The sequence below is a fragment of the Henriciella aquimarina genome (genome assembly GCF_002088975.1).
Lineage (GTDB): Bacteria > Pseudomonadota > Alphaproteobacteria > Caulobacterales > Hyphomonadaceae > Henriciella > Henriciella aquimarina.
Genome location: NZ_NCST01000065.1, coordinates 1 through 57,172, shown reverse-complemented (window position 1 = coordinate 57,172; position 57,172 = coordinate 1). Strand labels below are relative to the sequence as shown.

Below are 57,172 nucleotides of genomic sequence, written 5' to 3'. Positions count from 1 at the left end.
GTCGAACGAGAGGTCGAGGTTACCGTTACGCGAACCACCATTGGTCAGGATGTTTTCCCAGTCATTGTCGGTGACGATCACAGCGCCAGCACCGGACAGGTCGGTTTGGGAGTTGTAGCTACCGGTCGGGAAGATCCAGAAACGGGTGTCGACATCATAGTCGATGTTCACCGCGCCACCGCTTTCGACGTGCTCCATGCCGCCATTGGCCGACTGCAGCGTAACCGTGTACGGCGAGTTGCAGGAGTAGGCGATGGCCAGGAAGCCTTGGTCACCGGTGTCCAGCATGTCGACATTGTAGGAGGTCGAGCCTTCCGGGATGAGTTCGCAGTTGCTGTCAACTTCGCCAGCCAGGTTGATAACCAGGCTTTCGGAGTCAGCCGAAGCCGTGCCGCAGAGAGCGGCGACGGCCGCGATAGCTGTAAGTGTACGCTTCATTGTGGTACCCTCTTGATTCCCGGCGTGGGTGCTAGCCATAGCCGGGGTGTTCTGCCGTGCCACCATTGACAAGGCAGGTCCCACTTTCGTGGGGTATGGAAAGGCGGATTTCCGCCGGTTCAGGTCACGGGGCACACGTGTCCCGTGACCACACCACGCGCACCGACACCGGTCACGAAGTGATCCTGTAAATCTGTTTGTTCGCTTTTTTCGCTGGACGCCTCACCCCGAGGTCTGGTCCTGCTGCGTTTGTCCCCTGTGCTCCACCTTTAGTAGACGCCACCCGGCGTATAGTTTCTTATGAGCATCTCTTCAGCATGTTTCATGCCAAGAGCATGCATCCCCAAATTTCCCGCCATGCCGGTCCCTCGGAAGGGCGAGCAGGTCAATCGCTCCCACGTTTTCTCACAAAAAGCAACAGAGAGATTATGAACTTTTTAACGATTGCCGGGTCGAGGCTCAATCAAAACGCGAGCATTTTTGCGCTGCAGCACAATCTGTCCAGCTGCCGCTCGCGAACCTGAGCCCTTGATCCTGTCACGGCCCAAGAACATTAAAGCCTCTTAATCCTACTGCAGAATATGCACATTCTGCGTGCAGCATTGCATGCTCACGGGGCATGCAAGCCCGGAGTAGCCTTGCCACTGCGCGAGAACTGTTCGCCCGTTGGGAGAATTATCATTTGTGCGCCGCACAATAAATTTTTTGTATACCTGATATCCTCACTCGCGCATTTCCTATGAAACGCAAAAGACAGATTAAAGCGGCCTGCGCTGGAAAACGGGAGGAAACGAACACACCAAGCGCCCTCTTGTGTCCCGGCCTTGCAGACAAGCCGGCATCGCCTTTCGACACGCGGAAATGTCAGATTTCAGGACAATTATGTGCGGAGAGCTATGTTCACGGCTTGGTGGCCGTGCCTTCAATCTCGCGTATGCAGGCGCTCGCCCGTGGCCAGGATCTCGCTGGCGACCTCGCGCAGGACGAGACCGATCGTCTCCATGCTGGCGGCAAGCGGGGAGTCCCGGCGCCAGACGAGGCTGATCTCCCGTTTGGCTTCACTGAACTTGACCGGCCGGACAACCTGTGACGGATCACGGCGCGCTTCGACCAGGGCGTAAAGGCTGGGCAGGATCGCGACCCCGGCCCCCATCACCGCCATCTGCCGGATTGCATCCAGCGAAGTGCCCTCATACTCGGTGCTGATATGGGCGCCGGCCAGCCGGGCAAGCTCCTGCACAATGACTGATAGCCTAAACCCATTGCCAAGGGTCAGAATCTCACGGCCCTGCAATTCTTCGAAGCCGACCGGCCCGCTCCTGGCCGATAATTCATGCTCATTGGCCGCGCAGACATAGAGCTGCTCATCGAACAGCGCCATCGAGGCGGTGTCGGGGTGGTCTTCAGCCGTCGAGATCAACATGTCGAGACGGCCATCCTTCAGCTTCTCATCGAGCGCCTGCGAGCCCTCCTCCCGCACGCTCAGGCGGAGTTCCGGGAACCGCAAGTGCAGCTCCTTGGCCGCGCTGGGCAGGAGGTAAGGCCCGAGTGTCGGCAAGGTGCCGAGCCGGAAACGGCCGACCAGCGTCCCAGCCGAGCGGCGCACGACCGTCTTGATGTCCTCAAGCTCGGTCAGGATACGCCGCGCGCGGCGCACCACCTCGTCACCGAGCGGGGTCATGTAAGCCCCTCTGCGGTCACGCTCGATCAGGCGGACACCGAGATGCGCCTCGGCTTCGGAAATCTGCGCCGAGAGGCTGGGCTGGCTGACATTCATCAACCGCGCGGCCTCGTGGAAGCGCCCCGTTTCCGAGACGGCCACAATATACTGCAACTGGCGAAGGGTTGGGCGCATGAACGGGCAAGCTCCTGTCAGCGGTAGGGCGATGCTTTTTCACCAGCCGCGCACAATCCCGTGGGCGCTCCTTCTGGAAAGCATCACTTCTGATAGCGAAATGCTATTGCAAAACCAATATATTTCGATTGGCGCCTATATAGGATGATCTTTAATTTCAAGGCACGAAAGGCAACAGACGTCGCCAGGAGACCAAATTTGCAGCTACCTCCCAGAACTTTACTGCACGCTTGATCTCCTAACCTCTCACTCTCGCTGGCGCCCAAGGCCTGGCGACGGCGTCTGGCCCGGCTGCCCCCTCTTCTACCCCCTCACGGCCGGGCACGCCTTTCAAAAAATCATGAGAGGCTGACAGGAGCGATCAATGCCAAAATTTGCCGCCGGGGTGCTGAAATTCCAGGACACCATCTATCCCGAAAAACAGGACCTTTTCGAAAAGCTGAGCCAGGGCCAGTCGCCCGAAGCGCTGTTCATCACCTGCTCGGACTCCCGCATCGAACTGGCGATGATCACCCAGACCGAACCCGGCGAGCTGTTCATCTGCCGCAATGCCGGCAACATCGTCCCGCCGCACACCGAGCAGACCGGGGCCATGACGGCCTCCATTGAATATGCTGTGGCCGTCCTGCAGGTCCCGCACATCGTGGTCTGCGGCCATAGCGGATGCGGGGCGATGAAGGGGGCGATGAACCCGGAAGGCCTGGAAACGCTGCCGCACGTGGCCAAGTGGCTTGGCTATTCGCAAGCAGCCGTCGACATTGTCGACGAGCTGGCGCCTGACGGTACGGCCGAGGAGCGCATGAAGCTCCTCATCGAACAGAACGTCCTCCTGCAGCTGCAGCACCTGCGCACCCATCCAAGCGTTGCGCGCCGCATCGCCCGCGGGGACGTCGACCTTCATGGCTGGGTTTATGACATCAAGACCGGCGGCGTCGACGCCTATGACGAGGCGCGTCAGGAATTCATCCATGTCGATTCCCGCTACGCCACCGAGATCGCCGCCCTGGCCGGCGCCGGTGACTGCGTCGCCTGAGCTGAACCAGAAGGAATTTCATCGTGAACACAACAGAAAAGCCGCCGGGCCTCGGCGGCTACTTCGACATGTCCAACCTCAAGGGCGATATGTTTGGCGGCCTCACGGCCGGCATCGTCGCCCTGCCGCTGGCGCTTGCCTTCGGTGAAGCCTCTGGCGCCGGTCCGATTGCCGGCCTGTGGGGCGCCATCTTTGTTGGCCTGTTTGCCTCGCTTTTCGGCGGCACCGGCTCGCAGGTATCCGGCCCGACCGGCCCCATGGTCGTCGTCTTCGCCGGCCTCTATGCCGCTCTCGGCGGCAACCCGTCTCTCGTCTTCGCCGCCGTTATTCTGGCCGGCATCATGCAGATCCTGCTCGGGGTCTTCCGCTTCGGCCAATATGTGAAGCTCGTCCCCTATCCGGTGATCTCAGGCTTCATGAGCGGTATCGGCGTGATCATCATCGCCCTTCAGCTCTCTCGCCTGTTCGGCCATGAGCCCGATGGCGGCGGCACGATCCCGGCTTTCACCGCTGTTCCGGACGCGGTGATGAACCCGAACTGGATCGCCGTCGGCATTGCCCTTGTTTCGCTCGTCATGGTTTTCACCTGGCCGAAGCGGCTGGCCGCCTGGATCCCGGGCCCGCTGGCTGCCCTCATCGTCGGCACGCTGATCAGCGTCTTCCTTCCGGGCGCTCCGGTGCTCGGTGACATCCCGACCGGCTTCCCGAACTTCGTTGTTCCCAGCGTCGACGTCGGCTCGGCCCTGATCGTGCTTGAAGCCGCCTTCATCCTGGCCGTGCTCGGCTCGATCGACAGCTTGCTGACCTCGCTGGTGGCCGACAACATGACCCGCACGCGCCACCAGTCGAACAAGGAGCTGATCGGCCAGGGCATCGGCAACTCGGTCGCCGGCTTCTTCGGCGCCATTCCGGGGGCCGGCGCCACCATGCGGACGGTGATCAATATACGCTCCGGCGGGCGCACGCGCATTTCGGGGATGACCCATGCGATGGTCCTGCTCGCTGTCGTGATAAGTCTCGGCCCGCTCGCCTCGCAAATCCCGCATGCCGTGCTGGCGGGCATCCTGGTCAAGGTCGGCATCGACACGATCGACTTCTCCTACATCAAGCGTGCCCACAAGGGCCCGCGCTGGGACCTTGCGCTCATGGCGCTGGTGCTGCTGCTGACGGTCTTCGTGGATCTCATTACCGCGGTTGTCGTCGGTGTGGTTCTGGCCGCGCTCGGCTTCGTGAAGAAGCTGGCCGACGACCAGATCGCCTCGGTCAACAAGACCGTGCCGCGTCATTCCAGCGAGGAGGAAGTCAGCATTCTCAAGCGCGCAGGCGGCAAGGTCATGATGTTCGACTTTGGCGGTCCGCTGAGCTTCGGGGCGGCGGCCGATCTCGGCCACCATGTCCGCCAGCGTACCGGTCACAGCGCCGACGTGCTGATCCTGGACTTCTCGCGCGTGCCCTTCCTGGATGTCTCGGCGGTAACAGCTATCGAGACTATCCTTGAGGACGCCCACGACGCTGGCAAGACGGTCTATCTGAGTGGCATGAACGACCATGTCGCCCAGTTGCTCGACAAGTTCAGCACGTCTGAATCGGATGCGTTGAAATCCTTCGAGACCCGCATCGAAGCGCTGAAAACGGCAGAGACGCACACGCTTGGCAGAGCGGAGCCCAACCCGGCCTGACCGGACGGGTCTCTATATCCAAACCGGAAAGCCCCGCGCCAATCTCCCGGCGCGGGGCTTTTCATTGCGATGTCGCATTCACGGTTTCAGGACAGCCGCGCCCTGCAGCCTTCCCGCTCTCAGATCGTCCAGCGCCTCATTAGCCTGCTCCAGCGGGTAGACCGTGGTGTGAAGCTCGGGCCGGGCTTTTGGCACGATCGCCAGGAAGTCGCTTGCATCCTTGCGGGTGAGGTTGGCGACCGAAACGATGGAGCGTTCGCCCCAGAGAATGCTGTAGGGAAAAGCGGGAATGTCGCTCATATGAATGCCGGCACAGACCACGCGTCCGCCCTTGCGCACCGCGCGCAGGGCTTGCGGGACAAGCTCGCCGGCCGGGGCATAGATGATGGCCGCATCGAGGAGCTCCGGCGGCGTTTCGTCCGAGCCGCCTGCCCAGTCCGCTCCCAGGCTGCGGGCGAATTCCTGGCTGGCGGTGTCGCCCGGGCGCGTAAAGGCATAGACCGTCCGGCCCTGCCATTTTGCCACCTGCAGGATGATGTGGGCCGCAGCCCCGAAACCGTAGAGGCCGAGAACCGGTGCATCTCCCGCCGCCACGAGCGAGCGCCAGCCAATCAGCCCGGCGCATAGCAGCGGCGCCAGATCCTCGTCCCGGCCCTCCTCAGGCAATGGATAGGTGTAGCGCGCATCGGCGATCGCATGCGTGGCAAAGCCGCCATTCACCGTATAGCCGGTAAAGTCCGGCGCATCGCAGAGGTTTTCCCGGTCCCTGTCGCAATACGGGCAATGCCCGCAAGCCGAAGCCAGCCAGCCCACCCCGACGCGCTGGCCGGGCTCAAGACCGGTCACGCCATCGCCGAGCTTGTCGACAATGCCGACGATCTCATGACCGGGAATAATCGGGGACTGGCGGGGCGGCAGATCCCCGTCCACGACATGCAGATCCGTGCGGCAGACCCCACACGCACTCACCCGGATCGAGACCTCTCCCGGCCCGGGCGCCGGGTCGGGCAGCTCAACCGCTTCGAGCCGGGCGCCGGGAGGCGCGAGCTGCATCGCATTCATCGGTGATCTCCTGCAGGATGTTGCGGGTGGTCGCCTCGACGCTGCCACTGGCATCGACGCGGCGCCAGCGGCTATCGAGATCGCCGGGCTCGTTCTGCGAGAGCGCCACTTCGACATCGGCATCCGAGGCATCGCCTGTGCGCCCCGACACCCGGGCGAGCCGCGTTGCGAGCGGAGTCTCCAGCCAGATGGCATGACGGTGTGCGCCGGGCACGCCCAGAATGGCTTCCCGCGCAGCACTGACCTGGAACGTCCCGTCCGCGATCACGCTGGCCCCGGCATGCACCGCCCGGGCCGCATGGGCGGCCAGCGCCTTGTAGGTCTGGACCCGTTTCTCCATCCGGTAAGCACAAGGGTCCGCCTTGCTCTCCTCCGGCGGACGGCCATTTGTCTGCTTGCGCAGCACGTCGGTACGCAGAAAGCGCGCCCCGGCCGGGCCGGGCAGCTTCGGCGCAAGACTGGCGGCCACCGTCGACTTGCCCGTGCCCGAAAGCCCGCCAATCGCGACCAGAACGGGTTTGGGCTGCCTGAGAAGCGCATGCGACAGCTGCCTGTACGCCTCGGCCTCATCGAGATTACCCGCCTCAACGGCGACAGCCATGCGGATGGCGGCGCGCAACGACATGAAGAAAGGCAGGAGCGCCAGCGCCTCTTCCTCTTCCCGCGCACTGTCCCAATAGCGGTTCATGATGATGTTCGCTTGCCGGTCCAACCCGGATTGGCGCAAGTCCATCAGCAGGAAAGCGAGATCGTAGAGTACATCGGTTGTCGCAAGGCGGTCATCGAATTCGAGCGCATCGAAGGGCGAGACCTCACCCTCATACAGGCAGAGATTGCGCAGGTGGAGATCGCCATGCGTGCGCCGGACCTTGCCGTGGCTGCGGCGCGCTTCGAGCAGCGGATCGATATGGGAGAGTTCCGCATCCAGCGCATCATAGGGCGAAGGCTCCCCGATGCTGAGGCCAAGCGCGGCGGCCCCTTCGGCCTCGGTGCGGCGCAAGTCCCGGATAATGGCGCGATAGTCTGCGGTGTGCCCGGCCTGCCGATTCTCCGAGAGCCCCGCATGCATGTCGGCGACCCGGTCGGCTGTGCGGCGGGCAAGCGCATCGTCGATCTTGCCTGCTTCGGCGAGCTTGTCGAAACGCTGGGCGGTCTCGAAGCGCTTCATGATGACGACCCAGTCGACGGTTTCCCCTTCGCCATCGAGTTGCAGGCGCCCATCGGGCCGTTTCACGATGGGGGTTACCGAGCGATAGAGCTTGCTTCCCATGCGCCGATTGATTTCAAGCTCGGCCTGACAGGCCGCATGCCGCTGTTCGAGCGTGGAAAAGTCCACGAAGGGCATCTTGACTGGCTTCTTGAGCTTGTAGGCCTGATCGCCTGCGAGCAGGACGTGACTGAGATGGGTCTCGAACTGCTCGGCTGCGCCGGCATCAGCCTCAATGCCGCCATCCGAGACGAGCTGGGCCAGGAGGTTCCCGGTCATGCCCCCGTCTGTCTTGCCGGTCATGATCTGCACTCACCCTGATTGCTGCTTGCGACAACACTCCGGCGGACGCGTGCCGGAGTCCTTGATATGTCTCAATAAGGGAAATGCCGGATAGGAACGACCGGTTCCCGTCAGACCCCGGCGAGTTTGTCGCCCTCGGACCGCGGGATTTTGCCGGCCGGGTGAAGAGCACTAAGCGGGCCGGGCCGGCCGAGCAGATATCCCTGAACCTTTGCGAAACCGGCAAATTCGACGAAGCGCATCTGTTCCTCGTTCTCAATGCCTTCAGCGATGACATCGACATTGAGGATGCGGCTCATGCCCGCAAGAATACCTAGGATCTGACGGGCCCGGTCACTCTGCTGGGCGCGCACGAAGAAGGAGCGGTCAACCTTGATGCGGTCGACAGGCAGGCTTTCCAGCCGGCTCAGCGATGAGTGCCCCGTGCCGAAATCGTCAAGCGCCACAGTGGCGCCGCGGTGGCGGATCTCACGGATCACATCCCGCGAAGCCTCGATATTCTGGAGCACGCCACGTTCGGTAATCTCGACCTCGAGCAGATGGGCAGGAAACCCCGTGTCGGCGAGCGTGTCGAAAAGCGAGTCGACAAAGCCATAAGCGAGCATCTCATTGGGCGAGACATTCACATTGAGCCGCACCGACGTGCTGGTCTCATTCATCCAGTCCAGCGTTTCCAGGCACGACTGCCGCAGGATGTGCTGGCCAAGTGCGATGATATCACGGCTCGCCTCAGCGATATGGATGAATTCCGATGGGCCGATCGCGCCGAACTTGGGATGGGTCCAGCGTGCCAGGGCTTCCACGCCGACAAGGTCACGCGATTTGACGCCAAAGATCGGCTGGTACTGCAGGCGGATCTCGCCATTCGCAATCGCGGCGGTGAAATCCCGCTGGATATTGATACGCCGCTCCAGGCGCTCGCGCACGTCACCTTCCGGCACGATGGCGTGACCGCCGCCATAGGACTTGGCCTCATAGACCGCCGCATCGGCCTGCTCCAGCGCGGCATCGAGATCGGTTTTTATGTCGGTACAGGCCGCCCCAATGGAGGCGGTGAGGTCGATCACCCTGTCCTCGAATTCAATCGGGACGTTGATCAGGCGCTTGATCTTCCCGGCCAGTTCCCGGGTCTGAAGCGGGCCGCATGATATTTCCAGCAGGCAGCAGAACTCGTCTCCGCCAAGCCTGAACACACGAAGCGTGGGGATCTCGTCGATGAGGCGCGCAAACCGCTCACCGAGTTCGGTCAGGACCGTGTCGCCGCATCCATGGCCGTGCCGGTCATTCAGCTCCTTGAACTTGTCGAGATCGACATAGAACACGCTTACCCGCAGATGACCGGGGCGGGCCTGAAGCGTTTCAATCGCCTCATTGAAGGCATGGCGGTTTTCGAGCCCCGTCAGCCGATCGGTTGTCGCCAACCTCTGAAGCTGGGCATCGGCTTCGACACGTTCTGTAATATCATGAGCAATGGACCGGTAGCCGGCAAAACTGCCATCCTCGCGGAAGAGTGGTGTGCCGCTGCATTCGACCTTCCGGGCGACGCCGCCCAATTGCATCGTCCCACGCACATTGGAAAACGCTTCGCGCGTCTGTATCGCCGTCGTAAACGCCATCGCGCCGGTCTCGGCTTCCCAGTCATGGAGAACATCGCGCCAATATGAGCCCACGGCCTCCCCGGTGCCGAAGAAGTCGATAATGATGCCTTTCTCGTTGACCTCCATATGCCAGTCGGAAGACATCTGGGCATACTGCGCAAGGCGCTCACGCTGCATGTTTTCCTGCACGACAGCCTTGTTGAGGGCCCGGTAGGCCGCGCCTACCAACTGCCGAGGCAAGACGGCCGCCAGCATGCCCGCAACGGCCATGACGCTCAGCGTAACCGCCGACAGCCCCGTCTGGTCGGCCCCGTTGAAAAGAACCTCCATGCCGTGGTCAGGCGACAGATAGAAGTTGAAGAAGACCACAAGGCTGGCGGTATAGGCGAGACAGGCCGGTAGCGGAGCGAACAGGCCCCACATGACGGGCGTGAGGCTGAGCAGGAGAAGCGCCAGCCATGCCCCATTCCCGTCGATCAGCAGCATCGCCATCAGATTTATGGGAATGCTCACGCAGATCAGAAGCCCCTGCAAGTTGGGCGCCCTGTCCTTGAGGGCCAGGAAAGCTGCTGCCCCCAGCATGAGAATGGTGGCCGCGTCCACAAGCGTTCCGGAATCGAGCCCATACTGCCCGGTCACCATCATGCCGCCCATCACGACCAGCATTGCCACGAGCGTCGCGACGGCAGAACACATCATGACAAGACGCCGGCCGCGCGCAAAGCGCCCTGTCAGGCTTGCGGGGCTGGGCGCCGAAAAAGGCCTGCCCTCTTCGTTTGTGTTGAACATACAACAGTTACCGGATCAGCTTTCAGGTTTCCCGCTATACTCAAAGTGGGTTTGAATTCAGGAAAACTGCCCGGGCCAAATTCATACCGCAGCGTAAGGGTTCATTAAACGTCAGGCGGTGAAAGCCTTTTTACAGTGATAAACGCCACGCAGACGAGAACGGCACAAATCTTGCGACGGGCTTCACTGTGTAGAGGTTGTTACAATTCACAACGAAGATATCGACAAGCCATGTTCAAGCGAAAAGCCCGGCCCCTCAGCAAGGAAAGACTGCGGCAAGCCCTGAGCGCAAGGCCCGCTTCCCCGGCGAATGCGGGCGAAGCCAGCCTCAAGGCGTCGCGGTCCCAGCGCCAGCACCTTTGGGTGCCCTGCTCCTTGAGCTGGCCCCCGGGCGTGGTCGCCGAAGGGATTTGCCTGGATATCTCGGCCAGCGGTGCGCGAATCCGTAACCGCAAGACAATGCACGTGCCGACGCGGTTTCATTTCCACTGTGTCAGACTGGGCATCGATGCCCCGGCCCGGCTCGTGCGCCAGGATGGCGTCGATATCGCCATCCAGTTCGAGGAAAAGCAGCCGGTCTAGCAGCCTCTGCTGCCGCCAGACCGGTGCTTCAGCCTTCTAGAAACTGCGCGTAGCACTGACGGACATGACGTCCGCATGCCCGCTGAACGTCCCGACAACGCGGTCGCCATAATTGCCCGTACGGTCAAAGTCGGCGTCTTCAATGGTCACGCGGTTGTAGCCGGCATCGATCGACCAGGCCTCATTCGGCGTCCAGGTGGTCCCGACGGCAAAGATGTGGCGATCATTGTCAGGAATGCGCGCTGTGCGGAATCCCGGCCGGGCCGGGCTCTCATCAAAGGCATAGCCAGCCCGCACCGTCCACTGATCGTTCAGCTCATAGTCGCCGCCAAAGCCGTAGCGTCCGGCATCGTCATAATTGAGCTCTTCCACGGAATCCGGCTGAATGGGGCTGTCGAACTGGACCCGCAGTTCCTCAAGGCTCGACCATTCGCTCCATTGCGCATTCGCATAGAGCGTCGTGCGTTCGGTCGCCTGCCAGCGCACGCCGAGTTCTGTCGAGGCCGGCAGATCGAGTCCTGCCTGGCCACCCGTATCGGTAAAGGCACCGTTTGCCGTCAGGAAGCTTGCATTGGCCGGGACGATGAAGCTCGCATCGCCTTCCAGGTCCTGATCGATGCCGGAGCGGTAGTGCAGGCCGATCAGCCAGTCGGGATGCGGGGTCCAAGCCAGACCGGCATTCCAGCCATAGCTCCAGTCATTGCCCTCGACCTCGATGCGACCATCAGCCATTTGCGGCGTGACACCGGCGCCGGCACAGGTCACCGGATCGACCTGGTTGAAACAGACCGCGCCGAAATCCACGGCACTCGTCAGGCGCGCATCGATATATTGCGCGCTAACCCCGCCCCCGATGGAGAGCGTGTCCGTCAGCTCATAAGCGATGCTCGGATTGAGGTTTATCGTCTGGAGTTCGGACGTAAGCGCCTGATACCGGCCCGGCCAGTCCCGGTCATAGTCTGTCGAGAGGCCAAAGGGCACGGTCACCGAAAACCCCAGGGCAACGCGGTCATTGAGCGGATAGACGAGATGGCCCGACGGAATGAAATTGTCGGTCAGAAAACCGTCCGTATTGCCCCCCAGCGGATTGCCGAGCGCGTCGGTGGACCCGTCATCATCGAACTTCGCATTGCCAAGGATACCGCTGGCCACAAGCGAGACCTGCGCCTTCTCGAAAGCGGTCATCAAAGCCGGATTGCCGAAAGCCGCCGCCGGGTCGTCGGTCTGGGTCACACGACCGGTATTCGCGCGGCCAAGGTCGGACGCCGAATATTCGTTGACCGCGAAGCTGTCGGCATGGGCCGCGCTGAGCGCGGTGGACGCAAAAATGAAAGTCAGGAGTGAAGTACGATACATGGGAGAAAACCTTTTTTGGGTTCGCGCGTAACGAACGCCGCCTCCCCGACGTTCCATCGTGCGCTGTTCTGGCGCAGCCCCGTAACGGAACCCGCACACCTTGCCATGCGCTTTCTGATGACCACATTGAGCAAGAGGGCCACGGATCATGTCGAATCCTTTCAAAAGCCTAAGACGAACTGTTCTCTCCAAGCCTCTGATGGGGTGGTACAAGAGCGTGCTGCCCGGCCTGTCGGCCACGGAAGCCCAGGCCCTGGAGGCAGGAGACACCTGGTGGGAGGCTGACCTCTTCTCCGGCAAGCCCGACTGGAGCCGTTTTCGTGACTTCAGATCGCAAGGCTTCACGGACGAAGAGCAGGCCTTCCTCGATGGGCCGGTTGTCGATTTCTGCAACATGCTCGACGATTTCGAGATCGAGCATGAGCGTATGGACCTGCCTGAAGAGGCATGGGCCTATCTGAAGAAGCACAAATTCTTCGGCATGATCATCCCGAAGGAGTATGAAGGCCTCGGCTTCTCCGCCTCGGCGCACTCCGAAGTCGTCAAGCGCATCGCTACGCGCAATGTCTCCGCCGCCGTCACCGTGATGGTGCCGAACTCGCTCGGCCCGGGCGAACTTCTCATGCTCTACGGCACCGACGAGCAGAAGAAATACTACCTGCCCCGGCTTGCCCGTGGCGAGGAAATTCCCTGTTTCGCCCTGACCGGCGTCGAGGCTGGCTCGGACGCTTCCGCCATGACCGCCACCGGCGTGGTCTGCGAAGGCGAATGGGAAGGCGAAAAAACGCTCGGCATCAAGCTCAATTGGGAAAAACGCTATACCACGCTCGGCCCCGTTGCGACGCTGATCGGGCTGGCCTTCAAACTTGAAGATCCGGACGGCCTGCTCGGCGGCGAAGAAGACCTCGGCATCACCGTCGCGCTGGTCCCGACAGACCTGCCCGGCGTCGACACGGGCGACCGCCATATCCCCACCGGCCTCGCCTTCCAGAACGGGCCGAGCTGGGGCCGCGATGTCTTCATTCCTGTCGGCCAGATCCTCGGCGGGCAGGAAGAGACCGGTCAGGGCTGGAAAATGCTCATGGGGGCTCTGGCTGCCGGACGCGGCATTTCCCTGCCCTCGCTGTCGACAGCCGCCGCGCAGGTCTCAGCGCAATCGACCGGCGCGTATGCCCGTGTGCGTGAGCAGTTCGGCATCCATATCGGCCAGTTTGAAGGTGTGCAGGAAAAACTCGCTCCGATCGGCGCGGCTGCCTACCAGCTTGAATCCGCGCGCCGTTTCATCACGATCGGGCTCGATAATGGCCATCATCCGGGCGTCGCTTCGGGCATCATGAAATATCACGCGACCGAACGGATGCGCGAAACAGTCAACCACGCCATGGACGTTCACGGCGGCAAGGCGATCTGCGTTGGCCCCAAGAATTATCTCGAGACACCCTACCGGGCGATCCCCATCGGCATCACGGTGGAAGGCGCGAACATCCTGACCCGCAGCCTGATCATTTTCGGTCAGGGCTCCATCCGCTGCCACCCTTATATCCTGGAAGAGATGCAGGCGGTTGCGCTTGAGGACAAAAAGGAAGCGCTGCGCAAGTTCGACGACCTGCTCTGGCGCCATGTCGGCCATGATGTCGCGAACATCTGGCGCAGCTGGTTCCACGGCCTGACAGGCGGCAAGTTCGCCAGCGTTCCAAAGGATAACGCCCTCAAACCCTATTATCGCGAGCTGGCCCGTTACAGCGCCAACCTCGCTGTCGCGTCCGAGGTCTCGCTCGGCATTCTCGGCGGCAAGCTGAAATTCAAAGAAAGCCTCTCGGCGCGCCTTGGCGATGTACTCGCCGAACTTTTCCTGCTCTCCGGCGCGCTCAAGCGCTTCGAAGCTGATGGCCAGCCAGAGGCCGACAAGCCGCTACTGGACTGGATCTTCGCCGACGGTGTCGCGCGCATGCATGCCCGGCTTGCTGAAGTTGGGGATAATTTCCCAAGCAGCTTCTGGGGTTGGACGATCAAGATGCTGACCCAGACCGGCGGCAAGCGTCGCCGTGGCCCGACGGACAAGATGAACAAGGCCGTCTCAGAACTTCTCATGAAGCCAAGCGAGACGCGCCAACGCCTGACCGAAGGCGTGTTCCCGGGCAAGGGCGCCGACCCGCTGGCCGCGCTGGAACGCGCGCTCGCAATGACGCTGGAGTGCGAGCCGCTCAAGAAGCGCATGAAGGACAAGGATGTCGAGAGCGTCGAGGCCGCCAAGGAGGCCGGCATCATCACCGCGGAGGAAGCCGCCAAGCTGGGCGATCTCCACCGCGCCGTGCGCGAAGTGATCGAGGTCGACAGTTTCGACCCGTCGCGCCTCGAGAAAACAGGACTTAATCCGGCAACGGATCAACCGAAGGAAGCCAAATCTGCATGAAGGTCTATGTCGTTGATGGAAATCGCACGCCCTTCCTGAAGGCGCGCGGAAAGCCCGGGCCCTTCACCGCCGTCGATCTCGCCGTACAGGCCGGTCGTGTACTGATGCTGCGCCACCCCGAAATTGCGGGCGAGATTGAGGAAGTCATTCTCGGCTGCGGCTCGCCGGGGGCGGAAGCCACAAACCCGGCCCGCGTCGCGGCACTCCGCATGGGGCTCGGCCTGGATATGCCGGGCTGGACCGTGCAGCGTAATTGCGGCTCGGGCATGCAGTCGGTCGACAGCGCCTACCGCTATATCCGCGCAGGCGATTATGACTGCCTGCTCGTGGGTGGCACCGAAAGCCTGAGCCACGCACCGCTCCTGCTCAATGATGAAGCCGTCGACTGGTTCGCGGATGTGAACATGGCCAAGTCCCTGCTCGGCCGCGTCGAAGCGATGAGCAAGTTCCGGTTTTCCATGATGGAGCCTGTCATCGGTGTCGAGAAAGGCCTGACCGATACGGTGGTGGACCTCGGCATGGGGCAGACCGCCGAGATCCTGCGCTATGAGTGGGACATCACCCGCAAGGAAGCCGACGCCTACGCCGTCGAAAGCCACAAGCGCCTTGCCAGGGCCCAGGAGGAAGGCTGGCTCGACAATGAGGTCGACCCGGTCTTCAGCGAGGAAGGCGAGCTTTTCGAGAAGGATGACGGGGTTCGTCCCAACTCCACCGTGGAGAAGCTCTCCACACTGAAGCCCGTCTTCGAGCGCCCCTATGGCCATGTGACTGCCGGCAACTCCTCCCAGGTGACGGACGGCGCCTGCTGGATGATCGTGGCGTCAGAACGCTTTATCGAGAAGCACGGCCTTGAGCCGCTCGGCGAGATCAAGGACAGCCAGTGGGCTGCGCTTTCGCCAGCCCGCATGGGGCTCGGCCCGGTCCATTCCGTCACGCCCATCCTCACGCGCAACAAGCTCGGCCTCTCGGACATTGACCTCTGGGAACTGAACGAAGCGTTCGCGCACCAGGTTCTGGCCTGCTTGAAGGCCTGGGAAAGCGACAAGTTCTGCAAGCAGGAACTCGGCCTCGACGGGGCGATGGGCTCGATCGACCGCGAGCGGCTGAATGTCGATGGCGGCGCGATCAGCCTCGGCCACCCGGTCGGCACCAGCGGCGCACGCATCGTTCTGCATGCCCTGAATGCCATGAAGCGGCTGGGTCACAAGACCGGCGTGGCAACCGAATGCATTGGCGGCGGCCAGGGCGGCGGCATGCTGCTCGAAGCAGCGAATGCCGTTCCCACCCCCAAGGCGACACAGACTGAAGAAACGGAGGCGGCCTGATGGCGCGCGGTAAATCGATCTGGCACCTCAAGAAACAGGCGGGCGGCTACGCCACCCTCACACTCGATGTGCCGGGACAGGCCCAAAACACCCTCGGGCGCGCCGTGCTCGACCAGTTCGAGGCCTTCCTCGAGGAAATCGAGAAGAACCCGCCCAAGGCGCTCTTTGTGCGCTCGGGCAAGGAGTCGGGCTTCATGGCCGGCGCCGACATCGAGGAACTCGGCAGCTCCGACGCAGACTCGCTAAAGGCGCTGATCGACCAGGGCCACAAGGCGCTGAACCGGCTGGAAGCCCTGCCCTGCCCCACCGTAGCCGTCATTCACGGCGTCTGCCTCGGCGGCGGGCTGGAAGTCGCCCTCGCCTGCGACCATCGCGTCGCCGACCATTCCGCGCGCTTCGGCTTTCCCGAAGTCCAGCTCGGCCTGCACCCTGGCCTTGGCGGCACTGAACGCCTCCCACGCGTCGTCGAACCGGCGACAGCCCTGCAGCTCATGCTGACCGGCAAGACGATCGATGCGCGCAAGGCGAAGAAGCTCGGCCTTGTTCGCGATGCCGTGCCGGATCGCCACCTCCTGGCGGCGGCCCGGGCAGCGGCCGAAACCGGCAAGCAGAAACGCAAGCGCGGCCTGCTGGACGAGCTCAAATACACGCTGGAGTTCTCCAGCCCCGGCAAGCGCTTCATCGCCAACAGGGCCCGTAAGGAAACCGCGAAACATTTCAGCGAGAAGCACTATCCCGCGCCATACGCCCTGATCGATCTGTTCGAACAGGAAACCGGCTCCGACGATGCGCTGGAGGCCGAAGCGCAGTCCTTCGTGAAGCTCAGCCAGACGGAAACCGCGAAGAATTTAATCGGGCTCTTCCTGCGCCGCGAGGCGCTGAAGCGCGAGGCCCGCCGGTCCAAGGGCCATGATATTTCCCATGTCCATATCATTGGTGCCGGCACGATGGGCGCCGACATTGCCATGTGGACGGCGATGAACGGCTTTACCGTCACGCTGCAGGACATCGACCGCTCGGTCATCGCCAAGGCGATTGGCCGGGCCCATAAATGGATGGACGGCAAGCCGGACCATTCAGACGATGTCCGTGACCCGGAAGACCGGCTCATTGCCGATCCGAAAGGCGACGGCGTGCGCTCGGCCGATCTCATCATCGAGGCCGGGCCGGAAAAGGCCGAAATCAAGCAGAAGATCTATGACGGGCTGAAGGACAAGCTGAAGTCCCGCGCCATCATCGCGACGAACACATCGAGCATCCGGCTGGAAACCCTGGCCGAGGGCCTGCCCGGGCCGAATGCGGGGCGCTTCGTCGGCCTGCACTTCTTCAATCCCGTCACCAAGATGCCGCTGGTCGAGATCGTGTCCGGCGAGAAGACGACCAAGGAGACCCAGGCCCGCGCGCTTGCCTTCATCGAGGCCATCGCCAAGCTGCCGCTGCCGGTAAAGAGTGCCCCCGGATTCCTCGTCAACCGCATCCTGACGCCGTATCTGCTCCAGGCGGTCAAGCTGATCGACGAAGGCTGCAGCCCCGAAGAGGTCGATGCCGCGGCGGAGGATTTCGGCATGCAGCAAGGCCCCGTCGAGGTTGCCGATACGGTCGGACTGGACATCTGCCTGGAAGTCGGCCGTGTGCTCGCCCGTGACCTGGACCATGTCGCCGATCCGCCTGCGCAGCTGATCGAAAAGGTCGAGGCTGGCGATCTCGGCAAGAAGACCGGCAAGGGCTTCTACACCTGGTCGGATGGCAAGCCGCAAAAGGCTGAAAACGAAGCAGGGCCCAAGACACTGGAAAAGCTGCAGGAACGCCTGCTTGCCCCCCTCTATGAAGAGGTCCGCCGGGTCCTGGACGAGGGCATTGTCGCCTCGGAGGATCATCTTGATCTCGGCGCTGTCTTCGGCTCCGGTTTCGCGCCCTTCCGCGGCGGGCCGTGCACGGCCCTGCGCCAGAAGAAAGCTGCCCCGTCCTCGCCTCCGGAAACACCGGCCAAACCGGAAGAGCCTGCAAAGGCGGACATGTCAGAAGAGCCGAAAGAGGCGTAAATGGACGGGCAAAATCCAGAGGGCGAGACGACCGGGCGTCTGCCGGTGCACAAGAGCGCTGAAGCCTGCGCCGAGGCTGTTATCGACACTGTCGGCAAGGATATCCGGCTCGCCTTGCCGCTCGGGCTTGGCAAGGCCAATCGCCTCACCAATGCGCTCTACGAAATGGCCAAGGCTGATCGGTCGATCAACCTCACCATCTATACCGCGCTCTCCATCATTCGCCCGAAACTCTCTGGCGGACTGGCAGGCCGTTTCGGCGGGCCGATCCTCGACAAGGTCTTCGGCGACTATCCCGACCTCCATTATGCGACGGACCGGGCAAAGGGCGCGCTGCCGCCGAATGTCGAGGTGGAAGAGTTCTTCCTGTCGACCGGTACGCTGCTTAACAATGAATACGCCCAGCGCCATTACAGCAGCGTCAATTACACCCATGCGATGCGCCGCATCATCGACTCGCGGGTCAATGTGCTCGGCCAGATGATTTCCAGCCGCGACGGGCGCTACAGCCTGTCCTGCAATTCCGACCTCAGCCTCGACCTGATCCCGCTGATGCGCGAAAAAGTCGGGCGCGACAGCTTCATTGTCGTGGGGGAGCTGAACGACCGGCTGCCTTTCATGCCGAACGATGCCGAAGTCCCAGCCGACGAATTCGACATGCTGCTTGATGCCGGCGGCTATGACCTTGCCGGCCCGCCAGCACCGCGCGTCGACCTGACCAGCCACGCCATCGGCCTGCGCGCCGCACGCCTGGTCAAGGATGGCGGCACGCTGCAGATCGGCATCGGCTCGCTCGGCGACGGCGCCGCACAGTCGGTGCGCTTCCGCCACAGGGATCCGTACGGGTTCGCGACCACGGCAACTGCCCTGCCCGGCCCGCCGGGCCCAATAGACGAAGGCGGTGATGAAGCCTTCCGCGCCGGGCTCTATGGCTGCACGGAGATGTTCACTCAGGGCATGTTCGAGCTGTTGCGCGCAAAGGTGTTCAGCCGGGCCGCGCATGAGGGCCGCGACATCACGATCGATGGCGGCTTCTTCCTCGGCCCGCAGACCTTTTACCGGGGCCTGCGCGAAGCCTCAGACGAGCTGCTCTCGCTGGTCAACATGACCTCGGTGGATGACGTGAATGCCCTCTATGGCAACGAGGAAGTCCGCCGCCGCGAACGTGTCGATGCCCGTTTCATAAACATCGCGATGAAGGCCACCTGCCTCGGCGCCATCACCTCCGACGCGCTGGAAGACGGGCGCGTGGTGAGCGGTGTCGGCGGTCAGTACAATTTCGTCGCCCAGGCCCATGAGCTGGAAGGCGCCCGCTCCATCATCCTGCTCAAGGCTGTCCGCGAAAGCAAAGGGACCGTGGAGTCCAACATCGTCTGGTCCTATGGCCACGTCACCGTGCCGCGCCACCTGCGTGACATCATCATTACCGAGTATGGCGTCGCCGACCTGCGCGGCCAGACCGATGAGGAATGCGTCAAACGGATGCTCGCCATTACCGATGCCCGGTTCATCGACGGGCTGGTCGAAGAGGCCATCAAGGCGAAGAAGCTGCCCAAGGGCTTTACCGTGCCGGACGCCTGGCGCCAGAACACGCCCGCCGCGATCGAGAGCGCCCTGTCTCCGCATATGGATGACCTGCCAGCCTTCCCCTTCGGCACGGAGATGAGCGAGACCGAGCAGGCACTGGCACCGGCCCTGGAGAAACTTCAGGACGAAACGGCCAGCTGGGACAAGCGCTTCGCCTATATCCTGGGGGCGCTCATCTCCGGCCCGTCCGGCAAGGAAGCCAAGGCATATGCCCCGCACCTTGCGCGCCTTAGCCTCGATCAGCCGAAATCCCTGCAGGATCGGCTGATGAAGAAGCTGGTTCTGAAGAGCCTCCAGGACGTTGGCACGGTCAAGGCGTAGCCGCCGCCGGATCGAACAGAACCTCGCCCTTTTCGCCATGTACCGCCTGTGCCGGAAGGACAGGCAGTATGGCAATCACACGCGGGCTCGGCCGGCAAAGCAGCACCCCGCACGGCGAGCAAACGATGGGGCGGTTCACAAGGACAGGATGGTCCAGCATCGCATCCAGGATGGCCTCGTCGCTTACCCCGTCATCCAGCAAGCCAAGCGCTTCAGCCGGAGACTTGCTCTCGCGTAGGGCCTTGCGCGGTGTGAGATCGGCTACCGCAAACAGCCCCAGCAATTGCGGGCGGGTCCAGCCCTCGTTGAGATAGTCGATAACGGTATATGGTGCCCCGCTTGCCTCGACCAGGCGCAGGACGTTGCGCGAGGTGCCGCAGTCGGGATTGTGATGAATGACGATCACCGCGCCTGCTCCGCCGCGTGGCCTTGTGCGTCGTCTCCACTGAAGGCAGAGCGCGTGCGGTTGGCGATGGCGACCAGCGACAGCATCACGGGCACCTCGACCAGCACGCCGACCACTGTGGCGAGTGCGGCCCCGGAGCTCAGCCCGAACAGGCTGATCGCCACGGCGACGGCCAGCTCAAAGAAGTTCGAGGTGCCGATCAGCGCGCAGGGCGCGGCAATCCGGTGCGGCACGCGCAACGCCCAAGCGGCACCATAGGCAATCGCGAAGATGCCATAGGACTGGATCAGGATCGGCACGGCGATGAGCGCGATGATCAGCGGGCGCGCAAGGATCACCTCACCCTGGAAACCGAAGAGCAACACCACCGTCAGCAAGAGCCCGAGCACCGAGGCCGGCTTCACCCGCTCGATGAAGCTGTCGACGGCCACTGTTCCGCCGCGTGCCTTCAGCATGGCCCGTGCCGCAATCCCGGCGGCCAGCGGCACGACGACATAGAGCGCGACAGAGAGGAGCAGCGTCTCCCATGGCACGGTGATGTCGGTCACGCCAAGCAGAAAGGCGACGATGGGCGCAAAGGCAAAGACCATAATGGCATCGTTCACGCTGACCTGCACCAGCGTGTAATTCGGGTCACCGCGGGTAAGCTGCGACCAGATGAAGACCATGGCGGTACACGGTGCGGCCCCCAGCAGGATGAGGCCTGCAATGTAGCCCTCGGCCTCCGCCGGCGGGATCAGCCCGGCAAAGACGTAGCGGAAGAAGACGACGCCCAGTGCGGCCATGGTGAAGGGCTTGATCAGCCAGTTCACCGCCAGCGTGATGAGAAGCCCTTTCGGCTTTTCCCCGACATGCGCGAGGCTCGCAAAGTCGACCCCGATCATCATCGGCCAGACCATTGCCCAGATCAGCACGGCGACGGCGAAGTTCACATTGGCGTATTCCATGCCGGCCAGCGCACCGAAGACGCCCGGCAGGAGCTGGCCAAGCGCGATTCCGGCCACGATCGCCAGCGCGACCCAGACCGAAAGATAGCGTTCAAAGGCGCCCATCTAGGCCCCACAACAGCCGGTTGTGTCGGGCTTCGGCGCACAGCAGCCGGCAGAGGCCGCGACGTCGGGCATGCCGGTCGGAGTGGCCGCCAGCGGGGCCTCCTCCGAAACCGCGCCACTGCCATAATGGGCCGCCGCACCATGTGTCAGGAACACTTCCCACGGCACGCCGGCCGGATCGGTGATCCAGCTCTTTTCCGAGTGGGCATAGCAGCAGACCGTCTCGCCCTCTTCCAGAACGGGAGCGCCGGCCTGCGAAAGCCGGCCATAGACTTCGGCAAGCTCCGCCTCGTCCTCCACCTGGAGGCCCAGATGCTCCACGCCGGCGGCTGCGCCGCGCTGGCTGATGGCGAAATTTACGCGTGGATCGTCCAGCATCCACTTGGCGTAGTCGTCTTTGCGAACTGCCGGGGCGGCGGCAAACAGCGTCGAATAGAAGCCGATGGCGCGGTCGAGATCGTCGACGGCGATATGGACGTGAAGGCGTTTCATGATGACGGTCTCTCCTGACCTGCGTCGCAACATGCGATGCGGCTCAGCGCGCCCTGCACGCCGGAGGCGACGCAGGCCTCCCCCGCGCAGCAATCTTCCATCAGGAAGACGATGAGATCACTGACCGCCTCGAAGCATACGGAATAGATGATGGAGCGGCCCTCGCGGCGGCTCTGGATCAGGCCAGCCTGAGAGAGGATGTTGAGCTGGGCTGACAGTGTGTTCGCCGCCGTACCGGTCTCCTCCGCGATGCGACCGGCCGCAAGCCCCGTGGGGCCGGCCTTCACCAACCGGCGAAAGACATTGAGCCGCCCCTCCTGGGCCAGCGCCGATAACGCGGGAATGGCATATCTCGTTTCCATATTTCCAATATCGTTGAAATATGGAAACGAGTCAATTGTCTGCCTTGGCGTCGTGATAGCGACCCGCAGGCTCGCCATACAAAAACGGCGTTCCGCGTGATGCAGAACGCCGCTTCCGTTTTCGTTGCTATGGCGGGGCCACCCGCCGCAGCCGACTAGCTATGCAGGTCGAAGCGGTCGAGCTCCATGACCTTCACCCAAGCCTTCACGAAGTCGTTCACGAACTTCTTCGTGTTGTCGTCCTGGGCATAGACCTCCGAGAGGGCCCGCAGCTGCGAGTTGGAGCCGAAGACCAGGTCGACCCGGCTGGCGGTCCATTTCAGGTCGCCGCTTGCGCGGTCATGGCCTTCAAAGAGATGCTCATTCTCCTCCGACTGTTTCCAGGCGGTATCCATGTCGAGCAGGTTGACGAAGAAGTCGTTCGTCAGCTGGCCTTCACGGTCGGTGAACACACCATGCTTTTCGCCCTTATAGTTGGCACCGAGCACGCGCAGGCCGCCGACGAGTACCGTCATCTCGGGCGCCGACAGGGTCAGGAGCTGCGAGCGATCGACCAGCAATTCCTCGGCCGGCACCGTCTTGAAGACGTCGGACACAAAGTTCCGGAAGCCGTCGGACTTGGGCTCGAGGAAGGCATAGGATTCGATCTCCGTCTGCTCCTGGGTGGCATCGGTGCGGCCCGGATGGAACGGAACCTTGATGTCGTGGCCGGCATCCTTGGCGGCCTTTTCGACCGCGGCCGAACCACCGAGCACGATCAGGTCAGCCAGCGACACCTTCTTGTTGCCCGACTGGGCATCGTTGAAGGCCGACTGGATACCTTCCAGCGTGGCGAGCACCTTGGAGAGCTTCTCCGGCTCGTTGACCTCCCAGCCCTTGGCCGGGGCCAGACGGATGCGGGCACCATTCGCGCCGCCGCGCATGTCGGATCCGCGATAGCTCGAAGCCGAGGCCCAGGCCGTTCTCACAAGATCGGAAACGGTCAGGCCGGAGGAGAGGATCTTGTTCTTGAGATCCGCAATGTCGGCCTCGCCGATCAACTCGTGATCGACCGGCGGCACCGGATCCTGCCAGAGCATTTCCTCTGCAGGCACTTCGGGGCCGAGATAGCGAACCTTCGGGCCCATGTCGCGGTGGGTCAGCTTGTACCAGGCCCGCGCAAACGCATCGGCAAACTCGTCCGGATTCTCATAGAACCGGCGCGAGATCTTCTCGTATTCCGGGTCGAAGCGCAGCGACAGGTCTGTCGTGAGCATGGACGGGTGGGTCTTCTTGTCCGGATTATGGGCTTGCGGCACGGTACCTTCGCCAGCGTCGCCCTTCGGCTTCCACTGATACGCACCGGCCGGACTCTTGGTGAGCTCCCAGTCATATTCGAACAGGTTCTTGAAGAAGTTCATGCTCCACTGGGTTGGCGTCTGGCTCCAGATCACTTCCGGACCGCCGGTAATGGTATCGTCGCCCATCCCGGTGCCATGCGTGCTGGTCCAGCCAAGCCCTTGCGAGGCAATGTCAGCGCCTTCCGGCTCTGCACCGACAAGGCCGGCATCGCCAGCGCCGTGGCACTTGCCGAAGGTGTGACCACCGGCGATCAGGGCAACGGTTTCCTCGTCATTCATCGCCATGCGGGCAAAGGTCTCACGGATATCCTGAGCCGCTGCCAACGGGTCCGGATTGCCATCCGGGCCTTCCGGGTTGACGTAGATGAGCCCCATCTGGACGGCTGCCAGCGGGTTCTCGAGGGCGCGGCCTTCGCTGTAACGGCTGTTCGGGTCGTCGCTCAGGGCGAGCCATTCCTGCTCAGTGCCCCAGTAGACGTCCTTTTCCGGCTCCCAGATATCTTCGCGGCCACCGCCGAACCCGAAGGTTTTGAAGCCCATATCCTCCAGCGCGACATTGCCGGCGAGGATAATCAGGTCCGCCCAGGACAGGGCGTTGCCATACTTCTTCTTGACCGGCCAGAGCAGACGGCGGGCCTTGTCGAGGTTGGCATTGTCCGGCCAACTGTTGAGCGGAGCAAAACGCTGGGCGCCTGCGCCCCCGCCGCCGCGGCCATCACCGACCCGATAGGTACCAGCGCTGTGCCAGGCCATGCGGATCATGAAAGGGCCATAATTGCCCCAGTCGGCCGGCCACCATTCCTGGGAGTCATGCAGGACCTTGACGATCTCTTGCTTGACCGCTTTCAGATCCAGCTTCTTGAACGCCTCGGCATAGTCGAAATCCCCATCCATCGGATCTCCGGCCGGATGGTTCTGGTGCAGGATGTCGAGATTGAGAAGCTTCGGCCACCACTCCTTGTTGGAGCGACCCCTGAAGGTCCAGTGTCTGTCGCCGCCTCCGGTAACGGGGCACTTCATATCGTCAGCCATGACATCTCCCTTTCTGGCTTCATACCACCTTTGAGAAATTGCATGGTAACGCCTTTGATGCCATTTAACTAATCGATTTAATAAAATTCACCCATAGCTTTTTCCTTTACGTCAGGCACAGACATAAAGGCATTCGATTTCCCGATGACTGTTCGCTGGACGCCAGTCCGGTCAGACCATGGCGTCATGGGCCTCATCGCCGACAACAAAGAGGAAGCCCGGCGCATAAGGTGCCGACGCCGTTACCCGCATGGGGGCACTGTTCCAGCCGGATATCCTCCGGTCTGAAATCGCCGCAGGCGCCGCCGTTTGCGGCTCCATCACCCGGATGGGCTCGACCCGATAAGGACTGGCCGGGCGCCCGGATGCGCCGGTCACGGACGTTTCCACGTCTGCGCGTCTGCGATCACCCGGCAGGATCAGCACGACCCGGCTCAGCAGGTCCTGATGGACAGAGCCGGCTTCGAGCCGGCGCCTGTAGGCGGTGAAATCAATGTCAGACCGAAGATACGGCGAAGGATTGTCCCCAGGCTCAGGCGCCTGGGTGATGAGATCGGCCGGTGCGAAGTCAGGCTCGAGCCCCGGCGCCGGGCGGACAGTCTCGGCAATGTGAAGCCCGCCTTCGAGAGCGGAGAAATCAAAATCGGCCGCGATGGCATCCAGGCCCTCAAGCGGCAGAGCCGTCACCGTCACCTCATCAAGCGAGGGCTCCGGCTGCTCATAGGGCAGGTGCGTCCGCGGATCCTGCAAGGCCGCCTCACCGGTCTGGCCCGTATCGCTCTTGCGGCTCTTGGCAGCCAGAGCCACCTCACGGCGCTCGGAGCCGCCTGTATCCTGCGGGGCGTTCTCATCCGGCGCCAGCGCGCTGACCTGGGTGTCACCAAGGTCCACCTCACAAATGAGATCCCCCAGGCGGACAAAGTTTTCATCCTTGCCACTCGCCTCAAGAACGGTCAGGACACCGCAATTCCGGCCGTCTTTTGTGCGGGCTGTGAGATTCTCGCCAGCCCGGCCGGAAACCGAGAAATAGCCCTTCTCACTGGTGACGGCGAGGTCATTTCCGGTCTGGACCACGGCATTCGCGATGCCATTGCCGTCCGCATCGACCAGCCGCCCGAAGACCGACACGATATAGGCAGCCTCCCAGGTCATGCGGGCCACATTGCCCGGATAAAGCGTTACCTGCCTCGGGGTGAGATCGATGTCGAAAGGCGGCGCATCCTCCGGAATGAGCCCGACATTCGCATTCGTCAGGGCCGGGACGAGCACCGTGGTCGCCTGCCCGGCGCGGATGCTTCCACCATTCTGATTGTCAACCGTGACGCGGAACCGCCCTTCAGCGTCTTCCGCACCTTCCTCCGTGGGCACATCGACAAGGACCGCCGCGTCACCAAAGCCGCTCGCCCCGAATTGCAGCTTGCCCCCGCCAAAAATGAAGCCGGTCTGGAGGTTCGAGGTCAGGAAGGCTTCGGCTTCCTCGTCATCTCGTGACTTGGTGACACCGGTCGCGATGTCGAAATCGCCGCGCCGAGACGCCGCTGCCCCGCTGAGGATGAGGTTCGATTCGCCATCGGAGGTGCCGGCATCGACGTCACCGGTCAGCGCGATATCCTTGTAGCGCCCGGTCCGCGTGTAGCCCACGCGCAGCAGCGGATCGACATATTCGTCATCGACCCCATCGCCTTCATAGCGCGAATAATCGACGCCGACCGCGCCCCTGAGCGACGAGTTGCGCCCGGCCGAGCGGCGGAAGGTGAGCTTGATGCCGAAGCGGGTCTCCCGGTCCGTACTGACCGCATCGAAACCGATAATGCCCGTGCCGAACCGCCTGCTCCGGAAAGGCCGTGTATAATTGACGCCGATCGTATTCCGCTCGTCGGCCAGGTCGCTTTCGGAATAGCTCGCCCTCACGCCCAGGGCGCCACCCCAGGCCTGTGTCGAGACGGTCCCGAAAACCGTACTCTCCGACTGGAAGAACGGGCGGTACACTTCGGGATTGTAGATCTGGCCGTCCGGAATGGGGCGCGCCTCGGTCTTGCGCGCACTGATCGAACTCATCACGCTGCCGACCTGGAAGTTCACATTGGCAACAGCCGAATACTGACTGTCCGGCCCCAGGGCGACCGCCGTCGAGGCCCGCAGCTCCCCCTTGTAGAGCTGCAGCTCGGCTTCCGGATAGAGCTCCCCATCCACAACCGTCACACCGACCCGGCCTGCCGTGGACTCGCTCAGCCGCCGTCCGGCCGAAGCGGAGAACAGGCTCTCCCCGGTGCTCTTCGGCAGGAGATCGGACTCCCCGGCATCACCGCCCGGAATGGCAAAGGATTCCACGGCCCGCACACCGGCACGCACGGAATAGACGGTTTCTCCCGGCGGTGGCAGATCGGGCGTCTTCGAGAAACTGCGCGTCTCGTCCAGGATAACCCCGCTGGAATCGCGGGCGACAATGCGGACGGGATAGCTGCCGACAGGCAGGTCGCTCGTGTCGAGAACCTGAAGGCCTGCTGCGTATTGCCGGGCCGAAACCAGGGTCCCGCTGCGATAGATCTCCACACGGGCCGAGCGCGGCAGAACAATGTCGAGCGGCGTCGCCGGTGCTTCGGCGGAGGCCGCCGGTCGCCCATCGAAGGAGGTCAGCTCGGCCCCATAGAAACTCGTACTGTCGAGATTGAGCGACCCATCCTCGCGGATCAGGCCGCCTGCCATGCGGGCCTTCGAAAAGTAATGCTGGAGGTAGGCCTCCTGCCAGCGCAGCCCCTGGGTATCATCCCCATAGAGCCGCGAGACGCCTGATGTCCGACCGACACTCGCAAAGGTGTCGAGCGAGAGACCGAACCGCACATCTTCGGTCGCCCGGGAACTGGCCGAAACACTGCCCGCGATATTCTGGATGAGCGATGGACCCGCAACCGGCTCCCCCAGGAGGATTTCTCGGGGCGGCACGCTGGAAAGCAGCTCCCGCCCCAGGAAGATCTCGACCTTGAATGTCTCAGGATTGACGATCACGCCGGACGCGCCGACCGGCAGGCTGCCGCAGTCGCTCTGGTCGCCCGGCAGACAGCGCAGCGCTTCATTCGCGTCCAGGTCACCGGAGAGGAAATCCTCGGTTTCCAGACGTTGCACTTCAGGCAGCGCCGCAGCGACCTCGCCGGGATAGGAAAAGCGGAAGATGCCATCTTCCAGCGTGCCCTCGAAGAGACCGATACGCTTGTCCAGATAATAGACGTCGAACAGCGTCTTTACCGGCCCCTCGAGATCCTCGAAGCCCTCCGGCGCCTCGATCTGCAATTTCGCTTGCTGGGCTTGCGGCTGTTCTGCCGGTTGCGAGACCGCAAGCGGCATGGCCTTTCCGGCCCCTGCCCCTGATGTGCCGCCACTGCGCGCGCCTTGCAGGGTAATCGGGGGCTGCGGTGTGTCGGGAGCGGCCGCCCAGGCAAGCGGGGATTTGGCCAACAGAAGCGGGATCCCCGTCAGAAACGTGGTCCACCTGATCTGTCGAAGCCAGGAATTCGATCGGCTTGCGTCAACGGACCGTGTAATGGACCATCCCCCCTTGGACCGTACTCTAATCTACCAATGCCGGTTCAGAGTGGTTCGACAGAAACCATCAGCTGATCGGCATAACTGCCCGCGACTGCGCCCAGGGCATCCTGCTGCAATAACCGTACCGTCAGCTTGCCGTTGGAGGCGCCTGAGCAGCGGTTTTCCCGGTCGGTGGTGCCTTGAAAACGAAAGACCGGCGACGCACGGGAAATTACGCCGGTCTGCACACGACCGTTCACTTCAACGATGACCTCGTAGGGGACCTGCGCCTCCCCCTGCAGCCCGCCGCCACTCGACGAACTGATGCTGAGTTCGAACTGGCCTGTGGTGCTGTGAACGCACAGCCGCTGGCTGATCTTCACATCGCCACGTCCCTTCCAGTCGAGATCGACCGGCAGGCCCGAGGATAGTTTGACCGAAGCCGTCTCACCGCTCTCTTCCTGTGCGGAAGCGGGTAAGGCGCCTGCCGTCAGCAGGACCGATATAAGCGCAGCTGGCAGCAAAGCCCCGGATTTCATGACGTCCCCGTTCGAATAGATACAAAGGCGCCTCCCCCATGGAAGGCGCCTTTGTCTGAAAGCAGATCAGGTAGCGCTTGCGATAAGCGTGACCGAGCCGGTGTACTCACCAGCGTTTGCACCAAGCACGTCATCCTTGCTGAAGGTGACTTGCAGACGGGTGTTGTCGCCGGTGTCGACGCAGTCACCCGTGTCCGGACGCGTGCCGGTCCATGCGGCGGACGAGAAGCCCGACCAGTTGTCGCCAGGGCCGACGACGCGATCGAGGCTGCCATCGAACACCTTCATGGTGAAGGCGAGGATGTCGCCGCCCGTGTTCTCGATAGCCCAGGCATTGGAGCCGAAGGCCGGTGCCGGGGTGCCCGACGCCGTGATCGAGTAGCTGCCAGCGTCCGAGACGTTGGAATACACGCAGAACATGTCGTTCTGATACGTGTTCGGACCAGACTGGTTGAAGAAGGCTTCGCCCAGATTGAAGTTGAGCTCATCAGCGAGCCCGGAAATGCGAACGATCGGCGCAACGGTCGCATTGATCTGGACTTCTTCGGAGGCGGTTTCACCAAACGCGCTCTGCGCATTGGCTGCACCTGCCACCAGGGCCGCTACTCCGGCACCCAATAGTAGTTTCTTGATCATACAGGTTTCTCCATCTTGTCGTGGAGAGAAGGTTTGCGCCTCCCCACGTGCCAAATAAACACAGATTAACCTTTTCGCATCAAGGGGGATTCCCACATTTCTAAATTTCAGGTGAACTTTGTTGCTGAATTGCACAGAATACGACAACCGAGAAAAACCAATAAAAACATATAATTCGCCTGTTACGCGAATTTCGGCCCGAATCGACTCCCAAAACGGGACACCCGGTATGTAACTAAAGGTAGAAAAATAAAAACCCTAGAAAGTTAACCTTCTGGAGTCCGAATAACTGCGATCGCGGGCCCTGATACGGACCTCCGCCTGTGGATCCGGCAACGCAAAGCGGACTTCCGCCCCGGCATAAAGCCGGGTGTCCGGAAGGGGCGTACACGTCTCATTTTCGCTTTCGCCGATGCAGGCTTTTCCATCTACAAGTAATGCATTCGACCGGCCGACATTGCGCAGGATCAGCTCGTCTTCGGTACGTTCCGACTCGATTTCGGATCTTGCCCCCTGCGGACGCACAATGGCGAGCAGGTCATAGGCCATCAGGACGACCAGGTTCACACCCCGTTCCTCGCCTTCCGCACCGCTCGCCTTGATGGCGCCGATCTTGGGCGTCACCCGGACCCTGTAGACACGGTCCTCGTCCACCTCGCCATTGATAGAAACGATTCGCAGGGCGCGCACATCGCCCGGATCCAGAATAAGACGGTTCGGCGAAATCAGGAGGCCGAGCTCCTCGGGATCCTCATATTCGACCCGGCGCTCGCTCGGCAGGCCTGGATCGACAATCTCGGAAGGCTCGACGGCAATATAGTAGCGCCGGTCGCTCTCATTCTTGAGCAGGACATCTTCACGCCCGCTGGAATTGGCATCGAAGTCGACCCAGAGCTTGTCGACGGTCAACTGGGCACTGGCCGCAAGGGCTGCACCTGATGCGGCGATTGCAAGGAAGAGATATCTGAAAGCGGCGATAATGGACTGGCGGCCTGTCCCGGAAACCGGACGATGGCCGCGTGTCAAACCACGGATAATATACAAGTCGTGTCCCCTTTACCGACTGATCAGGTCATTAACAAATCGCTAACCGGCCCACAAGCCGGAGCGCTGCGTCCGAACAGTCAGAAACAGGACATTGATTTGAGGCAGAATTCAGAGCGGCGAGAAAAGAAAGTTCATTTCGGACTTCGCCCGCACGTCCGGACCGGACGGAACGTCGTAGACCTTGCTTTGCAGCGCCCCGTCGGACTCCTGGCGGCGCGCCTGGAGAACCTCGGTCTTGCCGCCACGCAAATAGGCAACCTGAACGCGGTTGCGCGCCCCGCTATAGATCGACAGCTGGTCGCTCTCGCCGCTTTCGCCCGCGCCGCCGGGCTGAAACCCGACCATAAAGCCACCGCCATGCGCATCGACCGTCCAGCCGCCACCGGCGCCCGTGGACTGGGCTTCGAGAGTTTCCGCAATCGGCGGCACCGTGACCCGTATGCTGACGCTCCCTTCGGCGGCCCCGTCAGCAAGCGCAGACGCCTGGAACAGGCAGGCCGACACACCGATCGCGAGAAGATAACGGGCTACGTGCATAGACAACTCCAGACTCAGCAATGATGTCTGTTCCACATGCATGCTAAGATTCGATGAAAATCGTCGTTTCAAATCAAACTGGCCCATTGCATGTGCGCGGACATCAGGCGGCTTTCCCGACTATCCCGTTACCGGCCTCATCATAGCCTTGATTCGCCTGCGATGGATTTTTGCCGTGCGAGCCTCAAAAAGCCGGGACTGATTACACGTTGAGCGCCGCGACCAGCCCTGCCCGTATCAGCCTGGGAGACGCCCCGCATTAAAGGCTTCGCCGTGGCCGAGCCCACACCACGCCACCTCGCGGAACAAGCTGACTTCCCCCCCCAGGGATGCCGGCGACGGGCTTTCCGGATCAGGCTGCGAGATGATCAGCTGCGCAAGGTCGAGCCCGCGGGCCTGCAGCGCATCGATGGCGCTCAGCGTGTGCGAGACCGCGCCGAGATAGGGCGCCGCAACAAGGATGACCGGCAGGCCGAGATCAACCATAAAATCGAGCTGGAGCGCAGTATCCGTCAGCGGGGACATGACCCCGCCAGCCCCTTCCACGATCATCCGGTCCGCTCCAGCCTGCGCCAGGCGCTCGCGTGTGAAGGCGAGAATGCCATCATAGTCCTGCGCGACACCGGCCTGCCGCATGGCGACATTCGGCGCGAGCGGCGCCTCGAAACGGTGCAGGCAGATCCGGGAGACCGTTTCTGGCGTGACCGCCTGCCCGCAAGCGGCCAGCAATTGCCCGGCATCGGACGCGGCCAGTTCGTCTTCACCGAAGCCACTCATGACCGGCTTGAGGGCATGAACGCCATGGCCCTGACCGGTCCATGCCCTCAGCAAGGCGGCGCTGACATAGGTCTTGCCGATCTCGGTGCCGATCGCTGTGACGAAGAAGGCGCTCATGCCGCCATGGCCCGGCCGAGCGCCTCACCCAACCCGCGCACATCGTCTTCAGTATGCCCGGCGGCAAAGGTCACCCGCAAGCGCGAGGTCCCTTCCGGCACCGTCGGCGGACGGATGGCCGTGACGAGATAGCCCTCACGTTCAAGCGCGTCGGAGATCGCCATGGCACGGCTCTCTTCGCCGATGATGACGGGCACGATGACACTTTCGGGCGCCGGCAGCCCCATCAGCTCACAGAACAGTTTGGCATTCGCCATGGCCCGGCGGGCCCGGTCAGGCTCGTCCCTCATGATGTCGAGCGCGGTGATGGCCGCGGCCAGGACTGGCGGCGGCAGTCCGGTCGTATAGACAAGGCTGCGGGCCCGGCTGGTCAGCATGTCGATCACCGGTGCCGGTGCGCAGACATAACCACCATAGGCGCCAGCCGCCTTTGAAAGCGTGCCCATCTGGATGGGCGCCGGATTGGTCTGCGCAACCACACCGAGGCCGTGCGCATCGTCCGTCATCAGCCAGGCGCCATGCTGTTCGCAGAGCGCCGCCAGCTCTTCAAGCGGGGCAAGATCGCCATCCATGGAAAAGACGGTCTCGGTCAGCACAAGGACCTGCCCCTGCGCCTCGCGCATCAGCTCACCGGCATGAGCAACGTCGTTGTGGCGGAACACACGGATCTCGGCGCCCGAGAGCCGCGCCCCGGCATGCATGCAGGAATGCGACAGCGCGTCCATCAGGATCGTATCGGCCTTGCCGACCAGCGCCGGGATCGTCCCGACATTGGCGAGATAGCCCGAGCCGAAGACGAGGCAGGCCTCCATGCCTTTCATGTCGGCCAGCCGCTTCTCCAGCGCGCCATTCAGCGGACAGTCCCCGGTCACCAGCCGCGAGGCCCCGGCGCCGACGCCATACCGGTTTGCCGCATCGCCGGCAGCCGCAGCGAGGCGCGGGTCACAGGAGAGCGAAAGATAGTCATTATCGCAGAAGGAAACGAGCCCGCGACCGCCCCGTCTTGCGCGGGCCTCGGGGCCGCGTGAGGTCGGCTTCAGGCTGCGGTGCTGGCCTGCCGCACGCAGCCGTTCCAGCCGCGCCTCGGCATGACGTGTCAGGCGCTCTAATGAACTCATGCAGTCACGCTTCCTCGCATTGTCTGCGCACATGTCCTACTGACCTGCGCGAGCCCCGCAAGTCACCCGCCGCATGAGGAGGACGAAACATGGCCCGCAGCAATGAATGGTTCAGATCAGGGCTGGAACATATCTGGCTGCCCTATGCGCAGATGAAGACCGCGCCGGACCCGTCCCCCATCGCCTCGACGGAAGGCGCCCGGCTCAAGATGGAAGACGGCAGCATACTGATCGATGGCGTCGGCAGCTGGTGGACGAGCGTTCATGGCTACAATCACCCCACCCTGCTCAAGGCCGCTCATGCACAGCTCGATGCCATGCCGCATGTCATGCTGGGCGGGCTCGCCCATGAACAGGCTTACCGGCTGGCCACACGCCTTGCCGGGATAACGCCCGGCGACCTCTACAAGACCTTCTTCACCGAGTCCGGCTCGGTGGCGGTCGAGGTCGCGATGAAAGTCGCGGTGCAGTACGCCATGAACCGGACCGGCGAGCGCCGCACACGCTTTGTCTCCTTCAAGGGCGGCTATCACGGCGATACCTTCGCCACCATGTCTGTCTGCGACCCGGAGGAAGGCATGCACAGCCTGTTCGCCGGGGTCGTGCCGGAACAGTATGTTACCGACCTTCCGGACACAGACGACCGGGCCGAAGCGATCGACCGGCTGCTCTCCAGCCACAACGACATCGCCGCGGTGCTTGTCGAACCCTTGATTCAGGGGGCGGGCGGCATGCGCATGCATTCGCCGGAAACCCTGAAAGCCCTGCGCGCCGCCTGCGACCGTCATGACGTCCTGCTCATCTTCGACGAAATCTTCACCGGCTTCGGCCGCACCGGCGAGATGTTCGCCGCCGACCGCGCCGGCGTCACACCCGACATCATCTGCCTCGGCAAGGCCCTCACAGGCGGCATCACGCCGCTGGCGGCCACAATGGCCAGCCGCCGGGTCTATGAGGCTTTCCATACCGACTCTGCCGAACACGCGCTGATGCACGGACCGACCTTCACCGGCCATGCCATTGGGTGCGCCGTTGCCAATGCCGGGCTTGATCTCTTCGAGACCGAGCCGCGCCTGGACCAGGTTCGCGCCATACAAGCCCAGCTGGCTGAGGAGCTAACACCGCTAAGTGACTTGCCGCATGTCGCCGACGTGCGGACCTGCGGCGCGGTGGCCGCCGTCGAGTTCGCGCATGATTTCGATGTCGAGGCCGCCCGGCGCTGGTTTATCGAGCGCGGCACCTTCATCCGCCCTCTGGGCCGGGTCGTCTACCTCACCCCGGCTTATGTTATCGCACCGGAAGACCTGTCAGCGCTGAGCTCAGCCATCGCCGATTTCGCGGCCACTCAAGCCTGAAACCCACGCGGGCCTGTTGGCTGGGCCCAGTCGCGGGCACCGACTGGCGCCCCCTCCTCGACAGGGCCATCGCCAGCGGTCTCGGGCGGGGCCTGGACAAGCCGGCCCGGCCGGAAGAAGAGCGCGCCGCAGGACATCCCCGCCATGATGTAGAATTGCAGGCCGAGATCCACCGTCGAGGCCGACACCATCGCCGCCAGAAGCGTGGCGAAACAGCCCGAGCGGGCGGCCGATGCAATGACTTTCGAATCCTCATCGCCAAGCCGCGAGCGCTTGGACATCTTGCCCTGGAAGAGCTGCACGAAAAACGCCGTGAAGAGCGCCGCGCCGACGATGCCGAGATTGGCGAGAACCCCGACGACAAAGCTCGACGTACGCACGCTACCCAGCCCGGCTCCGATGCCGAAGGTCTGAACGAAAGCGTTCAGGCCGCCCATATTCCAGGACATCCGCTCCATGCCACTCGCGCTGCCCAGCTTGCTGGTGATGGATTCGTCGAACGTCTTGGTGATCGGGTCCAGGATATCGGGCCGCACGGCCACGATCACCGCCGCTGTCAGGGCGAGGAACGGGCCAAGCGCAACGAAGATCGTGCGGTTGGCCGACGTCACTCTGGTCGGGCGAAGGCGTCCCTGCCCGCCGGTGAGCGCGCGGGCATAGGACATCGCCAGGAAGACGAGCAGCGCCACATAGCCCGTCGAAGAGAAGGCAAAGATGAGAGCCATGAAGGAAAAGAGCGCGACCGCACCGGTCAGCTCAGCCCGGAAGCCTCCGCGCCATAGCCGGTAATTGAAGGCAAACAGGCCCACCGTCGTTGCCGCGAAACTCGACGCCTCGGGGAAAGAGCCGGTCACCCGCTTGATACCCAGATACTGGTGCGAGAAGAGCTGCGAATAGTCGGCATTGCGCAGGAAGTTGAGCATATCGCTCATGCCGACGGCGAAACTGATGGTGTCGAAGGCCACGATCACCAGATTGACGATCGCCGCGATGATGAGCGCGAAGGCGGCCTTGTGCATGCTCTCATTCGTCCGCACGAGGGACGAGACGAACGCGAAGGTCAGCAGGCCACCAAGGAAATAGACCGCCTGGTTGAAGTTCGCACTGGACGGGAACAAGGGCACTTCGATGATGAACTTCCTGTCCGGGTTCATCGGGAAGACCAGGAACTGCCCGGCGAAGAGGCGCGGCATGACGAAACTCGCCATCAGGCCCCAGACAGACAATGCCAGAAGGAAAAAGCCGGGCCGCAGGGGCTGGATCGCGGCATAGGCATATTCCAGCCCGCCCTGGCGAATGAGAACGGCAAGAATGAAGAAGCCGAGGGCAAGGTGGCCCGGCGTGATATTGGCCGAGCCGAATGCCATGGCAGACGCCGCCTGCAACAGAGCGGCAGAACACAAGACACCAAGCATCATGGCCCGCGAACGCAGGAGCGCCAGCAGCGAAGCCGCAGCTGTGATAAGGCCGATCAGCGCGAAGCTCATGACATATCCCTGTTCGCCGGCGGGCCAAGCCGGCACAATTACGCGTCATCCCTCATCCGTACCGGGCCCGTGCCAGAATGAGGAAAACCATCTTCTGGTCTGACGGCCTGCAATTATCAAACCATTGATGCGCGTGCGATAAAACAAGGCCAGACGCATGCGGCCATCGCGCCGTTACAGCCCGGCCCGACGACGAGGGATCAGTGGCTCCGGCTGGTGTTTCAGGCTGTAAATATGCTCCGCCGTGCGCTACAGACCCGCCATGGACGATGCCGACTGGAACTTCACCGAGCAGCAGGCCGAAACGGTCTATACCTGCGAGCAGCTGCGCGACACTCAGGGCGTGAAACCGCATAGTGAGATCATGCTCGATCTCTTCTTCAAACCGATCGAAGGCGAAGAGGCGCGCCGCGAAGCCTTCGAAAAGGCGCTTGCCAGCTTCGGTTATGAACTCAATGAGGCCGAAGCCCCCGATGAGGTCGCCGCCACGGTCGGTCCCATCCCCTTCACGCCGCAGGATATCTGGACGCATGAAGAGCGCACGACGAAGATGGCGCTTGCTCGCGGCTATCAACCAGATGGCTGGGGTTTTGCAGAACCGGAATGAGACGGCCCTCCCGCACCGTTCCGTCTTGACTTTCGCGGAGCAGAGTCCGATGCCATCGCCATGAGCGGAATGGCAGACGATATTGCCCACATTATTCAGCTGGCTGTCGCGCCTGTCTTCCTGATTGCCGGTATCGGCCATCTGCTCGTCACCCTCACCAACCGTCTCGGCCGGATCGTCGACCGCACCCGGGCACTGGAAATCGAACTGTCGGTCGAGCAGCCGATGGAAACCCATCCGCGCTGGTCGAAGGAACTCCTCCTGCTTGACCGGCGCATGGCCTGGATCAACCGTGCGATCACGCTGGCCGCGCTGGCCATGCTGATGGTCTGCCTCGTCATCGTGACGCTGTTTACCGGGCAGCTCCTCTCCTATGACCTGTCGGCGTTCGTCTCGGTCCTGTTCATCATGACCATGGGCGTGCTTGTTGCGGCCATCGGCAACTTCCTCTGGGAAATCCATGTCGCTGCGGAGATGCTTCGGGTGCGCACCGACCTGCTGGAGCGCATGCAGGTCAAGCGCAAGAGCCACTTCTTCTAGAAAAGCTGACCAGACGGCCTGTAAGCCGGGTTCTGTTCCCCCGTTTCCGGGTTCGGCAACCATTCCTCTGGGAGCCCTGTCGCCAAGGCCCTCACGCGACACACCCGGGGCGCAGGCTGGAAACGGCCCATGCGCGCCCCCTACTCGGTCTTGCTCCAGGCGGGGTTTACCATGCCGGAAACGTTGCCGCCTCCGCGGTGGGCTCTTACCCCACCCTTTCACCCTTACTCCGGACCAGGTCCGGAGCGGTCTGCTCTCTGTGGCACTTTCCCTCGGCTTGCGCCGGGCGGGCGTTACCCGCCGCCCTGTTTCCATGGAGCCCGGACTTTCCTCCAGTGACAGGCAAGCCTGCCACCAGCGGCTGCCCGGCCGTCTGGTCAGGGCGGCGATATAATCATGAAACCGGCAAAACGCGAGTCATGGTTGCGGAACCTGCCGATGGCGTGCATCGTTGTGTCATCATGATGCGCACAAGTCTTTTCGCTCTCGCCCCGATCGCCCTGACACTCGCGGCCTGCTCGCCAGACGAGCCGGTTCCGCAGGAGACAACACCTGCTCCGCAGGAAACGATGCCGGACGAAGAGACAATGCCGGATGAGAGCACACCGCCTGAAGAGGCGCCATCCGACGACATGGACATGTCCGGCAGCGAGACCTCGGAGATGTCCGAGACCGAAGCCGAACCCAAGCCTATCAATCTCCGGCAGATTACGTCGTCCGATGCCGCTACGCTCGAAGGTGAACTCGGCTGTGCCTTCATCACCAGCGACAGCACGTCGCTCATGGCCGCGCGGGCGAATGTGCAGGGGGACACCCCGCCAACCGGTGTCGTCAACGATGATGGCACAACAGTCGCGCTGCTCGGCAAGACATCCGGCGACTTCAACATGCTTGAGACCAGGGCCGGCAGCTTCACGGGCACGGACCTGACGGTGACGGTCACCCTTGGCGATCCCAGCACGACGAAGGCGAGCGAAACCGTCTCTCACTTCGCCGACATGATCGCCCAGCGTGATGATGGCACCGAGCGCACCTATGAAGGCCAATGGGTGTGCGGGCCGTAAGACGGCTCACTCGCTGGCACGGATCAAGGGCATGACCCTGGTTCGCAGCAGGCTGACCAGCTCTTCCTGCATGTATTTATAGTCGTCCGGAATGGCGAGCACGCAGATACGCTTGTGGCGGGCGGCCTGTCGAAAATCGGCCCGTACGCGATTGGCATGCTTGTCCTCCATGCAGACGACAAGGTCGGCCCAACGGATATCTGACAGATTGACCTGCCGCACCGCATCCCGCGCCGTCCCGGCCGAGCGCGCCTCGACGCCCGGGACAGCCTGGAAGACGGCTTCTGCGGTCGGGCTTCTCAACCGGTTGCGTGAACATATGAAGAGCACCTTCACTGGCGCAGCGTCCGTCATCAGTTTCTCCCACTCGCAATACGGCCAGATCTTGCCGATCTGGCGGGCGCGGTGAAGCTTGTTGCGGCGCCAGTAGAGCTTCTTCCAGTCTTTCTCGATTCCATGCCGGCGGCTGGCCTCGGCGCGATGATCCACGCGCCGGTCCAGCTTGCGCGCAAGCGCGCGGCGCTCGGCCCGCGTTTTCGGATGTGACATAGGTGTCCTCGTTTCATTGCCTGTCGGGTCAGCAGCCGCGGCAATACGAGAACGATGTGCGAGAAGCTCATACGCCTGTCCGGGCCCATTGGCAATAAAATCGAAATCCAAATGGGCGACTGACTGGCCAGACATCGCCCCTTGCCCCATCTTCTCAGCGATGGCGCAGTATTCGGAAAGGAAAAGGATGAAGGCCTGGCTTGAGAAGCTGCCTGTGCCAAAACCGGTTCTCGACTGGCTGGTCCTGCCGCTCTGGCATGCCATCATGCGCCTGTCGAAACCGGAAGTCCGGATCGTTTCGGGCGGGATCAGCTTCTATGCGCTCTTCTCCATCTTCCCGCTGATCTACCTCACCCTGACCCTGCTCTTCTCTCTGCTGCCGCATGATCTCTCGGAGAGCCTGTCGAACACGATCGACCAGGTGCTGACCTCGGCGGTCGCCCCGCTTAGCCAGACAGACCTCACCACGATCCGCGAGGCCACCCCGCAAGGGCTGACCGTGCGTGCGGCCATTGCCATCCTTATCGTCTTCTACACCGCCAGCTCCGGCGCCAAGGCCGCGATCACGGGGATCCGCATGGTGGCCGGGTCGGAGAAACGAACCAACATCATCCGCTTCCAGGGGGTCTCGCTCCTGATGACCACGGCGCTGATCATGCTGGTCTGGCTGCTCGGCGCGCTGCAGCTGCTCATGTCTTTCGTGACAGAACGCCAGGGCTTTATCGCCTTTGAACTGGCTGAGAATATCTCGAACTGGGCCTCACAGCTCTGGCTCGGGAAGTTCCTCGCCTGTTTCGCCATCTTCTATCTGATCATTTCACTGTCCCTGCACGGGCGGATCAGTTCGGGCCGCGCCGTCGCGGCAGGGGCGGCTGCCGGGGCCCTGTCCTGGAGTGTCTCGACCTGGGCCTACCATCTCTACCTCAAGGTCTCGGTGCTCGACACCTTCTACGGGGCCCTCGCCTCGGTCATTCTCGGTTTCATCTGGCTGCTGGTTTCGGTCTCTTCACTGCTGCTGGGCGCGGCGCTGTCCGTCGAATGGGCAAACCAGGTCGCGGCCCACAAGGACGACATGACCGGCGAGGATCAGCCGGCCGAATAGAGGGCGGCCACAGCCCGGGCGACAGAGCGGGTCTCAGGGTCGTCCACCCCGTCGATCCGTGCCGGGCGCCAACGGCGCTGGAAGGCCGCGGTCGCGGCCGGAAGATCGCCGATATCATAGCCGATCTGCTCCAGCGCGGACGCCAGCGTCGCCTCTCCAGTCCCCGGCTGCAGCGGCCAGAGGCCGATCCCCTCACGGGCGAGTTTCACCCAAGGGAAATGCTCGCCCGGATCCTGTTTGCGTGCCGGCGCAATGTCGCTGTGGCCGACGATGCGCGTCTGCGGGATGTCCCAGCGGCCGAGTATATCTTTGCAGAGCGCGATCACGGCCTGGACCTGGGCTTCCGGATAAGGCGGCAGACGGCCGTCTTCCAGAGGCCAGTCATGCCCGCCATTCACGATCTCGATGCCGATGGAGCGGGAATTGAGGTCTTCATCGCCCTGCCAGCGGGAGACGCCGGCATGCCAGGCGCGCTTGTCCTCCTCGACCAGCTGGACGATCTCGCCACTCTCCCAGACCATATAGTGCGCCGAGACCGAAGCCGCCGGATCGCACATCCGCTCCAGCGCCGCCGCACCGGTTTCCATACCGGTATAATGCAGGACGAGCATATCGAGCGGAAAACGCCGCTCATTGAAATTCGGACTGGGCTGGCGGATCATCGCTGTCATTTCGAGGCGGAAATCCTTTCCGTTATCGCCGCTTCGGGCATCGTCTTGTTGGCCCTGACGGCAATGACGAAGACGCCGCCAAGGGACACCGCCGCCCCGACCACGAGCTTCATGGTCAGCGGCTCGCCCAGCAGGGCGACGGCGAGTACGACACCCCATATGGGGGTCATCAGCGTCAGGGGCGAGAGCAGAGAAATCTCATACTTCTTGATCAGCGTATAGAAGGCCCCGTGGCCAAAGACGCTGACGCCCAGAACGGCAAAGGCGGTGGCCAGCCAGACAAGCCAGCCGCCACCGGAAAACGCCTCCACCTGTCCCGCCTCGATCAAGAAGGAGAGCGCAAGTAGCGGCGCGAAGCTGAAAAGGCCGAGCCAGGCCTGCAGCTGCAGCGCGCTGATCGGCGCCATGCGCTTCATCAGGATGCCGCCGGCTGCGCCGACCAACGCCGACGCGATGACATAGATGAGGCCGAAGCTTACCGCGAAGCTGTCCGGATCGAAGGCAATCAGTACGACGCCGGCGAAGGCCAGCATAATGCCCAGGCCGCGCCGCCAGCCAACCGTCTCCCCCAGGAAAGCCATGCTCATCAAGGTCGAGAACGGCACGCCGAGCTGGCCGGTCACTGCAACCGCGCTCGCCTCGGCATTGGCGAGCCCCATGAAGAGCAGTGCGAAATGCACCGCCCCCATGCACATCGAGATCATGGCCAGCATGCCCATGTTTTTCGGCAGGGGGAACAGGAAAGGGATAAGGACGAGGGCAATGCCCGCAAAGCGCACGCCGGCAAAGAAGATGGGCGGGACGCCCGCATCGGCCACAACCCAGCGGGTAACGACCAGGTTCAAGCCCCAGACAAAGCAGACCGCAAACAGAAGGAGGAAATCCCGAAAGCCCATAGAGCGCCCTCTAACAGGGTGCCGCAACGTCCGTCATTCGAAATCTGGCGGGGTCAGCTCGGTTTCGACCGCTCATACGGGCTGTCGAGGGAAAAGGTCGGTATGCGCGCGGCAAGCTCCTCCCCCGTCTCGCTGACAAAGGTATAGCTGCCGCCCATCATGCCGGACGGGGCCGCCAGAGGGGCGCCGGACGAATATTTGAACATTTCGCCCGGCCCAAGCGTCGGCGTCTGGCCGACCACGCCTTCGCCATCGACGATCTGGCGACGGCCCTGGCTGTCGACGATTTCCCAGTGGCGCAGGGTCAGCGTCCAGGTCCGCTCCGAGCCATTCTCGATCTCGACGGCATAGGACCAGACATAACGCCCGGAGGCCGGACGCGATTCATCATGCAGAAACCGAGGCTGGACGCGAATCGTCACGCCGCCCGTTTCAGCTTCGTAGACAAGTGGTGGCGGGCGTCCGGCCATGCCTCGTCACTCTCCCTCCATGGTTCACATACTGTCCAGGGCCGCGAGGATATCGGCTTCCAGGTCGCCGGCATCTTCAAGCCCCACAGAGATGCGAATCCAGCTTTCATCGAGCCCCATGGAGGCCCGCTCCTCGTCATTCAACGCACGATGGGTTGTCGATGCCGGATGGCAAGCGAGCGATTTCGTGTCACCTAAATTGTTTGAAATGTCGACCAGGTTCATCGCATTCAGCACACGGAAGGCTTCGGGCCGCGCCCCCTTCACCGAGAAGGCGATCAGCGTTCCGCCGGCAGACATCTGCTTCTTGTGAACGGCATAGTGCGGATGATCCTCCCGGCCGGGATAGCGCACCGCGTTGACGTTCGGATGAGCGGCGATCGCATCGGCGAGACGCGCGGCATTGCTGCAGGCCTGCTTGACCCTCAGGTCCAGCGTTTCCAGCCCCTTCAGCACCACCCAGGCATTGAAAGGCGAGGGTGCCGGACCGGTATGGCGGATCCAGGGATCGACATGTTCTTCCATCCAGTCGGAGGCCCCAAGAATGGCCCCCGCCAGCACCCGGCCCTGTCCATCCATATGCTTGGTCGCGGAGTAGACCGAAATATCCGCCCCCAGATCCAGCGGCCGCTGTAGCACCGGCGTGGCGAAGACATTATCCACAACAAGCTTCGCCCCGGCCTTGTGGGCAAGCTCCGCCACGGCCGCGATATCGACGGCCTCGAGCAGCGGGTTGGAGGGTGATTCGATCAACACCAGCTTGGCCGGCTTCGACAGCGCCTTCTTCCAGGCGTCCAGATCGGAGCCCTGAACGAATTCCGTCTCCACCCCATAGCGCGGCAGGATGGTCTGGCAGATCACCCGGCAGGAGCCGAAGAGCGCGCTCGCGGCGACGACCCGGTCGCCCTGCCCCACCGGCGCGATCATCGCGGTGGAAATGGCGCCCATGCCCGAAGCGGTGACCCGGCAGGTCTCGGCGCCTTCCAGCAGGGCAAGCCGGTTTTCCAGCATGCGCACCGTCGGATTGGCGTAGCGGGAATAGACATAGCCTTCCTCTTCACCGGCCATACGAGCCGCCGCCTGTTCGGCACTGTCATAAGCGTAGCCGGACGTCAGGAAGATCGCTTCCGACGTTTCCCCGAATTGCGAGCGCATGGTGCCGCCGCGCACAAGTTGCGTGGCCGGCTTCCAGTTCTTCTTGTCGCGCATCGACATGGCGATCGGTCCTTCCCTTCAAGAGCGCTCCGTCCTAAGCCTCTTTCCTGAAAGGGATCAAGGGATGGCTGAAGCAACACCGGGCGTTTTACCCGATACCGACATCGCAGCCCTGTTCGAAACCGGCGCCATCCGCTCGACTGAAGCGCTGGATGGCGACCAAATCCAGCCAGCCAGTCTCGACCTCCGGCTCGGGCCGGATGCCTTCCGTATCCGCGCAAGCTTCCTGCCTGGCCCAAAGCGTTCGGTCGCCGAAGTGCTGCAGGAGCCGGGCATCGAGCTCCACCGGATCGACCTCACGGCCCAGGGCGCCGTGCTTGAAACAGGCTGCGTCTATCTCGTGCCCCTCATGGAATCCCTGCGCCTGCCGCCAGGTATCTCGGGCCGCGCCAATCCGAAAAGCTCGACCGGGCGCATCGATGTGTTCACCCGGCTTGTCACCAATCGCGGCAAGGCCTTTGACGATATTCCCACCGGCTATTCCGGCCCCCTCTGGCTGGAGATTTCGCCAAGGACCTTCTCCATCCTGGCGCGGCCCGGCGACCGGCTGGCACAGCTGCGGCTGCGGCGCGGCAAGCCACAGAACACCAGCGACAAGACCGTTTCCATCGACATGCAGCGCGGCGACGGGGAGCCTGTCGGCTGGCGGGCCAAGCGCCATGCGCCGCTCGTCGACCTGCGCGGGATTGCCCGGCATGAGATCGCCGATTTCTGGGAGCCGCTCTACCCGCACAAGGGCCGTCTCGTTCTCAATCCTGACGATTTCTATATCCTCGCCTCCCGCGAGGCCGTGAAAGTGGCCGGGACAAAAGCCGCCGAAATGGCCCCCATCGCCCCGGAGCTGGGCGAGTTTCGCGCCCACTATGCCGGCTTCTTCGACCCGGGCTTCGGCACGAACAAGGGCGGCTCGCGAGCCGTTCTGGAAGTGCGTTCGCGCGACGTGCCCTTCATCCTCGAACATGGCCAGCCGGTCGCCAAACTCGTCTATGAGGACATGGCCAGCAAACCGGCCGCGACCTATGGCGGCAAGACCAGCAATTATCAGGGCCAGGGCCTGAAACTATCGAAGCACTTCACGCAATAGGCGAAAAATTCGCCAACGCTCTCCAAATACCAGAATATTTCGGAGGCGAAATGTGCTAGTATCCATTTCCCCGCATCGGGGTTTTGGGAGACGCACACAATGAAAACCTTCATCAACAAGACTGCGGCCGCAGTCATCGCGGCCGCATGCGCTGCATCTGCATCCAGCGCTCAGAGCACTCAGGCCAACACAGGCAATTCCGCAACGACGAATACAGGAGACGCCATAGCGACATCTTCAGACGAAGAGGCTGTAGACTATGACGCCATCGCCGAACGGGTGGTCATGGATGCTGCCGGGGTCCAACCCGGCGATGTCGTCCTGATCACGGGCTCACCGTCGGAACTGGCCATGCTGGAAGCCCTCGTCGCGCAGGCTGAAATCGCCGGCGGAGACGTCATCACCACGGTCAACCTGCCAAACGCCTACCATAAAGCCATCATGGAAGCGCCGGCCGAGAACCTGTCCACGCCGCCGACAGGCTATCTCGCGCTGCACGAGGCGGTCGATGTCTTCATCAATGCGACCGCCATCGACGATCCGGGCCTCTTCTCCGATGTGCCGGAAGAACGGATCAACCTGGTGCGTGAGGCCGACAAGCCGCTGGCCGAGCAGTTCGCCACCCTGCGCGCAAGGAGCGTCGATGTCGGACAGGCCGGCGGCATCCCGACAAAAGCTTATGCCGAAAGCGTCGGCGCGGACTATGGCGCCATGCGATCCATGTTCTTCGGCGCGCTCCAGGTTTCGCCGGAAACCATTTCCGCGCGTGGAAGCGCCATCCAGGACACGATGGAGAGCGGCACTGCCGTGACCGTCACCTCGCCGGCCGGGACGGATCTCAGCTTCACGCTGGCCGACAAGCCCTCGCGCGTCAGTTCGGGCCGGGCGGCTGACAACGATGTCGGCGAGGGCATCGCGTCGGCATACCTTCCGGCGGGCGACTTCTATGCCTGTATCGCTCCCGAGAGCGTCAGCGGCACCTTGGTCGCGCCCTCGGCCAGCTTCCGGGGGACAAAGCTGAAGGATATCAGCATGACCTTCGCCGAAGGCGAGATGACAGCAATGAGCGCCGCCCAGGGCCAGGCCACCCTGGAAAACTATTTCGACAGCCTGGACGCACCAAGCAAGAAGCTCTCCGTGATCAATATCGGCCTCAACCCCGAAAGCCATATGCTCGACGGCTCGAGCTACCGCTCCTGGGAAATGGCCGGCATGACGACGCTGGTGCTTGGCAATGCCGTATGGGCGGGCTGTGACAACCTCGCCGAGGGCGGCTTCAGCCTGCATCTGGACGGTACTACCGTCACCGCCGAAGACACTACTGTCGTGGAGGCAGGCGCACTCGCCACCGCCACGGACTGACGAGAGACCGGGAAGCGCCTGCGGCCGCCCTGCCGGGGGCGCTTCCTGACCTTCGGGTCTTCAGCTCTCTTTGCTCCGGCTTGTTTGAAAACAATTCACGATCCAGTGGTGGACAGCATTCCTCAATCACGCTCTGTTGGCGCCAATATCATGAGCAAACGAGGGGATTCCCCATGAGACATGCACTTATTCTGTCCGCCGCCCTGCTCGGGCTGGCTGCTTGCGGCGGCTCCGGCGCCGATGGCGAAGACGCTGCCGGCAAGGAAGAGGCCGGCTGGCGCGACGCCTGCATCACCATCGCCAATGACGAGGAAGGCCAGGAAGAGATCGCCGGTATGGGCACGGATGCCGACGGCTTCTGCGACTGCGCCGACAAGTTCATCGCCGAGATGCCGGCCGAGGACCAGGAAAAGGCCAAGACGACCATGATCAAGGTCGCCGACGGCATGAATGAGGGCGGCCAGTCGACCGAGGATGTCGTCGGCAAGATGATGAGCGACGCCATGTCCAAGCCGGACGACCCCGATGCCCAGGCCATGAGCGAAGGGGTCCGCCTCGTCGGGCGGATGATCGACGATATCGACAGCAGCTATGAAGACAACGGCAGCTGCGTGGTCGGCTGATCCAGATTGACTTCCCAAGGGTCAGGGACGTTCACTCTCTGAAAGATCCGGCGGTAGACCGGACAGCAGGAGGAACGTCCCATGACCCATGATCTCATTATTCGAAATGGCTTCGTCGCCGATGGCACAGGCGCGCCGGGCCGCGAGGCAGACATCGCCGTCGACGACGGCCGCATCACGGCTGTCGGCCACATCCCCGGCAAGGGCCAGACCGAGATCGACGCCAGGGGCCAGCTCGTCACGCCGGGCTTTGTCGATGTACATACCCACTATGACGGCCAGGCGACTTGGGGCGACGCGCTCACACCGTCTTCCATTCATGGCGTGACAACAGCCGTGATGGGCAATTGCGGTGTCGGCTTTGCCCCGTGCCGCGCCGAGGACCATGACCGTCTGATCCGCCTCATGGAGGGCGTTGAGGACATTCCCTTCCCGGTCCTGTCGACCGGCCTGCCCTGGAACTGGGAGAGTTTTCCGGACTATCTCGACAGCCTGTCGGACAAGGCGTTCGACATCGATGTCGCCGCGCAGCTGCCGCATGCCGCGCTTCGCGTCTTCGTCATGGGCGAGCGCGGGGCCAACCGCGAAGAGGCCAGCGAGACCGACATTGCCGCGATGGCCAAACTGGCAAAAGAGGCCGTGATGGCCGGCGCCCTCGGCTTCTCGACCTCGCGCACCCTCAACCACCGCACCTCCGACGGCCAGCCCACGCCGACGCTGACGGCCTCTGAAGCCGAGCTCACGGGCATCGCCATGGCGCTGAAAGATATTGATCGCGGCGTGCTCCAGTTCGTGTCGGACTTTGACGACCCGAAGAAGGAAGCCGCCATGTTCCGGCGGATCGTCGAGGCGTCTGGCCGGCCCTTGTCGGTGTCGCTCGCCCAATCCGATCTTGCGCCCGAAGGCTGGCGGACCCTGCTCGGCGCAATCGAACAGGCCGTCGATGACGGCCTCCCAATGCGCGCGCAGGTCTGCGGCCGTCCGGTCGGCGTGCTGCTCGGCCTCGACCTCACCATGAACCCGTTCTCGGCCCACCCGTCCTATCGCAAGATCAAGGACCAGCCGCTCGCCGAACAGGTTGCCGCCCTGCGCGATCCGGACTTCCGGGCCCAGCTCCTCTCCGAAGAGCCAGAGACCGACAATCCCTTCGCGAAGGTAATGCTGCGCAGCTTCGGCAAGATGTTCACCCTGGATGCGGTCCCGGATTATGAGCCGGCAGCCGACCGCACCGTCGAGGCGATTGCGAAGGAACGTGGCGTCTCATCCGAAGACGTGGCGCTGGACATCCTGCTCGCCGAAGACGGACATGGCATGCTCTACCTGCCCTTCCTCAACTATGCACAGGGCTCGCTCGATCCTTCATACGAGATGCTCAAAAGCACCGCGACCATCCCCGGCCTGTCGGATGGCGGCGCGCATGTCGGCATGATCTGCGACGGCTCCTTCCCGACCAGCATGTTGACCCACTGGACGCGCGACCGCACGCGCGGAGACCGCTTCCCGGTGGAATGGATCGTGAAGCGCCAGACGGCCGACACAGCCCATTGGATGGGGCTCAATGATCGCGGCCTGATCGCGCCGGGCTACCGCGCCGATCTCAACGTTATCGATTATAACAATCTGACCCTCTACAAGCCGGAGATCCTGCGGGACCTGCCGGCCAGCGGGCGCCGGTTGATGCAGCGCGCCAGCGGCTACACGGCAACCATTGTCGCCGGCCAGGTAATCTATCGCGACGGCGATCCGACGGGCGCAAAACCGGGCCGGCTTGTGCGCGGCGCGCAACACTCGCCTGCAATATCGCGCCAGGCAGCTGAATAGGTCGAATTTCACGGATCTGGGAAAGTCCCCGGAAAGACACTGGTCCCACAGCTCGCCTTTCAGGCGAATTGTGTGGGGACAGCGCATGACCGGTCAGACACTGCAAGCCATGGCATATGCGGCCGGCCTGGTCGCATCGGCCTTCCTGATCCGGGCCGCCTTCGTCATGACCTTTTACACCTCCTGGACGCTGGACGAGCTGTTCGGCTTCAATGAGGGCGGCTGGGAAACAGAGCAGATGAGAGAGCGCCGCCGCAGCTTCTGGCGCTAGGATTTCACCGCCTGCTCTTCCACGTCATCGAACCGGTCGGCATGGGCGAGCTGCGGGAAAAGCCGCGTCCAGGCCAGCGCCGTGACAATCGCCATGGAGCCGCCGAGCACGACCGCGCCCACCGGCCCGAGCAGGCGGGCGGCCACCCCGCTCTCGAACTCGCCAAGCTCGTTCGACGCCGAGATGAAGATGAAGGACACTGAAGACACCCGGCCTTTCATCTCGTCCGGGGTCGCCAGCTGGATCAGTGAGGCACGCACATAGACCGAGATCTGGTCGGCCGCGCCTGTCACGGCCAGCGCCAGGAAGGACAGCCAGAACACCGTCGACAGGCCGAACACAAGCGTCGCGGCGCCATAGATGCCGACCGCCCACATCATCCAGGCCCCGACCTTGGTTGCGAGTGGCCGGGTCGCCAGGAAGAAGGCGACGATCACCGCGCCCACAGCCACCGACGCCTGTAACAGCCCGAGGCCGACAGAGCCGACATGCAGGATATCGCGCGCAAAGACCGGAAGCAGCGCCTTCGCTCCGCCGAAGAAGACCACGACCAGATCGAGCGAGATCGCGCCGAGCACGATCCGGTTGCGGCGGATATAGCCAAGCCCCTCGAAGACCATCTCCCAGCCACGCGCATCGGCAAGCTTCTCGTGCGCCGGCGCTTTCAGCGTCGCCAGCATGATGACAGCGAAAGCCGACAGGAGAATGGCGGAGACATAGACCGCTTCTGCCCCGCCTGCCGCATACAGCAAGCCGCCGAGGGCCGGACCGACAATGGTCGCCGTCTGGAAACCAAGCGAATTCCAGGCAATCGCCGTCGGCAGCTCGTCACGCGGCACAAGTTTGGGAAACAGTGCATTGGCGGCCGCCGGCGTGAAGGCATTTGTGGTGCCGAGCGTCACGGCAACCCCGAAAATGATGGGCAGCGCATAGCTCGCCGGCAGGAAGACCGAGGAGAGGAGCGCCAGCGAAACGAGGATCCTGACCGTGATCGCCACCACCAGGATCATCTTGCGGTTCAACCGGTCGGCCGCCTGCCCGCCAACCAGCGACAGGAGCAGAACAGGTATGAACTGGGCGAGCCCGACCAGGCCGAGCAGGAAGGCCGATTCCTCCACACTCCAGCCAAGCCCGCCTGCGCCCGCCGGGTCCCGTGCGACATTGTAGACCTGCCAGCCAATGGCCACCGCCTCCATCTGACGGGCCGCAGCGATGGACACACGCATCGACCAGAAATGCAGATACGGCCTGTGCCGGAAGACCTGAAGGGAGGGAGCATGCGCCATGGAAGCGCTGTCCTAGCGCGCCGCCGCAAAGGTGCAATCACTCTTTTGTGTCAAGGTAAGTTGACATGACAAGCAGGCTTGTCTATATGTCAAGGAAACACGACACACTTTGGAGACTTCAAATGGCCCGGCAACTTGGCTTCAACGCCGCCCGCAAGCGTTACCGGCGCGTCTTCTGGCCCGCCATGATCGCCTATGTGGCGATCGTATTCGGCGGGGCCTGGTTCATCGAGGACGGCGTCACACCGCAATGGATCGCCGCCAGCGTCGCCGTCGCCACCGCCCTGCCGGTCTGTCTCGCGATATGGGCCGTGGTGCGCTGGATGAGCGAGACCGACGAATATACCCGCCTGCGCCATCTGAAGGCGTTCGCCCAAGGCGCCGCGCTCACCCTTTGCGCCATCTTCGTCATCGGTTTCCTGCAACTGTTCGAGGTGATCGGCCAGTTCGATGTCTTCTGGTTCGGCCCGGCCTTCTTCCTGGCCTACGGCCTGTGCAGCTGCGCGCCCAACTGGTTCGGCAAGACGGTCTGAGGCACTGACGCAATGGACAACATCATTCGCGTCCTTAGGGCAGAACAGGGCTGGAGCCAGGCCGCGCTTGCCGAGAAGCTCGATGTCTCACGCCAGTCGGTAAACGCCATCGAGACCGGCAAGTATGACCCCTCCCTTCCACTCGCCTTCGCGATCGCCCGCCTCTTCGGCAAGTCGATCGAGGAGGTCTTTCAGGATCCGGGCTCAAGCCGGGTCAAAGCGGCGGAATAACCTCAGGCCGAGCAGCTGCCGCCGCCGAGGACGCAGAAGCTGGCGCACCAGGCATGGTTGAGCTGGACCGGGTCTGCCGTGGCCTCGGCGAGCGTCTCGCCGAGCTCGAACTGGGCATCATAGGCGAGCAGTGTGCAGGCGGTGACACTCGCACGCGCGGCGCCCTTGCGCTTCACCACCATGCGCTGGCTGGCGCACATCATGTCGGCCGGGTCGACATCGAGGATGCCCCAGCAGGCGGTGGTAATCTCCGGCGGGTCATCCCCCTCGATCATTTCGGGAAACAGGACGAGCGCCCTCGGGTCGGCCGGATCGATGCCGAGACCGAGCCGGTCAACCAGCTTGCCATAGCCCGCCCGGGCCTGCTGCTCGTCTTCGGTCAAGGCCTGGCGCCCGGCGATGGCGAGCTGAAAGCCGTTTTGCGCCAGCCATGACAGCCCCACTGTGGCCGCGGCAAAGGCCCCCGGCCCGCGCTCGGCGTCGTGCACGGTCTCCTCATGGGAATCCATCGAGACACGCAACACCATGCGCCCACCGAAACGCGCCCTCAGCGTCAGCAACCCGTCCTGGATGCGCGGACGCATCATCGGGCGCATGGCATTGGTAAGCAGAAGCAACGAATGCCCGCGCGACAGCACGGCCTCCATGATCTCCAGAATGTCAGGGCACATGAAGGGCTCGCCGCCCGTGATCCCGATCTCCTTGGGCCCTTCACCAAGCGCATCGATTTCATCGAGAAAGGGCAGGACGTCGCCAAGGGTCAGATAGACGAGGTCGTCGTTCGTCGGCGAGCTTTTGATATAGCAGTTGCGGCACGCGACATTGCAGAGCGTGCCCGTGTTCAGCCACAGCGTCTTCAGGCCGCGCCAGTCGACACTGCCCCGCGTCTCACCCTTGGCGGTGACGAACGGATCGCGGAATTTCTGTTGGATCAGGGTCGTATGCGGCATGGACAGGACAGTATGCCCGACCGGGCGCATGACAAGCGACCGCTTTCATGCCTGACACAGATGTGATTCCGCCTGACACGCGGGGATGCATGTCAGGCGGAACAGGTCATGGGGCACTGAGGTGGGGGAGCCCGGGGTGGCAGCAGGATAGTACAGGCAAGTCTGCCACCCCGTTGGCTCCGGTCGCTGGCACGGGGATGGGGGCTTAATTCGTGCCGGCGACGCGATAGGGCTGCGCAGGATCCACAAAGTTCTTGTGCAGCTGGGTGAGTTCGGGACGATCCACCGCCGTCACCGCCTCATTCATGAGCCGGTTCACGCAGGACCATTCCGCGAGGGGATAAACGCCTTTGATCGCACTCGGATAGGAGGTGACCTTTTCGCAGGCAGCCTTCGCATCAGCGAGGAAACCGGCATGGATTTCCTGTGCACTGTCGGTCGGGTTGTAAGCGAAGACGGTCTCGTCCTTGTCCTGCGCCATGGCACCGAAGCCGATCGCGCTGGCGGCGAGGGAGAGAGCAAGCATTTTCTTGAACATTGGGGTTTCCTCCTGTTTGCTTGGCCGGTGCGGTTAAGAGGGGCCGCCCGGCGATGACGAGACACTTGCTCATTCCGGCAGGCAAAGTCCTGTAGGCTCCCGGATTTTTGCGGAATGTTTTCCTGAGGGATTTCTGAGGTCATTGAATTTGCTGCGGAATTGCCAATCTCTGGTGCTCTCTTTCACGCCGCCGCCAAGGCGCGTGACAGTCTGCAAGACGGGTCCGGGCCATGGATGAAATGGAATCGCGCAATGAACGGCCTGCCGGATCGGCAGGTCAGATGCCCGATTTCATCGTCGGAAAAGTCACGGTGCGCCCGGCCCACAGCCTGCTCTGTACATCCCGCACCGAACGCCGCATCGAACCGAAGGTGATGGACGTCCTCTGCCGGCTGGCGCAGGAGCCCGGCGAAGTCGTCGCCCGTCCCACCCTTATCGAGGAGATCTGGCAGGTCGAGCACGGGGCCGATGAAAGTTTGACACGGGCCATCTCGCTCTTGCGCAAGACCTTCCTCGAGCTTGACCCGAACGCGCTCTATATCCGCACGGTCCCGCGGCGCGGCTACAGCCTGGTGGCCGAGGTCGCCCCGGCTGGAGAGGACGGCGCCACCGTCAGCGAGCCCGCCTTTCCAGACCGGCGCCTCTCAGTTCTGCAATACGCCCTCGGGATCGCGGCCATCGCCGTGCTCGCAGGCCTGATGGCCCTGCTCGTGATCCGCCGCGAGCCCGTCACCGACCCGGCCCCGACAACGCCATCGGTCGCCGTCCTGCCCTTCCAGGCCTTTGGCAGCGATGCCGACCTTGCCTATTTCGCCGAAGGGATCGGGGAAGAGGTTCTCAATATCGTCTCTCATGCCGACGCCCTTAAAGTGGCCGGCGGCACGTCCAGCCTGCCGCGCAGTGACGGCATGATCACGCGCGCGGAGATCGGTGAGTATCTCGGTGTCGACCACCTGCTCGAGGGCAGTGTGCGCAGCAATGGCGAGGAATTGCGCATATCCGCCCAGCTGACGGAAATCTCAGACAACCGCCAGATCTGGTCCACCACTTACCGTACGGACCGTTCCGCGCTGGAAAGCCCACGTCTTCAGCGCAATATCGCGATGCGCATCGCTGGCGCGCTCAGCATCGCTCTCGGTTTCCAGGACCAGAACACCCTGCCGGGCACTGACACTGACAGCCTCGAAGCCTATGAGGCCTATCTGCGCGGGCGCGAATACCAGACCTGGCTCGGCGCGGACCGCTATGCCGCCATGAACAGCTTCCAGCGCGCCGTCGACCTTGATCCTAATTACGCCTCGGCCGTTACAGAGCTGGCGAGCATTACCGGTGACCTCGCCTGGGAGGCTGCCTCGGCACAGGAAGCACGCAGCTTGCAGGAAGACGGCCGCGCGCTGGCCCAGCGGGCGCTCGCCCTCAACCCCGATCTTGCCATGGCTCACACCATGCTCGGCGTCTATCAGGCCGCCGCGGGAGAGTGGGACGCCTCCGCCGAGTCCTTCGAGCAGGCGCTCTCACTCAGCCAGGATCCTCGCATCCTGATGAATTATGCGCTGATGCTGGCACGAACCGGCACCCTGCGCGAAGCCCGGATCAGGGCGGAAGCCGCCCTCGACCTGGAGCCCGGACATCCCGGCCGGGCGTCCACCTATGCGATTATCATGACGGATCTCGGCCTCTATGCCGATGCCCGCCGCACCCTGGACGAAGTCCGCAGCGAAACCGGCGACCTTCCCATTTCCGCCGCGCTCGACTGGATACTGGCGATGCATGGTGAAATTGCCGCTGAAGATGTGCGCCGCCTCACGGAGGCCTATGTGGCGGCGGCACCGGAAACCGCGCTGCTGCTCAACCGTATTCTGGATGTCCTCGACGAGCCGGAGGCCGCACTTGCCATCCTGAGCGAGGCGGCGTCTGCCCAGCGCATGGACTTCCCGGCCCAGCGCGAAGTGATGGCGACGCTCGCAGCCTGGTATGGCGATGATGCGCTCGCACTTGAGCTCTGGCGGGACGAACTTGCAGGGACCAATCTGCGCATGCTGCGTCTCTGGGGGCCACGCTTTGCGGGCATGCGCAAGCTTCCCGGCTTTACCCAGCTTGTGAGCGATCTCGGCCTGCCGGCTTACTGGGAAGATAATGGCTGGCCGGACGCCTGCCGCCCGTCCGGGGACAGCTTTCGCTGTAAATGAAGCCGCCGGGTTGAGCGAAACCGCTTGACGCCTGCGGCATCCATGGCAAAGCATGAATGCCGTAAGCGGGTGTAGCTCAATGGTAGAGCAGCAGCTTCCCAAGCTGACGACGAGGGTTCGATTCCCTTCACCCGCTCCAGCGCCTTTTCAGGCTTTTTGCATCAAAAACAATCCAGTAGCATATAATTGTACCGCTCCGAATTTCGGGCGATGCCGGGTTTGTGTAACTTTCTGCGCAACACTCGTGTAACAAACCGGATGAGCCCAGATGCGCAAAGAGGACCGCTATCTGCAAAAACGTGGAGGCCGCTGGCACTATGTCCGGCGCGTGCCAACCGCCTGTCAGGCCATTGATGATCGCGGGTTTGTGCGCGTCACTCTCAACACCGGCTCGCTGGAAATGGCGCGGGAAAGACGCAACGCCCTGGAGGCGGCCGATAATCAGCTCTGGGGAATCTTGGAGTGCGTCAGCGAAGAACCGGAAGACACCGCGCGCCGGGCCAGGCAACTGGCCGAGCGCCGCTATCAGGCCGCCCGCTCACGGGCCATGTCGCGTGGACTCGTCTATGCGCCTGCTGACGAGCTGAGCACCCTGTTTGCCATTGATGACATCCTGGACCGGATCTGCACGCTCCAGAAGATCGATACCGGCGATGCCCGCCCCGCCATGAGGGCCGAGACTGAAGCCCTCCTCGGCGGCGTAGACCGGCCCTCCGTGTGCGTCACTGACGCCTTTGAGATCTATTGCGATGAGATCGCCATAGGCGACCTTCTCAACAAGTCGCCGGGGCAGCGAAAGCTCTGGCGGAAAACCAAGCTGCGCGCGATCAACTACTTTGTCGACGTGGTCGGCGACAAGCCGATGGAAACCCTCACCCGCGAGGATGCGTTGAAGTTCTATAACTGGTGGGCTGATCGTCTGAAGCCGAAGAAAGGCGCCCCCGCCAGGGGCGCGAACACCGCCAATCGCGATCTCGGGAATCTGCGCCTGCTCTACCGGGAATATTTTCGGCATATCGGCGAAGAGACGCGCCCCAATCCATTCCGCAATCTCGCCTTCAAGGAGACCATCGCCGACAAGGTGCCAGCCTTCCCGGATGACTGGGTCCGCACAAAGATCCTCGTCCCCGGCTCGCTTGCAGGCATCAATGAACAGGCCCGCCTGATCGCCTATGCCCTGATCGAAACCGGCTGCCGTCCGAGCGAGATCGCCAATCTCCTCCCCGAAGACATCTGCCTGGAGGCAGATGTCCCCCATATCCGCATCCGTCCGCGCAAGGACCGGGAGATCAAGACCGGCTCATCTATTCGCGATATCCCGCTTGTGGGTGTCTCGCTGGAAGCAATGAAACGCGCTCCGGAGGGGTTCCCGCACTATCGCGACCGGAATGATCTTCTCTCACAGTCACTTGTGAAGACGTTCAGAAATCGCGGGCTGATGCCAAGCGACAAACACGTCATCTATTCCTTCCGGCACTCCTTTGAGAAGCGCATGCTAGAAGCCGGGCTCGATTATGGCCTCCGCTGCCTGCTCATGGGCCACGCCACGAACCGGCCCGCCTATGGCGATGGTGGCTCGCTGGCCTATCGCCGAAAGGAACTGCTCAGGATCGCGCATCCGGTGCCTGAGGGGCTGCTCGGATAGGGCGAGAGAGCATGACTATCATCGATGTCGATTGGAAGGGAAATGTAGTCTCCGTCATAAGCGGGCCCGGCGTTGCGATCGATAGCAGGAACTATCTCTGGCGAATCGAGACGCGCGGTGATCCTGCAAAGCGCATAAAGTTCAGCGCTGATGTCGTGCGGCGAAAGTTGGAAGCCAGCATCGAGACGCTGGAAACGTCGATCTACAAAAGCAAGGCGCGAGATGCGGCGGTTTCTTGGACGCAAAGGAGTATCGATCGGTTAGATCAGGGCGACGTGGGCGACACCCAGGCATTGCTCGGCTTGGAAGTTGGTGCAGCTTCTAATACTTTGTTGCTTGGGAAGGCTTGGAACTCACCTGAAAAGTACAAAGCGGTATCCAGTACCGAACCCTTGGCTGGCCTATGGCCGTCCGAAAAGAAAGTCCTTGGGAGTATGATCAAAAATATGAAGGAATCAGAGCGGATTACATCAATCAGATGAAGAGCCTCTGACTATACTGGCAACCAGTGAGTACCCTTCTCTAAGATGCGGATCATATCGCCATTTCAAAACACCACTACCAAAGTCTATTCCCGCCAGTTCTTCTCGCGATTTTTCGAGCTGAAGGTGCATCGCATAGTAACCGGTCGCGCGCTCGATGAGCTTTTGCAGGGCAATCAATAGTACGATTTCCGACCCTGGTGCGTCATTGCCAGAATTTACGTTGAGCTTTAATTTTAAGCAGGTTGCCGCATCGGCGTTGCCCTCAACATAATATGCAAGATTGTCGGGCTGCGCCTCATTGTTTAGCTCCCTCATTGGGGATGAGGCAAACCAGTCTCCATAGGATTCATGGTAGTCTGAGCTACCCCCCGAAATTTGGACACTGACATAAGCTACGATTTGCAGTCTGCTGATCTTCAACGACGAGGAGATCAGAGATGTCGAAACGCAAACAGCACGCGCCCGAGTTCAAGGCGAAGGTCGCGCTGGAAGCCCTGAAGGGTGAGGAGACGGCGGCCGAGCTGGCGAGTCGGTTCGGGGTGCATCCGACGATGATCCATCAATGGAAACGCGCTTTGCTCGAGGGTGCCTCCGGCGTGTTCGAACGCGGCGGCCGGAGGAAGCCCGAGATCGACGAGGAGCAGGTGAAGGAACTCCATGCCAAGATCGGGGAGCTGGCGGTGGCCAACTCTTTTTTAGAACGAAAGCTGAAGCCCTGGGGCGGGAAGTGAGGCGCGGGATGATCGAGCCTGACCACCCTGAGCTATCCATCGGGCAACAGTGCAAGCTGCTGTCAATCGCGCGCTCGTCCTTCTACTACACACCTAAAGGCGAGACCGAGCTGAACCTCGGCCTGATGCGGCTAATTGACGAGCAGTTCCTGGAGACGCCGTTCTTCGGTGTCCGCCAGATGACATGGCACCTGCGCAACGACGGGCACCTCGTGAACGAGAAACGTGTCCGGCGGCTGATGCGCCTGATGGGGCTCATGCCGATCTACCAGAAGCCCAACACCAGCAGGCCAGCGAAGGGGCACAAGACCTATCCCTACCTGCTGAGAGGTCTGCGGGTGGATCGTCCGAACCAGGTCTGGTGCTCGGACATCACCTACCTGCCGATGCAGCGCGGGTTCCTCTACCTCGTGGCGATCATGGACTGGCACACTCGAAAGGTCTTGGCTTGGCGCATCTCCAATACGCTGGAAGCCGACTTCTGCGTCGAAGCGCTGAACGAGGCCGTCCACAAGTTCGGCGCGCCCGAGATCATGAATACCGACCAGGGTAGCCAGTTCACGTCCTTCGCGTGGACCGACCGACTGCGCAGGACCGGCGTGCGGATCTCGATGGACGGAAAAGGCCGCTTCCTCGACAACATCTTCATCGAAAGGCTATGGCGAACCCTGAAATACGAGTGCGTCTACCTGCACGCCTGGGAAACAGGATCAGAAACAAAGACGGGCATCCGGAAATGGATGACCTTCTACAACCACAAGCGCCCTCACTCAGCCCTTGGCGGCAGGCCACCAGCGGTGGTTTACTGGCAAAGAAATAATATCAAGCAACCCGATCAGCAGGTGCAACGAGTAGCTTAATCTACGCCAGATCCTGTCCAAACGATGGGGAGTAGCTCAG

51 protein-coding genes, 1 tRNA gene and 1 other RNA gene (1 of these 53 cut by a window edge) are annotated in these 57,172 nt (G+C 62.6%); 24 read left to right on the top strand and 29 right to left on the bottom strand.

The window, feature by feature from the left end:
- A protein-coding gene (locus B8784_RS10630) for a hypothetical protein (protein ID WP_084397938.1) crosses the window boundary here: on the bottom strand, positions 1-438 show its 5' portion. Its footprint begins 72 nt before the window's first position; only the first 438 of its 510 coding nucleotides appear in the window; it begins with the start codon at positions 436-438; the stop codon falls past the left edge of the window.
- A 922-nt stretch (positions 439-1,360) separates the two neighbouring features.
- Complete coding sequence (locus B8784_RS10625) at positions 1,361-2,293, bottom strand: hydrogen peroxide-inducible genes activator (RefSeq protein WP_084397937.1); 933 nt, start codon at positions 2,291-2,293, stop codon at positions 1,361-1,363.
- Between the two features lie 364 nt (positions 2,294-2,657).
- On the opposite strand from B8784_RS10625, the gene B8784_RS10620 reads away from it, so the two are divergent.
- The gene (locus tag B8784_RS10620) at positions 2,658-3,326 is read left to right on the top strand and encodes a carbonic anhydrase (RefSeq protein WP_084397936.1); all 669 of its coding nucleotides are present in this window, start codon (positions 2,658-2,660) and stop codon (positions 3,324-3,326) included.
- A gap of 68 nt (positions 3,327-3,394) precedes the next feature.
- On the top strand, positions 3,395-5,005 hold the full coding sequence (locus B8784_RS10615) for a SulP family inorganic anion transporter (RefSeq protein ID WP_084397974.1): 1,611 nt from the start codon (positions 3,395-3,397) through the stop codon (positions 5,003-5,005).
- Between the two features lie 78 nt (positions 5,006-5,083).
- Here the strand turns inward: B8784_RS10615 and B8784_RS10610 are convergent, their stop codons facing one another.
- The 3 genes from B8784_RS10610 to B8784_RS10600 all read right to left on the bottom strand — a co-directional run bounded on the left by B8784_RS10610 (position 5,084) and on the right by B8784_RS10600 (position 9,874).
- Complete coding sequence (locus tag B8784_RS10610) at positions 5,084-6,067, bottom strand: zinc-dependent alcohol dehydrogenase family protein (RefSeq protein WP_084397935.1); 984 nt, start codon at positions 6,065-6,067, stop codon at positions 5,084-5,086.
- A complete protein-coding gene (locus tag B8784_RS10605) occupies positions 6,018-7,577 on the bottom strand; it encodes a bifunctional aminoglycoside phosphotransferase/ATP-binding protein (protein ID WP_084397934.1) in 1,560 nt (519 codons plus the stop codon). Before B8784_RS10605 ends, B8784_RS10610 begins: the two co-directional genes overlap by 50 nt.
- 110 nt (positions 7,578-7,687) lie before the next feature.
- Positions 7,688-9,874: a putative bifunctional diguanylate cyclase/phosphodiesterase gene (locus B8784_RS10600; RefSeq protein WP_158085653.1), complete on the bottom strand. Its 2,187-nt coding sequence runs from the start codon at positions 9,872-9,874 to the stop codon at positions 7,688-7,690.
- A gap of 321 nt (positions 9,875-10,195) precedes the next feature.
- Here B8784_RS10600 and B8784_RS22060 point away from each other — a divergent pair, with 321 nt between their 5' ends.
- Entirely contained in the window at positions 10,196-10,546 is a 351-nt protein-coding gene (locus B8784_RS22060; RefSeq protein ID WP_084397932.1) for a PilZ domain-containing protein, read from the top strand.
- A gap of 36 nt (positions 10,547-10,582) precedes the next feature.
- Here B8784_RS22060 and B8784_RS10590 read toward each other — a convergent pair whose 3' ends face one another.
- The gene (locus B8784_RS10590; RefSeq protein ID WP_158085651.1) at positions 10,583-11,902 is read right to left on the bottom strand and encodes an OmpP1/FadL family transporter; all 1,320 of its coding nucleotides are present in this window, start codon (positions 11,900-11,902) and stop codon (positions 10,583-10,585) included.
- A 148-nt stretch (positions 11,903-12,050) separates the two neighbouring features.
- On the opposite strand from B8784_RS10590, the gene B8784_RS10585 reads away from it, so the two are divergent.
- Genes B8784_RS10585 through B8784_RS10570 form a run of 4 tightly spaced genes read left to right on the top strand, consistent with a single transcriptional unit; the run spans position 12,051 to position 19,590 of the window.
- Positions 12,051-14,315 (top strand): acyl-CoA dehydrogenase, encoded by a 2,265-nt coding sequence (locus B8784_RS10585; protein WP_084397930.1) that lies wholly within the window; start codon positions 12,051-12,053, stop codon positions 14,313-14,315.
- A complete protein-coding gene (locus B8784_RS10580) occupies positions 14,306-15,640 on the top strand; it encodes an acetyl-CoA C-acetyltransferase (protein ID WP_169712620.1) in 1,335 nt (444 codons plus the stop codon). The genes B8784_RS10585 and B8784_RS10580 overlap by 10 nt, the downstream gene beginning before the upstream one ends.
- Entirely contained in the window at positions 15,640-17,682 is a 2,043-nt protein-coding gene (locus B8784_RS10575; protein ID WP_084397928.1) for a 3-hydroxyacyl-CoA dehydrogenase NAD-binding domain-containing protein, read from the top strand. The genes B8784_RS10580 and B8784_RS10575 overlap by 1 nt, the downstream gene beginning before the upstream one ends.
- Complete coding sequence (locus tag B8784_RS10570) at positions 17,683-19,590, top strand: acetyl-CoA hydrolase/transferase C-terminal domain-containing protein (protein WP_084397927.1); 1,908 nt, start codon at positions 17,683-17,685, stop codon at positions 19,588-19,590.
- Here B8784_RS10570 and B8784_RS10565 read toward each other — a convergent pair.
- The 12 genes from B8784_RS10565 to B8784_RS10510 all read right to left on the bottom strand — a co-directional run bounded on the left by B8784_RS10565 (position 19,580) and on the right by B8784_RS10510 (position 32,567).
- Positions 19,580-19,996 (bottom strand): arsenate reductase family protein, encoded by a 417-nt coding sequence (locus B8784_RS10565; protein WP_084397926.1) that lies wholly within the window; start codon positions 19,994-19,996, stop codon positions 19,580-19,582. The two genes, B8784_RS10570 and B8784_RS10565, sit on opposite strands and share 11 nt — an antisense overlap.
- Positions 19,993-21,048, bottom strand: a complete 1,056-nt coding sequence (gene arsB, locus B8784_RS10560) for an ACR3 family arsenite efflux transporter (RefSeq protein ID WP_084397925.1) — start codon at positions 21,046-21,048, stop codon at positions 19,993-19,995. The genes B8784_RS10565 and arsB overlap by 4 nt, the downstream gene beginning before the upstream one ends.
- Positions 21,049-21,540, bottom strand: a complete 492-nt coding sequence (locus tag B8784_RS10555) for an ArsI/CadI family heavy metal resistance metalloenzyme (protein ID WP_084397924.1) — start codon at positions 21,538-21,540, stop codon at positions 21,049-21,051.
- A complete protein-coding gene (locus B8784_RS10550) occupies positions 21,537-21,902 on the bottom strand; it encodes an ArsR/SmtB family transcription factor (protein WP_084397973.1) in 366 nt (121 codons plus the stop codon). The genes B8784_RS10555 and B8784_RS10550 overlap by 4 nt, the downstream gene beginning before the upstream one ends.
- 155 nt (positions 21,903-22,057) lie before the next feature.
- A complete protein-coding gene (gene katG, locus B8784_RS10545; protein ID WP_084397923.1) occupies positions 22,058-24,274 on the bottom strand; it encodes a catalase/peroxidase HPI in 2,217 nt (738 codons plus the stop codon).
- Between the two features lie 171 nt (positions 24,275-24,445).
- Positions 24,446-27,727 (bottom strand): TcfC E-set like domain-containing protein, encoded by a 3,282-nt coding sequence (locus tag B8784_RS10540; RefSeq protein WP_143435422.1) that lies wholly within the window; start codon positions 27,725-27,727, stop codon positions 24,446-24,448.
- A 131-nt stretch (positions 27,728-27,858) separates the two neighbouring features.
- On the bottom strand, positions 27,859-28,335 hold the full coding sequence (locus B8784_RS10535) for a hypothetical protein (RefSeq protein WP_084397921.1): 477 nt from the start codon (positions 28,333-28,335) through the stop codon (positions 27,859-27,861).
- 66 nt (positions 28,336-28,401) lie between these two features.
- On the bottom strand, positions 28,402-28,971 hold the full coding sequence (locus B8784_RS10530) for a hypothetical protein (RefSeq protein WP_143435421.1): 570 nt from the start codon (positions 28,969-28,971) through the stop codon (positions 28,402-28,404).
- 258 nt (positions 28,972-29,229) lie between these two features.
- The gene (locus tag B8784_RS10525) at positions 29,230-30,015 is read right to left on the bottom strand and encodes a hypothetical protein (protein ID WP_084397919.1); all 786 of its coding nucleotides are present in this window, start codon (positions 30,013-30,015) and stop codon (positions 29,230-29,232) included.
- 111 nt (positions 30,016-30,126) lie between these two features.
- On the bottom strand, positions 30,127-30,555 hold the full coding sequence (locus B8784_RS10520; protein ID WP_084397918.1) for a hypothetical protein: 429 nt from the start codon (positions 30,553-30,555) through the stop codon (positions 30,127-30,129).
- Positions 30,556-30,792: 237 nt separating this feature from the next.
- A complete protein-coding gene (bioD, locus tag B8784_RS10515) occupies positions 30,793-31,449 on the bottom strand; it encodes a dethiobiotin synthase (protein WP_084397917.1) in 657 nt (218 codons plus the stop codon).
- Positions 31,446-32,567 carry an aminotransferase class I/II-fold pyridoxal phosphate-dependent enzyme gene (locus B8784_RS10510; protein ID WP_084397916.1) on the bottom strand — a complete coding sequence of 374 codons (1,122 nt, stop codon included), beginning with the start codon at positions 32,565-32,567 and terminating at the stop codon, positions 31,446-31,448. The genes bioD and B8784_RS10510 overlap by 4 nt, the downstream gene beginning before the upstream one ends.
- An 89-nt stretch (positions 32,568-32,656) precedes the next feature.
- Here B8784_RS10510 and B8784_RS10505 point away from each other — a divergent pair, with 89 nt between their 5' ends.
- The gene (locus tag B8784_RS10505) at positions 32,657-33,922 is read left to right on the top strand and encodes an adenosylmethionine--8-amino-7-oxononanoate transaminase (protein WP_084397915.1); all 1,266 of its coding nucleotides are present in this window, start codon (positions 32,657-32,659) and stop codon (positions 33,920-33,922) included.
- Here the strand turns inward: B8784_RS10505 and B8784_RS10500 are convergent.
- Positions 33,913-35,409 carry a hypothetical protein gene (locus tag B8784_RS10500; RefSeq protein WP_084397914.1) on the bottom strand — a complete coding sequence of 499 codons (1,497 nt, stop codon included), beginning with the start codon at positions 35,407-35,409 and terminating at the stop codon, positions 33,913-33,915. The two genes, B8784_RS10505 and B8784_RS10500, sit on opposite strands and share 10 nt — an antisense overlap.
- Positions 35,410-35,653: 244 nt before the next feature.
- On the opposite strand from B8784_RS10500, the gene B8784_RS10495 reads away from it, so the two are divergent.
- Both B8784_RS10495 and B8784_RS10490 read left to right on the top strand, forming a co-directional pair.
- Positions 35,654-36,016: a hypothetical protein gene (locus B8784_RS10495; RefSeq protein ID WP_143435420.1), complete on the top strand. Its 363-nt coding sequence runs from the start codon at positions 35,654-35,656 to the stop codon at positions 36,014-36,016.
- Positions 36,017-36,076: 60 nt separating this feature from the next.
- The gene (locus B8784_RS10490) at positions 36,077-36,556 is read left to right on the top strand and encodes a DUF2721 domain-containing protein (RefSeq protein WP_084397912.1); all 480 of its coding nucleotides are present in this window, start codon (positions 36,077-36,079) and stop codon (positions 36,554-36,556) included.
- A gap of 5 nt (positions 36,557-36,561) precedes the next feature.
- Here B8784_RS10490 and rnpB read toward each other — a convergent pair.
- Positions 36,562-36,933, bottom strand: an RNA gene (gene rnpB, locus B8784_RS10485) — RNase P RNA component class A.
- A gap of 42 nt (positions 36,934-36,975) precedes the next feature.
- Between rnpB and B8784_RS10480 the strand changes: the two genes are divergently transcribed.
- Complete coding sequence (locus tag B8784_RS10480; RefSeq protein WP_084397911.1) at positions 36,976-37,620, top strand: hypothetical protein; 645 nt, start codon at positions 36,976-36,978, stop codon at positions 37,618-37,620.
- 6 nt (positions 37,621-37,626) lie between these two features.
- Here the strand turns inward: B8784_RS10480 and B8784_RS21935 are convergent, their stop codons facing one another.
- The gene (locus B8784_RS21935) at positions 37,627-38,169 is read right to left on the bottom strand and encodes a low molecular weight protein tyrosine phosphatase family protein (RefSeq protein ID WP_233356062.1); all 543 of its coding nucleotides are present in this window, start codon (positions 38,167-38,169) and stop codon (positions 37,627-37,629) included.
- 187 nt (positions 38,170-38,356) lie between these two features.
- Here B8784_RS21935 and B8784_RS10470 point away from each other — a divergent pair, with 187 nt between their 5' ends.
- Entirely contained in the window at positions 38,357-39,271 is a 915-nt protein-coding gene (locus B8784_RS10470) for a YhjD/YihY/BrkB family envelope integrity protein (RefSeq protein WP_084397910.1), read from the top strand.
- Here the strand turns inward: B8784_RS10470 and B8784_RS10465 are convergent.
- Genes B8784_RS10465 through metZ form a run of 4 tightly spaced genes read right to left on the bottom strand, consistent with a single transcriptional unit; the run spans position 39,256 to position 42,523 of the window.
- Entirely contained in the window at positions 39,256-39,942 is a 687-nt protein-coding gene (locus B8784_RS10465; protein ID WP_084397909.1) for an N-acetylmuramoyl-L-alanine amidase, read from the bottom strand. The two genes, B8784_RS10470 and B8784_RS10465, sit on opposite strands and share 16 nt — an antisense overlap.
- Positions 39,939-40,838 (bottom strand): DMT family transporter, encoded by a 900-nt coding sequence (locus B8784_RS10460; protein WP_084397908.1) that lies wholly within the window; start codon positions 40,836-40,838, stop codon positions 39,939-39,941. The genes B8784_RS10465 and B8784_RS10460 overlap by 4 nt, the downstream gene beginning before the upstream one ends.
- A 53-nt stretch (positions 40,839-40,891) precedes the next feature.
- Entirely contained in the window at positions 40,892-41,308 is a 417-nt protein-coding gene (apaG, locus tag B8784_RS10455; RefSeq protein WP_084397907.1) for a Co2+/Mg2+ efflux protein ApaG, read from the bottom strand.
- A 24-nt stretch (positions 41,309-41,332) separates the two neighbouring features.
- Positions 41,333-42,523 carry an O-succinylhomoserine sulfhydrylase gene (metZ, locus tag B8784_RS10450; RefSeq protein WP_143435419.1) on the bottom strand — a complete coding sequence of 397 codons (1,191 nt, stop codon included), beginning with the start codon at positions 42,521-42,523 and terminating at the stop codon, positions 41,333-41,335.
- A 64-nt stretch (positions 42,524-42,587) separates the two neighbouring features.
- Here metZ and B8784_RS10445 point away from each other — a divergent pair, with 64 nt between their 5' ends.
- From B8784_RS10445 to B8784_RS10425, 5 genes are all read left to right on the top strand, one after another.
- Complete coding sequence (locus tag B8784_RS10445; protein ID WP_084397906.1) at positions 42,588-43,607, top strand: 2'-deoxycytidine 5'-triphosphate deaminase; 1,020 nt, start codon at positions 42,588-42,590, stop codon at positions 43,605-43,607.
- 99 nt (positions 43,608-43,706) lie between these two features.
- A complete protein-coding gene (locus B8784_RS10440; RefSeq protein WP_084397905.1) occupies positions 43,707-44,969 on the top strand; it encodes an aminopeptidase in 1,263 nt (420 codons plus the stop codon).
- Between the two features lie 173 nt (positions 44,970-45,142).
- Entirely contained in the window at positions 45,143-45,592 is a 450-nt protein-coding gene (locus tag B8784_RS10435; protein WP_084397904.1) for a hypothetical protein, read from the top strand.
- An 81-nt stretch (positions 45,593-45,673) separates the two neighbouring features.
- Positions 45,674-47,413 (top strand): N-acyl-D-amino-acid deacylase family protein, encoded by a 1,740-nt coding sequence (locus B8784_RS10430; RefSeq protein WP_084397903.1) that lies wholly within the window; start codon positions 45,674-45,676, stop codon positions 47,411-47,413.
- A gap of 85 nt (positions 47,414-47,498) precedes the next feature.
- Positions 47,499-47,684, top strand: a complete 186-nt coding sequence (locus B8784_RS10425) for a hypothetical protein (protein WP_084397902.1) — start codon at positions 47,499-47,501, stop codon at positions 47,682-47,684.
- On the opposite strand, the gene B8784_RS10420 is transcribed toward B8784_RS10425, so the two are convergent.
- Positions 47,681-48,970 carry an MFS transporter gene (locus B8784_RS10420; protein WP_084397901.1) on the bottom strand — a complete coding sequence of 430 codons (1,290 nt, stop codon included), beginning with the start codon at positions 48,968-48,970 and terminating at the stop codon, positions 47,681-47,683. The genes B8784_RS10425 and B8784_RS10420 overlap by 4 nt on opposite strands.
- A 122-nt stretch (positions 48,971-49,092) precedes the next feature.
- Here B8784_RS10420 and B8784_RS10415 point away from each other — a divergent pair, with 122 nt between their 5' ends.
- Together B8784_RS10415 and B8784_RS10410 are read left to right on the top strand one after the other, a co-directional pair.
- A complete protein-coding gene (locus tag B8784_RS10415) occupies positions 49,093-49,503 on the top strand; it encodes a hypothetical protein (RefSeq protein ID WP_084397900.1) in 411 nt (136 codons plus the stop codon).
- Positions 49,504-49,515: 12 nt separating this feature from the next.
- Positions 49,516-49,734, top strand: a complete 219-nt coding sequence (locus B8784_RS10410; RefSeq protein ID WP_199288579.1) for a helix-turn-helix transcriptional regulator — start codon at positions 49,516-49,518, stop codon at positions 49,732-49,734.
- Between the two features lie 2 nt (positions 49,735-49,736).
- Here the strand turns inward: B8784_RS10410 and B8784_RS10405 are convergent, their stop codons facing one another.
- Both B8784_RS10405 and B8784_RS10400 read right to left on the bottom strand, forming a co-directional pair.
- Positions 49,737-50,684, bottom strand: a complete 948-nt coding sequence (locus tag B8784_RS10405; RefSeq protein ID WP_084397969.1) for a radical SAM protein — start codon at positions 50,682-50,684, stop codon at positions 49,737-49,739.
- 205 nt (positions 50,685-50,889) lie between these two features.
- Positions 50,890-51,222: a hypothetical protein gene (locus B8784_RS10400; RefSeq protein WP_084397899.1), complete on the bottom strand. Its 333-nt coding sequence runs from the start codon at positions 51,220-51,222 to the stop codon at positions 50,890-50,892.
- Between the two features lie 230 nt (positions 51,223-51,452).
- On the opposite strand from B8784_RS10400, the gene B8784_RS10395 reads away from it, so the two are divergent.
- From B8784_RS10395 to B8784_RS10380, 4 genes are all read left to right on the top strand, one after another.
- Positions 51,453-53,411, top strand: coding sequence for a winged helix-turn-helix domain-containing protein (locus B8784_RS10395; RefSeq protein WP_084397898.1), 1,959 nt, complete (start codon positions 51,453-51,455; stop codon positions 53,409-53,411).
- 65 nt (positions 53,412-53,476) lie between these two features.
- Positions 53,477-53,550 (top strand) — tRNA-Gly (locus B8784_RS10390).
- Between the two features lie 129 nt (positions 53,551-53,679).
- On the top strand, positions 53,680-55,056 hold the full coding sequence (locus B8784_RS10385) for a DUF6538 domain-containing protein (RefSeq protein WP_084397897.1): 1,377 nt from the start codon (positions 53,680-53,682) through the stop codon (positions 55,054-55,056).
- 11 nt (positions 55,057-55,067) lie between these two features.
- On the top strand, positions 55,068-55,538 hold the full coding sequence (locus B8784_RS10380; RefSeq protein ID WP_084397896.1) for a hypothetical protein: 471 nt from the start codon (positions 55,068-55,070) through the stop codon (positions 55,536-55,538).
- Here the strand turns inward: B8784_RS10380 and B8784_RS21310 are convergent.
- Entirely contained in the window at positions 55,527-55,856 is a 330-nt protein-coding gene (locus tag B8784_RS21310) for a hypothetical protein (RefSeq protein WP_143435418.1), read from the bottom strand. The genes B8784_RS10380 and B8784_RS21310 overlap by 12 nt on opposite strands.
- A gap of 122 nt (positions 55,857-55,978) precedes the next feature.
- Between B8784_RS21310 and B8784_RS10370 the strand changes: the two genes are divergently transcribed.
- A protein-coding gene (locus B8784_RS10370) for an IS3 family transposase (protein ID WP_233356017.1) occupies positions 55,979-57,132 on the top strand; the annotation gives its coding sequence in 2 pieces (ribosomal slippage) (positions 55,979-56,254 and positions 56,257-57,132; 1,152 coding nt in all).
- The last annotated feature ends 40 nt before the right edge of the window (positions 57,133-57,172 follow it).

Bases quoted from the DNA above. Each gene is read 5' to 3' on its own strand.
- B8784_RS10625 (WP_084397937.1), bottom strand. From the start codon at position 2,293: ATGCGCCCAACCCTTCGCCAGTTGCAGTATATTGTGGCCGTCTCGGAA.
- B8784_RS10620 (WP_084397936.1), top strand. From the start codon at position 2,658: ATGCCAAAATTTGCCGCCGGGGTGCTGAAATTCCAGGACACCATCTAT.
- B8784_RS10615 (WP_084397974.1), top strand. From the start codon at position 3,395: ATGTCCAACCTCAAGGGCGATATGTTTGGCGGCCTCACGGCCGGCATC.
- B8784_RS10610 (WP_084397935.1), bottom strand. From the start codon at position 6,067: ATGAATGCGATGCAGCTCGCGCCTCCCGGCGCCCGGCTCGAAGCGGTT.
- B8784_RS10605 (WP_084397934.1), bottom strand. From the start codon at position 7,577: ATGACCGGCAAGACAGACGGGGGCATGACCGGGAACCTCCTGGCCCAG.
- B8784_RS10600 (WP_158085653.1), bottom strand. From the start codon at position 9,874: ATGATGTGTTCTGCCGTCGCGACGCTCGTGGCAATGCTGGTCGTGATG.
- B8784_RS22060 (WP_084397932.1), top strand. From the start codon at position 10,196: ATGTTCAAGCGAAAAGCCCGGCCCCTCAGCAAGGAAAGACTGCGGCAA.
- B8784_RS10590 (WP_158085651.1), bottom strand. From the start codon at position 11,902: ATGTATCGTACTTCACTCCTGACTTTCATTTTTGCGTCCACCGCGCTC.
- B8784_RS10585 (WP_084397930.1), top strand. From the start codon at position 12,051: ATGTCGAATCCTTTCAAAAGCCTAAGACGAACTGTTCTCTCCAAGCCT.
- B8784_RS10575 (WP_084397928.1), top strand. From the start codon at position 15,640: ATGGCGCGCGGTAAATCGATCTGGCACCTCAAGAAACAGGCGGGCGGC.
- B8784_RS10570 (WP_084397927.1), top strand. From the start codon at position 17,683: ATGGACGGGCAAAATCCAGAGGGCGAGACGACCGGGCGTCTGCCGGTG.
- arsB (WP_084397925.1), bottom strand. From the start codon at position 21,048: ATGGGCGCCTTTGAACGCTATCTTTCGGTCTGGGTCGCGCTGGCGATC.
- B8784_RS10555 (WP_084397924.1), bottom strand. From the start codon at position 21,540: ATGAAACGCCTTCACGTCCATATCGCCGTCGACGATCTCGACCGCGCC.
- B8784_RS10550 (WP_084397973.1), bottom strand. From the start codon at position 21,902: ATGGAAACGAGATATGCCATTCCCGCGTTATCGGCGCTGGCCCAGGAG.
- katG (WP_084397923.1), bottom strand. From the start codon at position 24,274: ATGGCTGACGATATGAAGTGCCCCGTTACCGGAGGCGGCGACAGACAC.
- B8784_RS10535 (WP_084397921.1), bottom strand. From the start codon at position 28,335: ATGAAATCCGGGGCTTTGCTGCCAGCTGCGCTTATATCGGTCCTGCTG.
- B8784_RS10530 (WP_143435421.1), bottom strand. From the start codon at position 28,971: ATGATCAAGAAACTACTATTGGGTGCCGGAGTAGCGGCCCTGGTGGCA.
- B8784_RS10520 (WP_084397918.1), bottom strand. From the start codon at position 30,555: ATGCACGTAGCCCGTTATCTTCTCGCGATCGGTGTGTCGGCCTGCCTG.
- bioD (WP_084397917.1), bottom strand. From the start codon at position 31,449: ATGAGCGCCTTCTTCGTCACAGCGATCGGCACCGAGATCGGCAAGACC.
- B8784_RS10510 (WP_084397916.1), bottom strand. From the start codon at position 32,567: ATGAGTTCATTAGAGCGCCTGACACGTCATGCCGAGGCGCGGCTGGAA.
- B8784_RS10505 (WP_084397915.1), top strand. From the start codon at position 32,657: ATGGCCCGCAGCAATGAATGGTTCAGATCAGGGCTGGAACATATCTGG.
- B8784_RS10500 (WP_084397914.1), bottom strand. From the start codon at position 35,409: ATGAGCTTCGCGCTGATCGGCCTTATCACAGCTGCGGCTTCGCTGCTG.
- B8784_RS10490 (WP_084397912.1), top strand. From the start codon at position 36,077: ATGAGCGGAATGGCAGACGATATTGCCCACATTATTCAGCTGGCTGTC.
- B8784_RS10480 (WP_084397911.1), top strand. From the start codon at position 36,976: ATGGTTGCGGAACCTGCCGATGGCGTGCATCGTTGTGTCATCATGATG.
- B8784_RS21935 (WP_233356062.1), bottom strand. From the start codon at position 38,169: ATGTCACATCCGAAAACGCGGGCCGAGCGCCGCGCGCTTGCGCGCAAG.
- B8784_RS10470 (WP_084397910.1), top strand. From the start codon at position 38,357: ATGAAGGCCTGGCTTGAGAAGCTGCCTGTGCCAAAACCGGTTCTCGAC.
- B8784_RS10465 (WP_084397909.1), bottom strand. From the start codon at position 39,942: ATGACAGCGATGATCCGCCAGCCCAGTCCGAATTTCAATGAGCGGCGT.
- B8784_RS10460 (WP_084397908.1), bottom strand. From the start codon at position 40,838: ATGGGCTTTCGGGATTTCCTCCTTCTGTTTGCGGTCTGCTTTGTCTGG.
- apaG (WP_084397907.1), bottom strand. From the start codon at position 41,308: ATGGCCGGACGCCCGCCACCACTTGTCTACGAAGCTGAAACGGGCGGC.
- metZ (WP_143435419.1), bottom strand. From the start codon at position 42,523: ATGTCGATGCGCGACAAGAAGAACTGGAAGCCGGCCACGCAACTTGTG.
- B8784_RS10445 (WP_084397906.1), top strand. From the start codon at position 42,588: ATGGCTGAAGCAACACCGGGCGTTTTACCCGATACCGACATCGCAGCC.
- B8784_RS10440 (WP_084397905.1), top strand. From the start codon at position 43,707: ATGAAAACCTTCATCAACAAGACTGCGGCCGCAGTCATCGCGGCCGCA.
- B8784_RS10435 (WP_084397904.1), top strand. From the start codon at position 45,143: ATGAGACATGCACTTATTCTGTCCGCCGCCCTGCTCGGGCTGGCTGCT.
- B8784_RS10430 (WP_084397903.1), top strand. From the start codon at position 45,674: ATGACCCATGATCTCATTATTCGAAATGGCTTCGTCGCCGATGGCACA.
- B8784_RS10425 (WP_084397902.1), top strand. From the start codon at position 47,499: ATGACCGGTCAGACACTGCAAGCCATGGCATATGCGGCCGGCCTGGTC.
- B8784_RS10420 (WP_084397901.1), bottom strand. From the start codon at position 48,970: ATGGCGCATGCTCCCTCCCTTCAGGTCTTCCGGCACAGGCCGTATCTG.
- B8784_RS10415 (WP_084397900.1), top strand. From the start codon at position 49,093: ATGGCCCGGCAACTTGGCTTCAACGCCGCCCGCAAGCGTTACCGGCGC.
- B8784_RS10410 (WP_199288579.1), top strand. From the start codon at position 49,516: ATGGACAACATCATTCGCGTCCTTAGGGCAGAACAGGGCTGGAGCCAG.
- B8784_RS10405 (WP_084397969.1), bottom strand. From the start codon at position 50,684: ATGCCGCATACGACCCTGATCCAACAGAAATTCCGCGATCCGTTCGTC.
- B8784_RS10400 (WP_084397899.1), bottom strand. From the start codon at position 51,222: ATGTTCAAGAAAATGCTTGCTCTCTCCCTCGCCGCCAGCGCGATCGGC.
- B8784_RS10395 (WP_084397898.1), top strand. From the start codon at position 51,453: ATGGATGAAATGGAATCGCGCAATGAACGGCCTGCCGGATCGGCAGGT.
- B8784_RS10385 (WP_084397897.1), top strand. From the start codon at position 53,680: ATGCGCAAAGAGGACCGCTATCTGCAAAAACGTGGAGGCCGCTGGCAC.
- B8784_RS10380 (WP_084397896.1), top strand. From the start codon at position 55,068: ATGACTATCATCGATGTCGATTGGAAGGGAAATGTAGTCTCCGTCATA.
- B8784_RS21310 (WP_143435418.1), bottom strand. From the start codon at position 55,856: ATGAGGGAGCTAAACAATGAGGCGCAGCCCGACAATCTTGCATATTAT.